This is a genomic window from Herbiconiux sp. (assembly GCF_023264855.1).
Lineage (GTDB): Bacteria > Actinomycetota > Actinomycetes > Actinomycetales > Microbacteriaceae > Herbiconiux.
In genome coordinates, this window is sequence record NZ_JAHFUW010000008.1 from 56,723 (window position 1) to 99,621 (window position 42,899).

38 protein-coding genes are annotated in these 42,899 nt (G+C 70.8%); 17 read left to right on the forward strand and 21 right to left on the reverse strand.

What is annotated here, in order from left to right:
* Positions 1-41: 41 nt before the first annotated feature.
* The 3 genes from hemB to Q0D75_RS05130 all read left to right on the forward strand — a co-directional run bounded on the left by hemB (position 42) and on the right by Q0D75_RS05130 (position 2,903).
* On the forward strand, positions 42-1,040 hold the full coding sequence (gene hemB / locus Q0D75_RS05120) for a porphobilinogen synthase (protein WP_291050113.1): 999 nt from the start codon (positions 42-44) through the stop codon (positions 1,038-1,040).
* Positions 1,037-2,455, forward strand: a complete 1,419-nt coding sequence (locus Q0D75_RS05125; RefSeq protein WP_291050115.1) for a glutamate-1-semialdehyde 2,1-aminomutase — start codon at positions 1,037-1,039, stop codon at positions 2,453-2,455. Before hemB ends, Q0D75_RS05125 begins: the two co-directional genes overlap by 4 nt.
* Positions 2,456-2,528: 73 nt before the next feature.
* The gene (locus tag Q0D75_RS05130; protein ID WP_291050117.1) at positions 2,529-2,903 is read left to right on the forward strand and encodes a hypothetical protein; all 375 of its coding nucleotides are present in this window, start codon (positions 2,529-2,531) and stop codon (positions 2,901-2,903) included.
* A gap of 54 nt (positions 2,904-2,957) precedes the next feature.
* On the opposite strand, the gene Q0D75_RS05135 is transcribed toward Q0D75_RS05130, so the two are convergent.
* The 3 genes from Q0D75_RS05135 to Q0D75_RS05145 all read right to left on the reverse strand — a co-directional run bounded on the left by Q0D75_RS05135 (position 2,958) and on the right by Q0D75_RS05145 (position 5,740).
* Entirely contained in the window at positions 2,958-3,953 is a 996-nt protein-coding gene (locus Q0D75_RS05135) for an MDR family oxidoreductase (RefSeq protein WP_291050119.1), read from the reverse strand.
* Positions 3,954-4,037: 84 nt separating this feature from the next.
* Positions 4,038-4,841, reverse strand: a complete 804-nt coding sequence (locus Q0D75_RS05140; protein ID WP_291050121.1) for an ABC transporter permease — start codon at positions 4,839-4,841, stop codon at positions 4,038-4,040.
* Positions 4,838-5,740: an ABC transporter ATP-binding protein gene (locus tag Q0D75_RS05145; protein WP_291050123.1), complete on the reverse strand. Its 903-nt coding sequence runs from the start codon at positions 5,738-5,740 to the stop codon at positions 4,838-4,840. Before Q0D75_RS05145 ends, Q0D75_RS05140 begins: the two co-directional genes overlap by 4 nt.
* A gap of 133 nt (positions 5,741-5,873) precedes the next feature.
* On the opposite strand from Q0D75_RS05145, the gene Q0D75_RS05150 reads away from it, so the two are divergent.
* Positions 5,874-7,334: an LssY C-terminal domain-containing protein gene (locus tag Q0D75_RS05150; protein WP_291050125.1), complete on the forward strand. Its 1,461-nt coding sequence runs from the start codon at positions 5,874-5,876 to the stop codon at positions 7,332-7,334.
* Here the strand turns inward: Q0D75_RS05150 and Q0D75_RS05155 are convergent.
* Both Q0D75_RS05155 and Q0D75_RS05160 read right to left on the reverse strand, forming a co-directional pair.
* Positions 7,327-8,112, reverse strand: a complete 786-nt coding sequence (locus Q0D75_RS05155) for an isocitrate lyase/phosphoenolpyruvate mutase family protein (protein WP_291050127.1) — start codon at positions 8,110-8,112, stop codon at positions 7,327-7,329. The two genes, Q0D75_RS05150 and Q0D75_RS05155, sit on opposite strands and share 8 nt — an antisense overlap.
* Positions 8,113-8,174: 62 nt before the next feature.
* Positions 8,175-9,113 carry a rhodanese-related sulfurtransferase gene (locus tag Q0D75_RS05160; protein ID WP_291050129.1) on the reverse strand — a complete coding sequence of 313 codons (939 nt, stop codon included), beginning with the start codon at positions 9,111-9,113 and terminating at the stop codon, positions 8,175-8,177.
* Between the two features lie 112 nt (positions 9,114-9,225).
* Here Q0D75_RS05160 and Q0D75_RS05165 point away from each other — a divergent pair, with 112 nt between their 5' ends.
* Positions 9,226-9,774 carry a thioesterase family protein gene (locus Q0D75_RS05165; RefSeq protein WP_291050131.1) on the forward strand — a complete coding sequence of 183 codons (549 nt, stop codon included), beginning with the start codon at positions 9,226-9,228 and terminating at the stop codon, positions 9,772-9,774.
* Between the two features lie 33 nt (positions 9,775-9,807).
* On the opposite strand, the gene Q0D75_RS05170 is transcribed toward Q0D75_RS05165, so the two are convergent.
* Entirely contained in the window at positions 9,808-11,394 is a 1,587-nt protein-coding gene (locus Q0D75_RS05170) for an NAD(P)/FAD-dependent oxidoreductase (protein WP_291050133.1), read from the reverse strand.
* A 42-nt stretch (positions 11,395-11,436) separates the two neighbouring features.
* On the opposite strand from Q0D75_RS05170, the gene Q0D75_RS05175 reads away from it, so the two are divergent.
* Positions 11,437-14,952, forward strand: a complete 3,516-nt coding sequence (locus Q0D75_RS05175; protein ID WP_291050135.1) for a proline dehydrogenase family protein — start codon at positions 11,437-11,439, stop codon at positions 14,950-14,952.
* Here Q0D75_RS05175 and Q0D75_RS05180 read toward each other — a convergent pair.
* Positions 14,924-15,340, reverse strand: coding sequence for a GntR family transcriptional regulator (locus tag Q0D75_RS05180; RefSeq protein WP_291050137.1), 417 nt, complete (start codon positions 15,338-15,340; stop codon positions 14,924-14,926). The two genes, Q0D75_RS05175 and Q0D75_RS05180, sit on opposite strands and share 29 nt — an antisense overlap.
* A gap of 5 nt (positions 15,341-15,345) precedes the next feature.
* Positions 15,346-15,774: an Lrp/AsnC family transcriptional regulator gene (locus Q0D75_RS05185; protein WP_290804959.1), complete on the reverse strand. Its 429-nt coding sequence runs from the start codon at positions 15,772-15,774 to the stop codon at positions 15,346-15,348.
* 223 nt (positions 15,775-15,997) lie between these two features.
* Here Q0D75_RS05185 and Q0D75_RS05190 point away from each other — a divergent pair, with 223 nt between their 5' ends.
* Positions 15,998-16,678 (forward strand): GntR family transcriptional regulator, encoded by a 681-nt coding sequence (locus Q0D75_RS05190; RefSeq protein ID WP_291050139.1) that lies wholly within the window; start codon positions 15,998-16,000, stop codon positions 16,676-16,678.
* A 24-nt stretch (positions 16,679-16,702) separates the two neighbouring features.
* Here Q0D75_RS05190 and Q0D75_RS05195 read toward each other — a convergent pair whose 3' ends face one another.
* Entirely contained in the window at positions 16,703-17,572 is an 870-nt protein-coding gene (locus Q0D75_RS05195; protein ID WP_291050141.1) for a DUF3097 domain-containing protein, read from the reverse strand.
* Between the two features lie 236 nt (positions 17,573-17,808).
* Between Q0D75_RS05195 and Q0D75_RS05200 the strand changes: the two genes are divergently transcribed.
* Entirely contained in the window at positions 17,809-18,738 is a 930-nt protein-coding gene (locus tag Q0D75_RS05200) for a carbohydrate kinase (protein ID WP_291050143.1), read from the forward strand.
* A gap of 12 nt (positions 18,739-18,750) precedes the next feature.
* Here the strand turns inward: Q0D75_RS05200 and Q0D75_RS05205 are convergent, their stop codons facing one another.
* Positions 18,751-19,623: a LysR substrate-binding domain-containing protein gene (locus tag Q0D75_RS05205; protein ID WP_291050144.1), complete on the reverse strand. Its 873-nt coding sequence runs from the start codon at positions 19,621-19,623 to the stop codon at positions 18,751-18,753.
* A gap of 120 nt (positions 19,624-19,743) precedes the next feature.
* Between Q0D75_RS05205 and Q0D75_RS05210 the strand changes: the two genes are divergently transcribed.
* Positions 19,744-21,021 carry an MFS transporter gene (locus tag Q0D75_RS05210; protein ID WP_291050145.1) on the forward strand — a complete coding sequence of 426 codons (1,278 nt, stop codon included), beginning with the start codon at positions 19,744-19,746 and terminating at the stop codon, positions 21,019-21,021.
* Between the two features lie 32 nt (positions 21,022-21,053).
* Here the strand turns inward: Q0D75_RS05210 and Q0D75_RS05215 are convergent, their stop codons facing one another.
* The 4 genes from Q0D75_RS05215 to Q0D75_RS05230 form a co-directional block, all read right to left on the reverse strand.
* On the reverse strand, positions 21,054-21,254 hold the full coding sequence (locus Q0D75_RS05215) for a hypothetical protein (protein WP_291050146.1): 201 nt from the start codon (positions 21,252-21,254) through the stop codon (positions 21,054-21,056).
* A gap of 77 nt (positions 21,255-21,331) precedes the next feature.
* Positions 21,332-21,970 carry a transaldolase family protein gene (locus Q0D75_RS05220; RefSeq protein ID WP_291050148.1) on the reverse strand — a complete coding sequence of 213 codons (639 nt, stop codon included), beginning with the start codon at positions 21,968-21,970 and terminating at the stop codon, positions 21,332-21,334.
* Complete coding sequence (locus tag Q0D75_RS05225; RefSeq protein WP_291050150.1) at positions 21,970-24,447, reverse strand: alpha-ketoacid dehydrogenase subunit alpha/beta; 2,478 nt, start codon at positions 24,445-24,447, stop codon at positions 21,970-21,972. The genes Q0D75_RS05220 and Q0D75_RS05225 overlap by 1 nt, the downstream gene beginning before the upstream one ends.
* A gap of 41 nt (positions 24,448-24,488) precedes the next feature.
* A complete protein-coding gene (locus Q0D75_RS05230; RefSeq protein WP_291050151.1) occupies positions 24,489-25,751 on the reverse strand; it encodes a dihydrolipoamide acetyltransferase family protein in 1,263 nt (420 codons plus the stop codon).
* 141 nt (positions 25,752-25,892) lie between these two features.
* Between Q0D75_RS05230 and Q0D75_RS05235 the strand changes: the two genes are divergently transcribed.
* Together Q0D75_RS05235 and rpe are read left to right on the forward strand one after the other, a co-directional pair.
* Positions 25,893-26,861, forward strand: coding sequence for a sugar-binding domain-containing protein (locus Q0D75_RS05235; protein WP_291050153.1), 969 nt, complete (start codon positions 25,893-25,895; stop codon positions 26,859-26,861).
* Between the two features lie 9 nt (positions 26,862-26,870).
* Positions 26,871-27,536 carry a ribulose-phosphate 3-epimerase gene (rpe, locus tag Q0D75_RS05240; protein WP_291050156.1) on the forward strand — a complete coding sequence of 222 codons (666 nt, stop codon included), beginning with the start codon at positions 26,871-26,873 and terminating at the stop codon, positions 27,534-27,536.
* 89 nt (positions 27,537-27,625) lie between these two features.
* Here the strand turns inward: rpe and Q0D75_RS05245 are convergent, their stop codons facing one another.
* Positions 27,626-28,567 carry a sugar-binding domain-containing protein gene (locus Q0D75_RS05245; protein WP_291050158.1) on the reverse strand — a complete coding sequence of 314 codons (942 nt, stop codon included), beginning with the start codon at positions 28,565-28,567 and terminating at the stop codon, positions 27,626-27,628.
* A 124-nt stretch (positions 28,568-28,691) separates the two neighbouring features.
* On the opposite strand from Q0D75_RS05245, the gene Q0D75_RS05250 reads away from it, so the two are divergent.
* The 5 genes from Q0D75_RS05250 (at position 28,692) to Q0D75_RS05270 (ending at position 34,702) form a co-directional block, all read left to right on the forward strand.
* Entirely contained in the window at positions 28,692-29,366 is a 675-nt protein-coding gene (locus tag Q0D75_RS05250) for an SIS domain-containing protein (protein WP_291050160.1), read from the forward strand.
* A gap of 2 nt (positions 29,367-29,368) precedes the next feature.
* The gene (xylB, locus tag Q0D75_RS05255; protein WP_291050162.1) at positions 29,369-30,859 is read left to right on the forward strand and encodes a xylulokinase; all 1,491 of its coding nucleotides are present in this window, start codon (positions 29,369-29,371) and stop codon (positions 30,857-30,859) included.
* 58 nt (positions 30,860-30,917) lie between these two features.
* Complete coding sequence (locus tag Q0D75_RS05260) at positions 30,918-31,934, forward strand: ABC transporter permease (protein ID WP_291050164.1); 1,017 nt, start codon at positions 30,918-30,920, stop codon at positions 31,932-31,934.
* A 53-nt stretch (positions 31,935-31,987) separates the two neighbouring features.
* Positions 31,988-32,992, forward strand: a complete 1,005-nt coding sequence (locus Q0D75_RS05265; protein WP_291050166.1) for a substrate-binding domain-containing protein — start codon at positions 31,988-31,990, stop codon at positions 32,990-32,992.
* Positions 32,993-33,112: 120 nt separating this feature from the next.
* Entirely contained in the window at positions 33,113-34,702 is a 1,590-nt protein-coding gene (locus Q0D75_RS05270) for a sugar ABC transporter ATP-binding protein (protein WP_291050168.1), read from the forward strand.
* A gap of 129 nt (positions 34,703-34,831) precedes the next feature.
* Here Q0D75_RS05270 and Q0D75_RS05275 read toward each other — a convergent pair whose 3' ends face one another.
* Positions 34,832-36,154, reverse strand: coding sequence for an alpha-hydroxy acid oxidase (locus Q0D75_RS05275; RefSeq protein ID WP_291050170.1), 1,323 nt, complete (start codon positions 36,152-36,154; stop codon positions 34,832-34,834).
* Between the two features lie 8 nt (positions 36,155-36,162).
* Positions 36,163-36,951 (reverse strand): FCD domain-containing protein, encoded by a 789-nt coding sequence (locus Q0D75_RS05280; protein WP_291050172.1) that lies wholly within the window; start codon positions 36,949-36,951, stop codon positions 36,163-36,165.
* Between the two features lie 159 nt (positions 36,952-37,110).
* Between Q0D75_RS05280 and Q0D75_RS05285 the strand changes: the two genes are divergently transcribed.
* Complete coding sequence (locus tag Q0D75_RS05285) at positions 37,111-37,602, forward strand: DUF1707 domain-containing protein (RefSeq protein WP_291050174.1); 492 nt, start codon at positions 37,111-37,113, stop codon at positions 37,600-37,602.
* Between the two features lie 19 nt (positions 37,603-37,621).
* On the opposite strand, the gene Q0D75_RS05290 is transcribed toward Q0D75_RS05285, so the two are convergent.
* The 4 genes from Q0D75_RS05290 to Q0D75_RS05305 form a co-directional block, all read right to left on the reverse strand.
* Positions 37,622-38,305, reverse strand: coding sequence for an endonuclease/exonuclease/phosphatase family protein (locus Q0D75_RS05290; protein ID WP_291050176.1), 684 nt, complete (start codon positions 38,303-38,305; stop codon positions 37,622-37,624).
* A gap of 131 nt (positions 38,306-38,436) precedes the next feature.
* Complete coding sequence (locus Q0D75_RS05295; protein ID WP_291050178.1) at positions 38,437-39,864, reverse strand: rhamnulokinase family protein; 1,428 nt, start codon at positions 39,862-39,864, stop codon at positions 38,437-38,439.
* Positions 39,865-39,873: 9 nt separating this feature from the next.
* The gene (locus tag Q0D75_RS05300; protein WP_291050180.1) at positions 39,874-41,910 is read right to left on the reverse strand and encodes a bifunctional aldolase/short-chain dehydrogenase; all 2,037 of its coding nucleotides are present in this window, start codon (positions 41,908-41,910) and stop codon (positions 39,874-39,876) included.
* A 185-nt stretch (positions 41,911-42,095) separates the two neighbouring features.
* Positions 42,096-42,899: DeoR/GlpR family DNA-binding transcription regulator (locus Q0D75_RS05305; protein WP_291050182.1), on the reverse strand; the 804-nt coding region annotated here is incomplete at its 5' end.

A 42,899-nucleotide genomic window follows, 5' to 3' on the forward strand; every position in this document is an offset into this window, starting at 1 on the left:
CAGGCGGCCGACGTCCAGCACGGTCGGCATAGGCTGGAGGCATGAGTTTTGGATCGTTCCCCGATGTCCGGCCGCGCCGGCTCCGCTCCACCCCGGCGATGCGCCGGCTGGTCGCCGAGACGCGGATCGATCCGGCGCAGCTCGTGCTGCCGCTGTTCGTGCGCGACGACGTCGTGGAGCCCGTTCCGCTCACCTCGATGCCCGGCGTGCTGCAGCACAGCTTCGACAGCCTGAAGGCGGCGGTCACCGAGGCGGCGGAGGCCGGCCTGGGCGGAGTGATGCTCTTCGGCGTGCCGGCCGACCAGGCCAAAGACGCACAGGGCACGGCAGCCACCGACCCCGACGGCGTGCTCAACGCAGCCACGCGCATCGTGGCGGCCGAGGTGGGAGACGCCCTCGTGGTGCAGACCGATCTCTGCCTGGACGAGTTCACCGACCACGGCCACTGCGGAGTGCTCGACGCCCGCGGCGCCGTCGACAACGACGCCACCCTGCTGCGCTACCGCGACATGGCCCTCGAGCAGGCGCGTGCGGGCTCCCAGCTGCTTGGCCTCTCCGGCATGATGGACGGCCAGGTCGGTGCCGTGCGCACCGCCCTCGACGCGGAGGGCTTCGACGAGGTGGCCATCCTCGCCTATGCCGCCAAGTACGCCTCGGCGTTCTACGGCCCGTTCCGGGAGGCCGTCGGATCGACGCTGCGCGGCGACCGCAAGACCTATCAGCTCGACCCCGCGAACCGCCGCGAGGGCCTGCGCGAAGCTGTTCTCGATGTGGCGGAAGGCGCCGACATCGTGATGGTGAAGCCGGCTCTCAGCTACCTCGATCTGGTCGCCGACGTGTCGGCCGCGGTTCCCGTGCCGGTCTGGGCGTACCAGGTGTCGGGCGAGTACGCGATGATCGAGGCGGCTGCGGCGAACGGCTGGATCGATCGGGAGCGCGCCATCCTCGAGTCGCTCGTGAGCATCCGCCGTGCCGGTGCCGAAGCCGTGCTCACCTACTGGGCGGTCGAGGTCGCCCGTGTCCTGAAGGGATCAGCATGACAGGGATCCGCACGACCGCGGTCACAGACACCACCGCCGCCGCGCTCGGCGTGAGCAACGCCGAGCAGTTCGAGCGCGCTCAGCGCTCCATCCCGGGCGGTGTCAACTCGCCCGTGCGCGCCTTCCGCTCGGTGGGCGGCACTCCCCGCTTCCTGGTGTCCGCGCGGGGGCCATACGTCACCGACTCGGAGGGCGTCGAATACGTCGACCTGGTGTGCTCGTGGGGCCCCGCCATCCTCGGCCACGCGCATCCCGAGGTGGTGGCCGCCGTGCAGGAGGCCGCCGCCCGCGGGCTGTCGTTCGGCGCCACGACGCCGGCCGAGACCGATCTCGCCGAACTCGTGCGCGGGCGGGTGGAGGCCGGCGGCGTCCACCCTATCGAGAAGCTCCGCCTCGTCTCCACCGGCACCGAAGCCACCATGACCGCCATCCGGCTGGCTCGAGGGTTCACCGGCCGAGACGTGCTGATCAAGTTCGCGGGCCACTACCACGGGCACTCCGACTCGTTGCTGGCGGAGGCCGGATCGGGGCTCGCGACGCTCGCGCTCCCCGCCTCGGCGGGCGTTCCCGCCGCCACGGCCGCCCTCACGATCGTGCTGCCCTACAACGACCTCGAGGCCGTGCGCGAGGTGTTCTCGGCGCGCGGCGACGAGATCGCCGCGATCATCGTCGAGGCGGCGCCGGCCAACATGGGTGTCGTGCCGCCGGCGCCCGGCTTCAACGCGGCCCTGGCCGACATCGCGCACGCGCACGGCTCGCTGCTGATCGTCGACGAGGTGCTTACCGGGTTCCGGGTGGGCCCCGCGGGCTGGTGGGGCCTGGAGAACCCGGGCCGTCCGGTGGCCGAGCTGCACCGGGACGCCCCGGATGCCGGCCACGTTCCGGCGTACGTGCCCGACCTCGTGACCTTCGGCAAGGTCGTCGGAGGCGGGATGCCGCTCGCTGCCCTGGGCGGCCGGGCCGACGTGATGGACCACCTCGCCCCCCTCGGGCCGGTGTACCAGGCCGGTACGCTCTCGGGCAATCCGGTGGCGGTCGCCGCCGGTCTCGCCACGCTCCGCCTGGCCGACGCCTCGGTCTACGAGGCGCTCGATGCCACGGCCCGCACCATCTCGACCGCCGTCTCCGAGGCATTCGCGACGGCCGGGGTAGCGCACAGCGTGCAGCGGGCGGGAAACCTGTTCAGCTTCACGTTCGGCTCGGCCACGCCACCGCGCGACTACGCCCAGGTGCAGCAGCAGGAAGCGTTCCGCTACGCGCCGTTCTTCCACTCCCTGCTCGACGCCGGCGTCGCGCTCCCGCCCTCGGTCTACGAGGCGTGGTTCGTCTCCGCGGCCCACGACGAGACGGCGATCGGGCGGATCCTGGAGGCTCTGCCCGCAGCGGCGGCCGCCGCTGCCGCCGCCCGCCGATAGATTCCCGAATCGTTATATAGCCGACAGGGCCAAACCCTGCCCTTCTTCAGCCAAGCCACGGCAGACTAGGACCATGGCCGTTCTCTTCGTCCACACCGATCGCCTCGAGATCCGCCTCACGCGCGCCGAGAAGATGCTGTCGCTGCGCCGCACCGACATCGTGGTGCCGTTGGACGGCATCCGCTCGGCCGCACTCACTGACGACCCGTGGGTCTGGGTGCGCGGTATCCGGGCCCCCGGGGCGGCGATTCCGCTCACCCTGGCGGTGGGCACGTGGAAGTTCCACGACGGCAAAGACTTCCTGCTCGTGAAGGGAACCCGCACCTCGGTGGTGATTGACCTCGAGGGTCAGGAGTTCTCACGGCTGATCATCACCACCTCGCACTCGATCGAGCTGTTGCGTGCTCTGCGGCTGCCTCCGCTGGAGGGCACCGAGATCATCGACTGATCGGCTCCGGCGCCGCATCCGGTGAGTGCGACCGTCGGTCGCAGTCCAGCGGCCTCAGAGCGCCGGGTCGACCACGGTGCGTCCGCGCACCTTGCCGTCGAGGATGCGCTCGGCCACCTCGAGGGCGCCGGTCAGCGGCACGGTCTCGGTCATCGAGTCGAGCGCGTCGAGATCGAGTTCCGCGGCCAGCGCGGCCCACGCCCGCTCGCGTAGGGCGAGCGGCGCCTCGACGGAGTTCGCTCCCGTCAGGGTCACCGAGCGCAGGATGAACGGCATCACGGTCGTCGGCAGGTCACCGCCCTGGGCCAGCCCGCAGGCCACGACCGTTCCCCCGTAGGTCGTCTGCGCCAGCACGTTCGCGAGGGTATGGCTGCCCACGCTGTCGATGGCGCCCGCCCAGCGCTGCCCCTGCAGCGGCTTGCCGGGCTCGCCGAGCGGCGCGCGCTCGATCACGTCCGACGCACCGAGCCCGCGGAGATACGCGCCCTGCTCCTGCACCCGGCCGGACGACGCCACGACCATGTAGCCGCGCGACGACAGGAGCGACACCGCGAGGGAGCCGACCCCGCCGGCGGCGCCGGTGACCAGCACCTCGCCGGCATCCGGGGTCACGCCCGCGTCTTCGAGGGCCAGTACGGCGAGCATGGCGGTGAAGCCCGCCGTGCCGATCGCCGCCGCCCGCTGCGGAGAGATGCCGTCCGGAAGCGCGATCAGCGCATCCGGCCGCACCCGGGCGCGGGTCGCGAGGCCGCCATGGCGCGACTCGCCGATGCCGTCGCCGGTCAGCACGACCAGATCGCCGACGCCGAACCGGGGGGAACCGGAGGCCGAGACCCGGCCCACCACGTCGATCCCTGCCACCAGGGGCCACTCGCGCACGACGCCCGGGCGGCCGAGCAGTGCCAGGCCGTCTTTGTAGTTTATGCCGGAGAAGAGCACGTCGAGATCGACGGCCTCGTCACCGCCGGATCCGTGGAAGAACTCCTGCTCGTCGATCTCGAGCAGCTGCGCCTTCGACCCCTTCTCGGTCACCACGAGTGCGTCGGCCACGGCTTCTCCTTCGTCGGACATGCTTCATCGAACAGCGGGCGGATGCGGGACGGATCCGCTCTCCACGCTAGCCCCGTGAGCGGCTCACGACACGTCGCGGCGCCAGCTGGTGAAGTAGCCGATCACCGTGGCGACGACGGCGATGCCGGCGAGGACCAGCCCGCCCTGCCACCATTCCAGACCGGTGCCCGCGGGCGTCGCGATCAAGAAGATGCTCGACCCCACCAGGGCATCGCTCGCCGCGCCCGGCAGGAACTGGCCCAGCTGCGCCGACCAGTCGGTGATGCTCGAGCCGAACCGCAGCAGCGGCTCCAGGAACTGCGTGAACGCCAACACGATCACGATCGCGGCCACCTGGCTGGGCACCAGGGTGCCGAGGCCGACGCCGATCACGGCCCACAGCGCCATCGCCAGCACCGAGCGGCCGACGAAGGCCCACACCTCGGGGTCGCCGAGCAGCGGATCCACGCCGAATCCCGCGAGCACGCCCGCGCCGGCACCCATCGAGGCCAGCAGGGCGATCACCCCGAACACGGCGCCCACCAGCAGCATCGTGATGAACTTGCCGCTCAGGGCGATCACCCGGCGCGGTTGCGCCAGGAAGGTGGGGGTGAGCGCCTGGAACCGGAACTCGCTGGTCACCGCGAGGGCGCCGAACAGTACCGGGAAGACGTAGCCCACGGCCGTGGCGAAGCTGTAGATGAGCAGCGGCAGCTGGGCCTCGGGCACGACCGGCCCGCCGGCGCGCGTGCCGACCCCGCTCAGGATGGCCGCGAGGCCGCCGGCGCACAGGGCGACGTAGCCGACCATGATCACCGCGAGCACCCACCACAGCCGCGTGCTCAGGACCTTCGTGAATTCCGACCGGACGGCCGCGACGAGCTTCACAGCGCGCCCTCCTCTCCGACCAGCGCGAGGAAGGATTCCTCCAGGCCCGTGCGTTTCTGCGACAGCGCGGTCACCGGTATCCCCGCATCGAAGGCGAGCCGGCCGATCTCGGCGGCTTCGGCGTTCTCGACCAGCACCCCCGAGCGCAGTGACGCGACCGTGTAGCCGGCCGAGCGGATGACCTCGGCCAGCCGTTCGCGGTCGTCGGCGTTCACCTGCACCTGTTTCGAGTCGGAGACGTCGAGGCTGGAGAGCTCGCCGCGGTGCACCAGTTTGCCGTGCGCGATGATGATCACGTCGTCGACGGTCTGCTGCACCTCGCTCAGCAGGTGCGAGCTGATCAGCACCGTGCGGCCCTCGGCGGCCATCCCGCGAAGCAGCAGGCGGATCCATTTGATGCCCTCGGGGTCGAGGCCGTTGATCGGTTCGTCGAGCACGAGCACCGCCGGGTCGCCCAGCAGCGCGAAGGCGAGGCCGAGTCGCTGACGCATCCCCAGCGAGTAGCCGCCCACGCGGCGGTCGGCGTAGCCGGAGAGCCCCACCTTCTCCAGTGCCGCCTCCGGAGCGGTCTTCGGCAGACCGGCGGCCTGCGCGTAGACGGCGAGATGGTTGCGGGCGGATCGGCCCGGGTGGAAGCTGGCGGCCTCGAGAGAGGCGCCCACGGTGGCCAGGGGCGATTCCAGCGCCGCGTAGGGCGTGCCGCCGAACGTCGCCGTACCGGAGGTGGGGCGTACCAGGCCCAGCAGCATCCGGAGCGAGGTGGTCTTGCCGGCACCGTTGGGGCCGAGGAAGCCGGTGACCTGGCCCGGTTCCACCGTGAGGCTGAGGTCGGAGACGGCGTCGACGGTGCCGAATGTCTTCGTCAGATGAGCGAATTCGATGGGTACGCCGGTGGGCATGGATCGTGTCCTGTCGGTGTCCGGAGGGGGTACGGGCGGTGATGGCCGTCTTTCCAGCCTAGGGTGACCGCAGCTGCTTGTCACAGCATTCAGGCGAAGCTGCGAGAATCCCAGAGACGAAAGGATGCCTTCGATGGCCGAGAGCGTGGAGCCCTCGCTCGACGACCTCGAGGAGGCCAGCCTCGTCGAGCACATCCGGCGGCGCACCTTCCGCGGCTCCGTCGGCCTCGTGGTCGACAGCGCGTTCTTCTTGTTCGGCACCATCTCGACCGCCTGGCTGGCCTACCTCGTGGTGACCGAGTCGTTCGCCCGCGGCTGGCAGCAGCTCTGGTTCCTGCTGGTGTTCTGGGTGGTGGTGGCGTACCTCCTGCTTCCCCGGGTGCACAGCATCCTGACTCTGTTCTACGTTCCCGACTACTTCATCGGCCGGGCCAAGACCCGTGAGGGCCTGCTCGGCGATCCGGTGAACGTCGCCTTCCGCGGCACCGAGCAGCAGATCCACACCGCGATGATCCGCGCCGGATGGCACACCGCCGACGACATGGGGCTCACCTCGGCCCTGCGCACCGTTCGCGGAACCCTGCTGAAGCGCAGCTACCCCGGCGCACCCGTCTCACGGCTCTATCTGTTCGGCAACGTGCAGGACTTCACCTATCAGCAGGAGGTGTCGGGCAACCCGTCCAAGCGCCACCACGTGCGCTTCTGGCGCTGCCCGCAGGGCTGGCTGCTGCCGGGCGGGCACACGGCCGACTGGCTGGCCGCCGGCACCTACGACCGCAGCATCGGCATCTCGTTCTTCACCCTGCAGGTGACGCACCGCATCGACAAGGAGACCGACAAGGAGCGCGACCACATCGTGGCGACGCTGATCGAGTCGAACGAGCAGGCCTCGGTGGAGCTGATCCGCAACTTCTCCACCGGCTACCACCACGTGAACGGCGGCGGCGACGCCATCACCACCGACGGCGACCTGCCGGTGGTCGACCTGCGCGAGATCGAGGTCGAGACCGATGTCGACGGTGCCGCGGCGACTCTCGAGCCCACGGTGGCGCCCACCCCCTCCGCCGTCTTCTCCGAGACCCCGATCGCGGGCCGCCGCCGCCCGGCCTCGATCTACCTCGGCGTGCTGCTGATGGTGCTGCGCGTGCTGTCGGCCCTCGGCGCCGCCGCCGTGGTGGCCTTCTCGATCGGCGACGGCGAGCTCGACCTGCGCACCCTGACCGGGGCGCTCACTCCCGCCGACGCCCATTTCCTCGCCTCGCTCGTGGCCGCCCTGTTCGTCTCGGTCGCCCTGATCATCAGCGCCCTGTACTCGGTGCTGGCCTACCTCATCTACCACGGCCACAACTGGGCCCGCTTCGCCGGCATGGGCATCAGCGCCGCAGCCGTGCTCGTCACCGCTCTGGACTTCATCAACGGCGGTCCCGAGATCACCCTGCAGACCAACCTGGTGGGGCTCTCCTTCGACGTGCTCGTGCTGCTCGCGCTCTCCGGCACCGAGGCCCGCAAGTTCTCGCACCGCCGCGCGGTGGAGCGCCGCGAGGCCCGCCGTGAACGCCGCGAGGCCAAGCGCCTGCTCGGCCGGTTCAGCTGACGCTGCGCGTGCCCTCGGGCAGCCCGCCTCCCGCGTAGAGCCCGAGCGCGGCGTCTTGCAGCGCGGTGAGCGCCACTCGCTGCGGCCAGGGACCGTAGGAGATGCGCGCGACGCCGAGCTGCTCGTACTCGGCCGGGGTGAGCGATCCGGGCCCGCCGATCACGCTCACCCGGCGCTCGCCGAGGCCCTCCACCAGCCGCTCCGCGAGGCCACGATCGACCGGTCCCGGCACGAAGACGCAGGCCGCGCCCGCGTCGAGGTAGGCGCGGCCCCGCTCGATGGCGTCCTCGATCGCATCGTCGAGCGGCCGGTCTCCGCGTCGCAACAGCGCATCCGTTCGCGCATTCAGCACGAAGCGCACGCCCTCGGCCTCGGCGGCCTTCATCACCTCGGCCACGTTCTCGACCGACTCGATGTGCGGCCGCAGGGCGTCTTCGAGGTTCGCGCCGACCACGCCCACGCCGATCGCCCGCCGCACCGTCTCGCCCGGGTCGCCGTAACCGGCCTCGAGGTCGGCCGTGACGGGCAGGGTCGTGGACAGCGCGATGCGGCCGACGGCCTCGATCATCAGGTCGACCGGGATGCGCTCGCCGTCGTCGAATCCGTACGACGCGGCGATCGCGTGGCTCGCGGTGGCCAGCGCCTTCGTCTCGGGGAGGGCGGCGATCGCGGCGGCGCTCGCGACATCCCACACGTTCACGAGCGTGAGGATCTGCGGGGCGTGGTGCAGCGCGAGCAGCTCGTCGGCGCGGTCGTGGATGAGCTCGTGGCTGGTCATGCGCCGAGCCTACGATGCCGAGGGCGGGGTGGGATCTCCTCGGGGTGGGTCGGGCCGCGGAGTCAGGCCGGGAGATGCTCCGGGCATCCGATCGGGGAGGTGTCGCCGGCGCACGCCTCGCAGACCACGAGCTGCGACCGGCAGGAGGGCTCGAAGCAGTTCTGCATGCGCGAGGTGGCCCTCTCGCAGCGCACGCAGTGGCCGATGACGGCGGCGCCGGGGGAGAAGGCGACCGACCCGCGGGCGTCGAAGACGTACAGCGACCCCTCCCAGAGGCCCTTGTCGCCGAAGGTCTCGCCGTAGCGCACGATGCCGCCGTCGAGCTGGTACACCTCGGTGAAGCCGCGTGCGCTCATCAGCGAGGAGAGCACCTCGCAGCGGATGCCGCCCGTGCAGTAGGTGACCACCGGCCGTTCCTTGAGATGGTCGTACCGCCCGCTGTCGAGCTCGGCGACGAAGTCGCGGGTGGTGGCGACATCCGGCACCACCGCACCGCGGAACCGGCCGATCTCGGCCTCGAAGGCGTTGCGGCCGTCGAAGAACACCACCTCGTCGCCGCGGGCCGCCACCTCGTCGACCAGCTCGTGCAGCTGCTCGGGCTGCAGCTTCACGCCACCGCCCACCACCCCGTGCTCGTCGACCTGCAGTTCGTGCGGCGCCCCGAAGCTCACGATCTCCTCGCGCACCTTCACGCTCAGCCGCGGGAAGTCGGTGCTGGGGCGGTAGACGGTGTGCCGGGAGGCCAGCTCGCTCTCGAGCCCCGTGCCCTCGCTCCACTTGGCCTCCAGGCCGGCGAAGGGGGCGAACTCGCGGGTCTTGCGCAGGTAGCGCTTGACCGCGTCCAGTTCGCCGCCGAGCGTGCCGTTGATGCCCTGGGAGGAGAGCAGGATGCGGCCGCGCAGCCCGAGCGACTCGCACAGATCGCGCTGCCACAGGCGCACGGCCTCGGGATCGGCGACCGGCGCGAACACGTAGTAGAGGATGATCTTCGGCACGGCCACCCGGCGATCTTAGTCGGCGCGACTGCGGTGCCCGCCCACGATCAGCCCACCTTTTTGTAGATCTCCGCAGACGACTTTCCGGTCTCGGGTGCCGAACCCTACGATCGGCCTCGTGCATTTCTTCTTCCGAACCCTCTTCCAGTCCTGGCGTTCGCGCTTCCGCTCGCGGCTGGGCATGTGGGACGTCGCATCGACGCCGTTCCGCGTGCTGCCGACGGATCTGGACGTGCTGAGGCACATGAACAACGGGGTCTACCTCTCCATCCTCGACATCGCACGCCTGGACCTGATGGTGCGCAGCGGCATGTGGAAGCGGCTGCAGACAGCGGGCTGGTATCCGGTGGTGGTGTCGGAGACCATCAGCTTCCGCCGCTCGCTCGAGCTGTGGCAGCGGTTCGACGTGCAGACCCGGGTGCTCGGTTTCGACGCCAAGGCGATCTACGTCGAGCAGCGCTTCGTGGTGGAGGGGGAGATATTCGCGCAGGCGTATATCCGAGCCCGCTTCCTCAAGCGCAGCGGGGGGACCGTGACCGTCGACGAGCTCGTCGACCTGGCCGGCACGTCGCCCGACTCCGCCGCGCTTCCGGATTGGATCCGCCAGTGGGGAGCGGATGCGCAGCTGCCGCCGAGCAGGGCCGCCGCTCCCAGCGTCTGGGGCTGAGACGTTGCCGGGCGCGAGCGGTCTGGCGGGTGGCTAGTCGCGGTCCAGTCCGTCTTCGAGCAGGGCCATCGCCGCGCTGTGACCGCCGAGGCCGGAGACCGCTCCGCCGCGGCGTGAGCCCGATCCGCAGAGCAGGATGCGGGGATGGCGGGTCGCCACGCCCCAGCGCTCGGCGGCGGTCGTGCGCGGCTCGTCGTCGTCGAGGAAAGGCCAGTCGAGGGCGCCGTGGAAGATGTTGCCGCCCGGAAGACCGAGCGCGCTCTCGAGGTCGGCGGTGGTCTTGGTCTCGATACAGGGTTCGCCGTGTGCATCGCGCAGCAGCAGCGGCTCGATCGGCTCCGCCAGCACGCTGTTCAGCGAGGCGAGCACGGCAGCCTGCAGCTCGGCCGCGCCGGCCCCGAGACGGTGCGGCGTGTGCAGGCCGAAGACGGTCAGGGTGTGGGCTCCGGATGCCGCCAGCTCGGGCGAGAGGATGCTCGGGTCGGTGAGGGAGTGGCAATAGATCTCGGCGGGGAGCAGGTCGGGCACCGCGCCAGCGGCCGCTTGTTCGAAGGCGCGCTCCAACTGGGTGGCCGTCTCGTTGATGTGGAAGGTGCCGCCGAACGCCGCGGCGGGCTCCACGGCCGCGTCGCGCAGGCGCGGGAGCCGGGACAGCAGGAGGTTGACCTTGACCTGGGCGCCCTCGGGCATCCGTTCGCCCGGGGTGGGCTCTCCGGCGTCGCCCAGGAGCCGTTCCAGCACCGAGGGCGCCACGTTCGCGAGGATCGCGGAGCCCTCGACGCGCGACTCGCCCTCGGCCGTGCGGTAGAACACCGCGCCGTCGGGGTCGACGGCGGTGACCTCGGCGCCCGTGCGGATGTGGGCGCCGGCCCGCTCGGCCGCACGCCTCAGCTCCCCACTGACGGCCCCCATGCCGCCGACCGGAACGTCCCAGTCGCCCGTTCCGCCGCCGATCACGTGGTAGAGCAGGCAGATGTTCTGCAGCAGCGAGTCGTCGTCGAGAGAGGCGAAGGTGCCGATCAGGGCATCCGTGGCCACGACGCCGCGCACGAGATCGTTCGCGAACCGGCTGCGGATCGTCTCGCCGACGGGCCGCTCCAGGAACGCGCGCCAGAGCTCGTCGTCGCCGAGCATCCGCCGGGCCTCGCTCCGTGTGGGAAGTGGCTCGAGGAGCGTCGGCCAGAAGGCGGCGGCCAAGGAGGCCAGCTCGGCTCCGAAGGCGTCGAAGGCCTCGGCGTCCGGTCCGGCGCCGATGGAGGCGAAGGATGCCCGGGTCGCGTCGAGGTCGTCACGATCGATCAGCAGGCCCCGGTCGGTGCCGGGGAGAGGGGTGTAGGAGGAGTAACGGCGGCGGCGGAGCTCGATCCGCAGGCCCAGCTCGTGGATGATGCGTGCCGGGAGGAGGCTCACCAGGTAGGAGTAGCGGGACAGCTTGGCATCCATGCCGGCGAAGGCATACGAGGAGACCGCCGCGCCGCCGACCTCCTCCAGCCGTTCGAGAACGCAGACGCTGCGGCCGGCCTTCGCGAGGTAGGCGGCCGCGACGAGTCCGTTGTGCCCTCCGCCGACGACCACGACGTCGAAACTCTCCCCAGGTCGCAAGTTGTCCACAGCTCGCATGGCATGAGCCTAGTCGGCACCCCCACGACCTATTCTCGAAGAATGGCCGAGCAGAACGACACCACCTCCGAACCCGCGGCGACCGATCTGGCCCGCGAGTCGGTGGAGCTGGCGCGCCGCTGGCTCGACGAGAGCCGGGATGCGGCGGTCGATCCCTCGGCCGAGCGGCTGGCCGGGGTGCTGAAAGACCCCGACGGCCTCGCGTTCACCGTGGGGTTCGTCGACGGCGTCGCGCGCCCCGAAGACGTGTTCGCGGCGGGCAAGAACCTGGGGCTGCTGGCGAAGAAGACCCCGCAGTTCCTGTCGTGGTACCTTCGCGCCGCGGCGAGCGCGGGCGGCACGCTGGGCGAAGTGGTGCCGGGGGTGGTGGTGCCGGCCGCCCGGAAGGTGCTGCGGTCGATGGTGGGTCACCTCATCGTCGATGCCCGGCCGTCGAAGTTCGGGCCGGCGGTGAAGGCGCTGCGGGAGAAGTCGGGCGGGGATGCCGTGCGGCTCAACATCAACCTGCTCGGCGAGGCGGTGCTCGGCGATCGCGAGGCGGCCAAGCGCCTTGAGGGCACGAAAGAGCTGCTGCAGCGGCCCGAGGTCGACTACGTCTCCGTCAAGGTCTCGTCGGTGGTGGGTGAGCTCTCGATGTGGGGCTTCGACCGCACGGTCGACGAGGTCGCGCAGACCCTCATGCCGTTGTACCGGATCGCGGCCCAGCGCGGCATCCTCGGGCTGGAGACCGGGGGCGAAGGCTCGCGCCGCAAGTTCATCAACCTCGACATGGAGGAGTACCGCGACCTCGATCTGACGATCGCGGTCTTCCAGCGCATCCTCGACGAACCCGATCTGCTCGACTACGAGGCGGGGATCGTGCTGCAGGCCTACCTTCCCGACGCGCTCGGCGCCCTGCAACGGCTGCACGCCTGGGCGGCCGAGCGCCGGGCTCGCGGCGGGGCCCCGATCAAGGTGCGGGTGGTGAAGGGCGCGAATCTCGCGCTGGAGCACGTCGACGCCGTACTGCACGGCTGGCCGCAGGCGCCGTTCGGCTCGAAGCAGGAGACCGACACCAACTACAAGCGGGTTCTCGACTGGGCGCTGCGCCCCGAGCACACCGATGCGGTGCACATCGGCGTCGCCGGCCACAACCTCTTCGACGTGGCCTGGGCCTGGCTGCTCGCGGGCCGGCGCGGCGTCACGCAGGCGGTCGACTTCGAGATGCTCCTCGGCATGGCGACCGCGCAGGCCGACGCCGTGCGGAAGACCGTCGGGCACCTGCTGCTGTACACGCCCGTCGTCTCGCCGGCCGAGTTCGACGTGGCGATCGGCTATCTCGTGCGTCGTCTCGAAGAGAACTCCGGCAGTGAGAACTTCCTCTCCTCCGTGTTCGACCTCGCCGGCTCGCCCGCTGCCTTCGAGAAGGAGCGCGACCGCTTCCTGGCCTCGCTCGCCGCGCTCGAGGCCGATCCGGATGCCGTGCCCGAGCCCAACCGACGGCAAGACCGCCAGGCCGGTGAGATCGAGCCCGCGGGCGCCCTCTTCGAGAACACGGCCGACACCGATCCCTCGCTCGCGGCGAACCGGGCCTGGGGTTCGCGCATCCTCGCGCGGGTGCACGACTCCGTTCTCGGCACCGAGACCATCGAGGCCGCCTGGGTCTCGGATCCGGATGCTCTGGAGGCCGTGATCGCCGGTGCGGTCGAAGCCGGCGCCGCGTGGGGCGCGCGGCCGGCATCCGAACGCGCGGGCTTCATCCGCCGGGCCGGGTATGCGCTCGAGGCCGACCGCGACCGGCTGATCGAGGTGATGGCCGCCGAGACCGGCAAGACGATCGACCAGGCCGATCCGGAGGTCAGCGAGGCGATCGACTTCGCGCGGTACTACGCCCACACCGCCGTGGAGCTGGATGCGGTCGACGGCGCGGCGTTCGTGCCCTCGAAGCTCACCGTGGTGGCGCCGCCCTGGAACTTCCCGGTGGCCATCCCGGCCGGCTCGGCGCTCGCCGCGCTCGCGGCCGGCAGCGCGGTCATCCTCAAGCCGGCGCCGCAATCCAAGCGGTCGGCGGCCGTGCTGGCCGAAGCGCTCTGGGAGTCGGGCATCCCCCGTGAGCTCCTGGTGCTCGTCGACCTCGACGAGGGGGAGCTGGGCCAGAAGCTGATGGCCGACGACCGGGTCGACCGGGTCATCCTCACCGGCGCCTACGAGACGGCGCACCTGTTCCGTTCCTGGCGGGCCGACCTGCCCCTGCTGGCCGAGACCAGCGGCAAGAACGCGATCGTGGTCACGCCGAGTGCCGACCTCGATCTCGCGGTCGCCGACATCGTCTCGAGCGCGTTCGGCCATGCCGGGCAGAAGTGCTCGGCGGCGAGCCTGGTCATCCTGGTCGGCTCGGTCGCGCAGTCCAAGCGATTCACCCGTCAGCTTCAGGATGCGGTGAGTTCGCTGCGGGTCGGCTATCCCGACGACCCCTCCGTGCAGATGGGCCCGCTGATCGAGCCGGCCTCGGGCAAGCTGGCGGAGGCGCTCACGACGCTCGGTGTCGGAGAGCGCTGGCTGGTCGAACCGGAGTCGCTCGACGACTCCGGGCGGCTCTGGTCGCCGGGGGTGCGCGAGGGGGTGCTGCCGGGAACACCGTTCCACCTCACCGAGTACTTCGGCCCGGTGCTCGGCATCATGCACGCTCCCACGCTCGAGAAGGCGATCGAGCTGCAGAACGCCGTGCCGTACGGGCTCACGGCCGGCATCCAGTCGCTCGACGCGGCCGAGATCGAGCAGTGGCTCGCGACCGTGCAGGCCGGCAACCTCTACGTCAACCGCGGCATCACCGGGGCCATCGTGCGCCGGCAGCCGTTCGGTGGCTGGAAGCGCTCGTCGGTGGGCGCCGGAGCGAAAGCGGGCGGCCCGAACTACCTCGTGCACCTCGGATCGTGGCGCGACGAGCCGGGGGCGCCGAGCGAAGGGCTGAGCCTCGCCGGCCTCGACCCGCGCGTCGTGGCGTTGCTCGAGGCGTCGACCGGCGGGCTCGAATGGAGCGACTTCGACGTCGCGCGCCGCGGGGCCAAGAGCGATCAGGCCGCCTGGGAGAGCACGTTCGCCGCGCGCGACGAGTCTGCGCTCGGGATCGAGTCGAACGTGCTGCGCTACGTCTCGGTGCCCGTGCAGGTGCGGCTCTCCGAGGGGCGGCCGCTGCACGAACTGGTGCGCGTGCTCGCGGCGGGTACGCTGGCGCGCTCGGCCGTGACCGTGAGTTCGGCGCTCAAGCTGCCGCGGCCGTTGCGGGCGCTGCTGAAGGAGCGCGGTGTGCGCGTCGTGATCGAGAAAGACGCGGCCTTCATCGGGCGTGCCGAAGGCCTGGTCGGTCAGGTGTCGCGCATCCGCTTGATCGGTGGCGATGCCCGGGCGCTCGCCGAGGCCCTCGGCGGCTCGGCGGATGTCGCCGTCTACGCCGGCGAGGTGACCCAGGCCGGGCGCATCGAGCTGCTGCCGTTCGTGGTGGAGCAGTCGATCAGCATCACGAACCACCGCTTCGGCAACCCGAGCGCACTCACCCGAGGGCTGCTGCCACCAGCCTGAGGGCTTCGTCGGCGGGAACCCCGAGGCTCGCGGCGCGGTCGGCATACGCGCGCGCCGCGGACTGCAGCTCACGGTGGGCCGGCGAGCCGGAGGCGGCCACGAACGAGCCGAGGCGTCCCCGGGTCTGGATCAGAGCATCCGTCTCCAGCTCGCGGTACGAGCGGGCCACGGTGTTGACCGCCACGCCCAGCTCGGCCGCCAGGGCGCGCACGGTGGGCAGCTTCGCTCCCGCCGCGAGCTCGCCCGAGGCGATCGCGTCGCGGATCCGCACGCGGATCTGCTCGAACGGAGGCATGGCGGCGTCCGGGCGCAGATCGATCGCAAGGCCGAGGCCCGTGCTGCCGGGTTCGCGTGCGGAGGCCGGAACGGTCGATCCGTTCTCTCCCATACCCGCTACCGCCGGATCAGGTTCGAGAGCACGATGGCGCTGCGGGTGTGGTCGACGTTCGGGGCGATCCGCACCCGTTCGAGCGCATCCTCGAGACTCGGGATGTCGCGCGAGCGGATGTGCACGATCGCGTCGGCGCTGCCGGTGACGGTGCCGGCGTCGACGACCTCCGGAACGCCGGAGAGGATGCGCTTCAGTTCCGCCGGGGCGACCGTGCCGCGGCAGAACAGCTCGACGTAGGCCTCGGTGACGGTGCCGTCGAGGGCGGGATTCAGCTGGATGGTGAATCCGGTGATCACGTTGTCGGCGACCAGGCGGTCGATCCGGCGTTTGACGGCCGAGGCGGAGAGGCCGATGACCTGCCCGATGTCGCCGTATCCGCTCCGGGAGTTGATCTTGAGCAGGTCGATGATGCGGTGGTCCAATGCGTCCATCCCGCGATCGTACGCCCGATTCTTGCGTGCGGCGCTCAGCATCGCGCGATTCGCCGACGTCTCAGCGGGAAACGGCGAAAACCGCGAGCGGCCGCGCCGGCCGGAGCCGCGTGCGTCGGGCCGGGCGGCTGGGTGCGGGCCCGGTGCATGCGCGGTCGTATACATGCCTATACAATCGAAAAATGGGAGCGCTGAGGAACACATCCGGCGCTGAGGGTAGGTGATGATGGCCGTGTCCACCGAGGCGGGTTCGCGCGTCGACGACGCATACGAGTGGCTGCTGGCCGAGATCACGGGGTTCCGGCTTCGATCGGGATCGCCGCTGAGCGAGAACCGGCTCGCCGGTCAGCTCGGGATCAGCCGCACACCGGTGCGCGAGGCGCTGCAGCGACTCGAGAAGGAGGGGCTGGTCAAGCGCACCGACAACGCGCGCTTCACCGTCTCCCAGCTCACCGCCACCGAGGTGAACGACGCCTGCGACCTGCTCGAGGTGCTCGACACCTACATCTGCCGCAAGGCGGCCTCCACCCTCACCGACGACGAGGCGAAGAAGCTCAAGGGCTACGTCGACGACATGTACAAGGCGGCGGCGAACGACGACCGGGCCGCCTGGGCGCTCGCCGACCAGCTCTTCCACCGCTACGCGAACGCCCTCTCGGGCAACGTGCTGGTGGCCGAGACGGTGCGCGAGACCCGCCGCCGCATCCAGCGCTTCTGGCTGCGCGCCGCGAGCATGCAGAGCCGGCTCCGCTCCTGCGCCGAGGAGTACGACGAGCTCTACAACGCCATGGTGGCGGGTGACTTCGCCGCCATCGAACCGGCCGTCAAGAAGCACATCGGCCACATGCGCGAGCGGATGCTCGAGATGATCGCGGCCGCCGCCATCCTGCTCGGCGACGACTGACCTCCTCGCGAGGAGGCGAAGGGGTCAGACCGGCTCGGTGACGAAGTCGATCAGCTGTTCGACCCGGCCGAGCAGCACCGGCTCGAGGTCGGTGTAGGTCGACACGCGCGAGAGGATGCTCTTCCAGGCCCGGGCGATGTCGGCCTGTTCCTCGTGCGGCCAGCCGAAGGCCTCGCAGATGCCGTGCTTCCACTCGGTTCCGCGCGGGATCACCGGCCAGGCGCGGATGCCCAGCGCCTTGGGCGTGACGGCCTGCCAGATGTCGATGAACGGATGCCCGACCACGAGCACGTTGCCGCCGTACGGTCCGCGCGCCACGGCCTCCGCGATCCGGCTCTCCTTCGACCCCGCGACGAGGTGGTCGACCAGCACGCCGATGCGGCGTTCGCGGGTGGGCGCGAACTCGCGCACCACCGCATCCAGGTCGTCGACGCCCTCGAGGTACTCCACCACGACGCCCTCGCCGCGCAGGTCGTCTCCCCACACCTTCTCGACCAGCTCGGCGTCGTGGCGGCCCTCGACGTAGATGCGGCTCGGCCGGGCGACGCGAGCCCGTTCCAGCGGGGCGGCGACCGACCCGGAGGCCGTGCGCTTCGGGCCGGCCGGCGCGGCCGCCTTCGGGTGCACCAGGCGTACCGGCCGCCCCTCGAGGAGGAACCCGGCCCCGAGCGGGAAGATGCGCCGCTTGCCGTGCCGGTCCTCCAGCTCGACCGCGCGGCCCTCCACGCGGGTGACGCTGCCGCAGAAGTCACTCGCCACCTCTTCGACCACGAGGTCGAACACGGCCTCGACGGCCGGCAGCTCGACCGGTTTGGCGCGGCGGTTGTAGTCGGCCAGCACATCGCTGCCGTAGCGGTCGGCGCCGAAACGGTCGGCGAGAGGATCGTGGGGCATCGCATCAGGCTACGACGCCCCGTCGTCCGCGCCCCGCAGCACCCCCGGCGTGCGCCCGATCCGCCCGCCCGCCGAGTCCGTCGGCCCGCCGAGTCCCGCCCCACCACCCGAAGATCCACCGAGCCGTCACTCAGTGCCCTTATCCGGGCGTTGAACGGGCATCACCGGACGGGTCGGCGAGAGAGAATTCCCCTAGGCTGGGGCGAACCCGCGGCACCGACCCGAGAGGATCGACGATGATCACCCGCCTCCTCGCCATCGGCGAGTCCCTCATCGACGTGGTCGACGCCCCCGACGCCGACGGCTCGCCCATCCTGGTCGAGCACCCCGGCGGATCGCCGATGAACATCGCCGTCGGCGCCGCCCGGCTCGGCCTGCCGGTCACGCTGCTCACCGAGGTGGGCCCGGATGCCCGCGGCCAGGCGATCGTGCAGCACGTGGAGGCGTCCGGCGTCACCGTCGATCCGGTGTCGTTCCGCACCGAGCCCACCTCCTCGGCCACCGCCCACATCCAGACCGACGGATCGGCCGACTACTCCTTCGACCTGCGCTGGTCGCTGCCCGCCGGCCTGCCCGCTCCCATGGCCGGGATCGCGCACACGGGGTCGCTCGGCGCCTTCGTGGAGCCGGGAGGCTCCGCGGTGGTCGAGCTGCTGCGCGCTGCCGGCCAGGACGTGCTGATCACCTTCGACCCGAACATCCGGCCTTCGCTCGTGGGCGAGCATCCGGATGCCTTCGCCCGGTTCGCCGAGATCGCCGCCCTCGCCGCCGTGCTGAAGCTCAGCGACGAAGACGCCGCCTGGCTCTACCCCGGCCTCGGGCTCGACGAGGTGATCGACCGCATCCTCGACCTCGGGCCGGCGCTGGTCGCCGTCACCCGCGGCGGCGAGGGCGCGCTGCTCGCCACCCGCCGCGATCGCGTGGCCGTCGCCGGCGTGCGGGTCGACGTCATCGACACCATCGGCGCCGGCGACTCGTTCATGAGCGCGCTGATCGCGCAGCTCGCCGGTCTGCTCGAGGCGGGGGCGAGCCCGCACGAGGTGCGCGACGCATCCGTCATCGACGCCGCTGCCCTCGAGCGCATCGGCGCGTTCGCGGTGCGCTGCGCGGCCATCACGGTCTCCCGCGCCGGCGCGAACCCGCCGCACCTGACCGACCTCGACTGAGCGAGAGCCCCCTCACGAGGTGCGGCTGAGCGCCCGCCCGAGGATGGCCGACTTGAGCGCCTCGATGGGCTCGGCGGGGGCGGCCGGGTTCGACAGCAGCGTGAAGTCGACCTCGCCGAGATCCGGCAGCGAGAAGCGGTTGCTCACCTTCACCAGGTCGTCGGGGATGAGGGTGTGCGGATGCGGCGCGATGCCGATTCCGGCCCGCACCGCCGCGAGCAGCCCGTTCACCTCGCGGGTGTTGCAGGTGATCCGCCAGGTGCGGCCGGCGGATTCCAGTGCGTCGATGGCGAGCTGCCGGCTGATCGACGGCGCCTGGTAGGCGATCAGCGGCACCGGGTCACCGGGCTCGATCAGCGTGCGCTCCTCCGCCATCCACACCAGGGTGTCGCGGCGCACGATGGTGCCGGTCTCCGGGATGGCGCTGTCGGCGGCATCCGGGATCTGCTTGATGAAGATCAGGTCGAGGTGCCCGGCCTTCAGACGCCGGTACAGCGGCACGCTCTGGTTGACGGTGAGCTCGAGGTTGATCTGCGGGTGCAGTTGGCGGAAATGCCTCAGGATGCGCGGCAGCTGGGTGGCAGCGAGGTCGTCGGCGGCCCCGAAACGCAGGCGGCCGCGCATGGCCGATCCGGTGAAGTAGCTCGAGGCGGCGGCGTTCGCGGCCAGGATGGTGCGTGCGAAGCCGGCCATCGCGTCGCCGTTGTCGGTGAGTGCCACCTCGCGGGTGTCGCGGCTGATCAGCACGCGACCGGCTGCGTTCTCGAGCTTGCGCACCTGCTGGCTGACGGTCGGCTGGCTCAGCCCGAGCTGCTCGGCGGCACGGGTGAAGCTGTGCGTCTCGGCCACGGCGAGGAAGGTGGCGAGCAGGGCGGGATCGAACATCCGGACTCCATCATTCGATAATCCAATACCACTTATAGCCACGATTATGGCAGTCAATGCCACTCGCGCCGGTACCGTCGAAGGAGAAGAAGACTCCATACGCAACCGGAAACTCCATACGTGACTACGCTCTCTGCTCCTCCGCCCGCCACCGAACCCATCACAGTCCTCAGCTCGGCTCCGCCGTGGAAGCACACCTTCCTCTCGCTCACGGTGCGCAACTACCGCATCTTCGCCGCCACCAGCCTGGTCGCCCTCACCGCTCTCTGGATGCAGCGGATCGCGCAGGACTGGCTGGTGCTGCAGCTCTCCGGCAGCGTCGTCACCGTGGGCATCACCACGGCACTGCAGTTCGCGCCGATGCTCGTGTTCGGGATGGTGGGCGGCGTGATCGTCGACCGCTACCCCAAGCGCACGCTGCTGATGATCACGCAGAGCGCCTCGGTGCTCACCAGCGCGACGCTCGCCGTGCTCTCGCTCACCGGCGCGATCCAGGTCTGGCACGTGTACGTGGTGGCCGTGGTGCTCGGCTTCATCACCGTGATCGACAACCCGGCGCGGCAGGTGTTCACGAACGAGCTGGTGGGGCCCGGGCTGCTGCGGAACGCCATCAGCCTGAACTCCTCGACGTTCCAGATCGGTGCACTGCTCGGGCCCGCACTGAGCGGCGCCCTGCTGGTGGCCGTCGGCGCCGGCTGGTCGTTCGGCATCAACGCGATCGCCTGCGCGCTGGTGGTGGTGGCGCTGACCCGGATGAACGCCTCCGAGCTGCATCCGGCCCCCCGCGCCGCTCGGGCCAAGGGGCAGCTGCGCGAGGGCATCCGCTACGCGATGGCCAAGCCCGCCATCCTGTACACGCTCGTGCTGCTCGGTGTGCTGGCCGTGTTCGCACAGAACCTGCCGGTGCTGCTCGCGGCCTACGCCGACGACGTGTTCGCCACCGGCGCGGGCGGGTACGGGTTGTTCAACTCGCTCGTAGCGATCGGGGCACTGACCGGCGCCATCCTGTCGACCCGGCGCCGCACGGTGCGGCTGCGCACGGTCGTGCTGTTCGCGGGGCTGTACGGGATCGCGCAGGCGCTCGCCGGGCTGATGCCGGGCGAGACGGCGTTCGGCGTCGGCCTCGTGGTGCTCGGTCTGGGTTGGCTGCTGTTCATCACCGCGGCCAACGCCCTCGTGCAGATGTCGACCAACATGGCGGTGCGCGGCCGCGTGATGGCGCTGTATCTGCTGGTGCTGCTCGGCGGGCAGGCGATCGGCGGCCCGATCATGGGCGCGTTCGTGGAGCAGGCGGGGCCGCACCTCGGCATGGTGGTCTCGGGAGCGGTGCCGGCCGTGGTGGCCGGCGTGCTGGCCCTGGTGCTGCACCGCAAGGGCCTGCTGGCCGCCGACGCCTGAGCGGGAGGGGCGGGCAGGCCCGGAACGGAGCGTCAGACCGGCTGCACGTCGATCACGATGCCACCGCGGCTCGCTCCGCCGGGCGTGGAGATGGTGGCCGTGACGATGCCGGGCGCCGCCCTGTACGAGCCGCCGTTCTCGTAGTTGCCGTCGGCGTCTTCGATCTGAGGGCCCCAGCGGCCGGGTGATGCTCGGGTATGTGAGGAACGACGCTGTATCGCAACGTGAACCACCGGGCTCGCCTCGGCGGTGCGCGAGGAGCCTCACGTCCGCAGCATCGCCCTGGACTCCGGGGGCGGATTCCCGTCGACTACCCGGCGGCGACCCGCTCGAACTCGGCCGCGGACTGCTCGGTGACGGGGTCGATCATCATCGCCAGCAGCACCGGTACGTCGGCGGTGAGGTGGCTGACGCCGTTCAGCGCGAGGGTGGCGGCCGCGTTGGGCGAGCGCACGCTCGCCACCAGCACCCGGGTGCGGGTGGGGGCGAGCACGCGGGTCATGTTCGACACCTTCGCGAGGCCGTCCTCCCCGGAGTCCACCAGCCGGCCGAAGTAGGGCGCGATGTAGTCGACGCCGAGCGAGGCGGCGAAGGTGGCCTGGGCCAGGCTGTAGACGGCGGTCAGCAGCACCCGCACTTCGTGCTGCACGAGCTCGCGGGCCACCCGGAATCCGTCCGGCGTGGCGGGCACCTTCACCACCATCCGGTGGCCGAAGGCCGCGATCGCCTCCGCGTCGTCGCGCAGCTCGGCGCGACTGCCGCCGGTGGCCTGGAAGAAGATCTCCTGCGCTCCCGCCGCACTGAACTCGTCGTACAGGCGCGGAAGGTCGGCGCGGCTCAGCCCGTCGCGGGCGAGGATCGAGGGGTTCGTAGTGACGCCCCGGATCAGGCCGTCCTCCAGCAGGGGGATCACCTGCGCGGTGTCGGCACTGTCGGCGTAGAGCTTCATCAGATGCCCCGCTGCGATTCCTCGAGGGTGCCCTCGGCGCCCGGCCCCTCCTGCACGAGATGCCCGGGCAGCGGCACGATCCGGGTGTGCACGGCGTCGAGGATGTCGGCGGGGGTCACGAAGAACTCCCACTCCAGCTCGGCGGGCGGGGCGATCCAGTTGCGCGAGCCGAGCACCACCACCGGGGCATCCAGATCGTCGAAGGCCTCGGTCTGCACCCGGGTGGCGACCGTGTTGAGCCAGCTCCCGCGCAGGCTCGCATCCGAGGCGCAGACCAGGCGGCCGGTCTTCGCCACCGACTCCAGCAGCAGGTCGTACTCGAACGGCACGAGCGACCGCGCGTCGATCACCTCGGCCTCCACGCCGTACTGCTCGCTCAACTGCTTCGCCGCGTCCAGCGCCCGGTACAGGGTGGCGCCCACGGTCAGGATGGTGAGATCCGAGCCCGCGCGGGCGATCCGCGGCTGCCCGATCGGGGTGCGGTAGTACTCGGCCGGAACGCCCTCGGGGAACACCGTCTCGACGGTGTCGTAAAGGCGCTGGCTCTCGAAGAACACCACCGGGTCGTTGCCGGAGAGAGCGGATGCGAGCAGTCCCTTGGCATCGTGCGCCGTGGCCGGGAACACCACCTTGAGGCCCGGGACGCCCGCCACCATCGAGCTCCAGTCCTGCGAGTGCTGGGCGCCGTACTTGGCCCCCACCGACACCCGGAGAACCATCGGCACGGTCGCCAGTCCGCCCGACATCGGCTGCCACTTGGCCATCTGGTTGAAGATCTCGTCGCCGGCACGGCCGATGAAGTCGGCGTACATCAGCTCCACCATCGGGCGGCCGCCGGAGAGCGCGAAGCCCACGCCGGCGCCCACGATGGCGGCCTCGGAGATGGGGGAGTTGAAGAGCCGGTGGCGCGGCAGCAGCTCGGTGAGGCCGCGGTAGACGCCGAAGGCCCCGCCCCAGTCGCGGTTCTCCTCACCCCACATCGTGAGGCGGTCGTCGGCGGCGGCGTGCGCGACGACGGTTTCGAACATCGCGTCGCGGAAGGTGATGGCCTTGGCTCCGGAGAGCACCGCACCGCTGCCGTCGCCGGCGAGACCCGAGCGCGCCTTGCGGGCGAGCGAGGCCAGGTGCGGCAGCTCGGCGACCGGCACCAGGGTCTCGCCCGCGGGGGCGTCGGCCAGGTCGATCGCGGTGTCGTTGAAGGTGATCCCCGCCATCACGGCGGAGTCGTGGCGAAGCGACAGGCGCGGGGAGACGGTTGCGTCGATGGCCACCTCGAGCGAGGCGGAGACGCGCTCCTCGGCCCACCGTGTGAGCTCGGCCTGGCGGGCGGCGGCCACCACGCCACCGTCCACCAGGCGAGCGAAGTAGGTGTCGATCGGATCGATCGACGCCCACAGGTCGACCTCGTCCTTGGTGCGGTAGGAGGAGGCGTCGGAGGGGGAGTGCCCGGTCTGCCGATAGGTCTGGCAGTCGATCAGCACGGGACCGTCGCCGGATTCGAGGTGCTGACGGGCCACGGTCATCGCCTCGATCACGGCCAGCGGATTGTTGCCGTCGATCGTCTGCGCGTGCATGTTCGAGGCGTTGATGCCGGCACCGATCCGGGCCAGGCGGTCGTAGGCCATCGTCTCGCCGATGGTCTGGCCGCCCATGCCGTAGAAGTTGTTCACGATGAAGAACACGATCGGCAGGCCGCCGCGGTGCTTCTCGTCCATCAGCGAGCTGAGCTGCGCCATCCCGGCCAGGTTGAACGACTCCCACACCGGGCCGGTACCGGTGGAGGCGTCGCCGATCGAGGCGACGACGATCCCCGGCTGCACCTGCAGGCGGTTGTAGAGCGCCGCGCCGGTGGCCAGCGGCGCCGAGCCGCCCACGATCGCATTGTTCGGGTAGATGCCGAGCGGCGGGAAGAAGGCGTGCATGCTGCCGCCGAGGCCCCGGTTGAAGCCGGTGCGGCGGCCGAAGGTCTCGGCGGTCATGCCGTAGAGCAGGTAGTTCACGGCCTGCTGCTCGAAGTCGTCGTCGGCCAGGCGGTCGCGCACGACGTTCCAGATGGCGCCGTCCGACCAGGTCGTGAACGCCTCGGTCAGCGCCTCCGGAGTCGAGGAGTGGATGGCCGACAGGCCCTTCGCGATCACCTCCCCGTGGCTTCGGTGGCTGCCGAAGACCTTGTCGACGGCGCCGAGTGTGAATGCCTGGCCGACCGCCGCGGCCTCCTGCCCGATCGAGAGGTGGGCGGGCCCGGCGTGCACGTACGAGGTGCCGCGATAGGCGCCCTCGCGCTTGATCGACTGCAGCATCAGCTCGAACTCGCGCACCAGGATCATGTCGCGGCCGATCCGCTCGAGGGCGGCGTCGCCGTGCAGCGCGCGCTCGGCCGCGAGATCCGGCTCGTAGGTGTTGACCGCGATGGAGTCGAAGGTGAGCTCGGAGCGGCTACGCGCGGTGGCCGGGTCGATGAGCAGCTCTTTTGCCATGGTTCGTCGTGTCCTTCAGGGTTGCGGGAGAAGAAGAGGGGTCAGAACGCCGACAGCACGTCGACGGTCTCGATGGCCTTCGCGATGTCGGCCAGCAGCTGCGCGGCGGCGGCGCCGTCGAGGGCCCGGTGATCGAAGGTGAGCGAGAGCGGCAGCAGACTCGGAGCATCCGGATGCGACTGATGGGCCGCCCCCACGCCGAGGATGCAGCTCTGAGGCGTGTTGAGCACGGGGGTGAACCAGTGCACGCCGAGCGAGCCGAGGTTGGAGACCGTGAAGGTGCCGCCCTCCATCTCGGCGGTGGCCAGCTTGCCGCTGCGCGCCTTCTCGATCGAGGCCTGGGCGGCTTCGGCCACGGCGGCGAGGCTCAGCCGGTCGGCGCCCGGGATGACGGGCACGAGCAGCGCCTGGCCGGTGTCGACGGCGAAGCCGAGGTTCACCGAGCGGTACTGACGGATGCCGTCCCAGTCGAAGACCGAGTTGGCCGCCGGATGCTTCACCACGGCCCGCGCGGTGGCGAACAGCAGCACGTCGTTCACGCCGATCTTCGGCAGACCCTGCGCCTCGGTGACCGCGCGCAGGCGCTTCACGTAGGCGAGCATCGCCGTGGCATCGGAGTAGCGGGTGAGCGTGACCTGGGCGGTGCCGGCGAGCGAGGCGTGCATCCGCTGGGCGGTCACCTTGCGGGCGCCGCGCACCGGCACGAGGTCGTACCCGGCATCGGGGCTGGCTGCGGCCTGTGGGGCCGGGGTGGGGGTGAATGCCGCCGCCGCTGTCGGCTGCTTCTTCGCGGCGAGCACGTCGGCGATGATGATGCGCCCACCGGGGCCCGAGCCCGTGAGGGCGGAGAGATCGATGCCGTTCCGCTCCGCCAGGATCCGCGCACGGGGTGAGGCCTTTGCGCGGGTGTCGCCCGACGAGGGAACCGCGGATGCCGCGGGGGAGGTGCTCGCCGCACGAGAGGTCGTGGCATCCGAGGTGCTCACGGCCGGTGCCGGCTCGGCGGGGGCTGTCGCCCCGGGGTCGTCGGCGTCGGAGGCCGGACCGCTCTCGGCCGGTGCCTCGCCCTCGACCCCGAGGATGGCGAGCACCTCGTGCTCGGGCACCTCGGCGCCGGACTCGAACAGGATCTTCAGCACCTGCCCGCCCTCGGGCGCCTCGACCTCGATGGTCGCCTTGGCCGTCTCGAGGGTCACCAGCACGTCGCCGGCGCTCACCTGAGCGCCCACCGCCACGTTCCAGTCGACGATCACGGCGTCTTCTCCGGCGTTGCCGGTCGTGGGAACACGAACGTCGATCGACATTGCTCTCCGTTCAGAAGATCTGCGGCGGCGCCCTTCGCGAGACATCCGCTCATATGTGAACTGCATGCTCATAAGAGCACGGCGTCACAGTACACTCTCTCTGCGGGACCCGTCAAAGGCCGGGCCGAGGAGGTGGGCGGGATGACGGATGCCGACGGTGGCCGGGCGAGGCCCGCGGTGTCGCTCGAAGCGGCCATAGTGGCCCGGCGCTACTACATCGACGACAAGCAGAAGAACGAGATCGCCGACGAGCTCGGCATCTCGCGCTTCAAGGTGGCCCGACTGCTCGACGAGGCCAAGGCCAGCGGCATCGTGCGCATCTCGGTCGACATGCCCGCGGACATCGATCTGCCGCTCGGCGAAGAGGTCGCCCGCTCCTACGGCATCGGGCGCGCCATCGTGGTGCGCGCGATCGAGGCGGCTCCGGATGCCACGGGCTCCCTGATCGGTGAGGCCGGTGCCCAGTACCTCCGCGGCATCCTCGGTGCCGATGACGTGCTCGGGATCTCGTGGGGCACGAGCCTCACGGCGCTCGTCGACGCGGTGACGGATCTCGCTCCCGCCGACGTGGTGCAGATGGTGGGCGGGATGCGGGCCGGCCGGCTCGAGGTGGGCGGCGCTGAACTCGTGCGTCGCCTCACCCGCACCACCGGTGGCCGGGGCTTCGCGCTGCACGCTCCGCTTCTGGTGCGCAGCGCGGCGATGGCCGAGGAGCTGCGCGCCGATCCGAGCCTCTCCGACTCGACGGACCGGTTCTCCCGGCTCACCATCGCCCTGGTGGGCATCGGCTCGTGGAATCCGCCGAAATCGTCGCTGTACGGCGAATTCACCGAGGCCGAACGCGCGGAGCTCGTGCAGCAGGGCGCGGTCGCCGATCTCTGCACCTTCGTGTTCGACGCCGAGGGGCGCGCCCTCGACTCCCCTGCCCTGCAGCGGGCCGTCGGCATCTCGGCGGCCGAGCTCGCCCGGGTGCCCGAGGTGATCGCGGTCGCCGGCGGCGACGAGAAGGTGGCGGCCATCGCGGCCGCCCTGCGCAGCGGCACCGTCTCCACCCTCGTCACCGACTCCACCACCGCCCGCTCCCTCCTCGCCCGCGCCGACTCCGTCTAAGGTCTAAGCGTGCCGATTCGAATCCACCCCAGCATCCTGGCCGCCGACTTCCTGCACCTGGGCGACGAGCTCGCGCGGGTGGCGGATGCCGACCTCGTTCACGTCGACGTGATGGACAACCACTTCGTGCCGAACCTCTCGTTCGGCATGCCCGTGGTGGAGCGGCTCGTCGCCGGCAGCCCGCTGCCGCTGGACGTGCACCTGATGATCGAGGACCCGGCGCGCTGGGCACCCGGCTACGCCGAGGCGGGCGCGTACTCGGTCACGTTCCACGCCGAAGCGGCGGGTCGGCCCGCGGACGTGGCCCGGAGCATCCGGGACCGCGGGGCGCGCGCCGGGCTCGCGATCAAGCCGGGCACCGACATCGAGCCCTACCTCGAGATCCTCCCCGAGGTCGACATGGTGCTGATCATGACGGTGGAGCCGGGCTTCGGCGGCCAGAGCTTCCTGCCCGAGACCATGCCGAAGCTCCGGCAGCTGCGCCAGGCGGTCGACGCCTCGGGCCTGGACGTGTGGGTGCAGGTCGACGGCGGCATCACCGCCGACACGGTCGGCATCGCCGCCGAGGCGGGCGCGAACACCTTCGTGGCCGGCTCGAGCGTCTTCACCGCCGACAACGCCGCAGCCCAGATCGCCCTCCTTCGCGCCCAGGCCGCCGCCCACTCCCACCCCTGAGGCACGAGAAGTCGCAAATGGCCCCTATCCAGGCGGAATAGGGGCCATTTGCGACTTCTCGAGGGCACGGGGAGGGGGGAGGGAGGAGGCTAGAGGGTGCGGAGGAGTTCTGCGAGCGCGTTGTCGGTGACGAGGGTGGTGCCGAGGCCCGCGCTGATGACCGCACGCACCGCCTCCGCCTTGTTCTCGCCGCCCGCGATCAGCATGAGCTCGGGGATCTTGCGCAGCACCTCGATGCCCGTGGCCATCGAGCGGTCCTGCAGGTCGGGCAGCACGGTGCCGTCGTGCTTGATCAGTGTGGCCAGCACCTCGGCGGCCACGCCCTTGCCCACCAGCGCCTCGCGCTCGTGCAGCGGCAGGCTCGCCATCATCTGCGAATCCGGCGGATCCCAGCTGCCCACCGCGACGGCCGCCACGGTGATCGAGTCGAACAGCTTGAGCGCGGCTGCGACGCCGGGCTGCGTGCTGAGGCTCCGCTTGGTGAGCGCATCCTGCACCACGAGCGGCACGAACAGCGGATACGCCTGACCGCCGCCCACCTCGCTGATCTTGCGCACCAGCTCGAGCGAGTTCTCGGCCACCGAACCCACCATGCCGCCCATCTGCACCACGAGGCTGCGCGGCAGCTCGGTGAGCTCCTGCGACATGGCACTGAGGGTGCGGCCCCAGCCGATGCCGAGCACGTCGGTCTCGGTGACGAGCTCGCTCAGCACTGCGGCGGCGCCCCGGCCCACGGCCTGGCGGATGCCGGCGGCGGTGCGCTCCTCCTCCGGCACGTCGATCACGATCACCCGGCGCAGGCCGAGCTTCTTCCGCAACACCTCGGAGAGCTCGGCGTTGAACGCGTTGGGCGTGGCGATCTCGAACTTCACGATGCCCTCGCGCACGCTCTGCTCGAGCAGCCGCGCCACCTTGAAGCGGGAGAGCCCGAGTTCGTCGGCGATCTCCGACTTCGTGCTGCCGTCGATGTAGAAGCGGCGCGCGACTGTGGCGGCGAGGATCGCCGCTCCGGGGCTCAACGTCGGTGGCACGCGCCCCATATTACGGGCACAGGGGCTCGATCCTAGGCGCTCATTTGAGCACCCACATTGACATTCGTGCAGCACGGTATCCATACTGAGTGCCGGTACACCGCCGTGCGAGAAGGATCCAGCAATGAACGAGACACCCGAGTCCGCCGTCATCGAGGCGGGCCGCCAGCAGGTCCGCCTGGAGACCGAGGCGCTCGCCGACGTCCTCGACCAGATCGACGAGCGCTTCGTGCGCGTCGCCTCCCTGCTGCAGTCGATGACCGGCAAGGTCGTGATGACCGGATCGGGCACCAGCGGCTTCATCGCCCGCCGCTCCGCCCACCTCTTCTCGGTCTCCGGAACCCCCGCCTTCTTCCTCAACCCGGGCGACGGACTGCACGGCTCGATGGGCGCCGTCGAGAGCGACGACGTGATGATCGCGCTCTCCAAGGGCGGATCCTCTAGCGAGCTGAACGACCTGGTGGCCCGGGTCCAGGATGTCGGCACCCGCGTGGTGGCGCTCACCGCCAACGCCGATTCGCCCCTCGGCCGCCTCGCCGACATCACCGTCGAGATCCGCAACTACCCCTCCGCCGACCCGGGCAACCTGCTCGCAATGGGCTCAACCCTGGCCCACAGCACCTGGCTCGACGCGCTCGCAGTCGTGCTCATGCGAGCGCGTGCCGTGAGCTGGGAGCGCGTGCACTTCACGCACCCGGGCGGTGCCGTCGGTCTGCTCGCGAGCCTGCCCGAGCAGCTCGACGGCCTCGAGATCCCGGCCTACGAGGCGCTTGCGGACGCCGATCGCGAAACGGCCTGAGAATGCCCGTCATCGCCGGGGTCGACTCCTCGACCCAATCCACCACCGTCGTGCTGCGCGACGCCGACACCGGAGCCGCCCTCGGCTCGGGGAAGGCCGCGCACACGCCGACCTACCCGCCGGTGAGCGAGCAGCATCCGCACGAGTGGTGGGATGCCACGGTCGTCGCGATGGGCCAGGCCCGAGAGGCTGCCGGCGTGCAGCCGCACGACGTCGTGGCCATCAGCGTGGCCGCGCAGTGCCACGGCCTGGTGCCGCTGGATGCCGCGGGCCGGGTCATCCGCCCCGCCAAGCTCTGGAACGACACCACGGCGGCCGCCGAGATCGCCGAACTCACCGGGCTGATCGGCGGCGACGCCTGGACCGACCGCATCGGCACCCTGCCCCCGCCTTCGTTCACCATCGGCAAGCTCGCCTGGCTGAAGGCGCACGAGCCCGAGAACTTCGCAGCCCTCGCCACGGTGCTGCTGCCCCACGACTACCTCACCTGGCGCCTCACCGGCGGAACGGATGGCGGCCGGGCCGTCACCGACCGCTCGGATGCCAGCGGCACCGGCTACTACAGCGCCCCCGAGGGCCGCTACCTCCCCGAGCTGCTCGACCTGATCGACTCCGGCAAGGACTGGGCGGCCATGCTGCCCGAGGTGCTCGGCCCGTCGGAGCAGGCCGGATCGGTGCCGGCGGCCGTCGCGGCCGAGCTGGGTGTGCATCCGGATGCCGTGGTCGGCGCGGGCGCGGGCGACCAGCACGCCAGCGCGGTGGGCCTGGGCATCGCGCCCGGCGACGTCGCCTACGTGCTCGGCACCTCCGGAGTCGTGTTCACCACGAGCGGGTTCCCCACCTTCGACCACACCGGCATCGTGAACGCGGTGGCGGATGCGACCGGAAACTACCTCCCGCTCATCTGCACGCTGAACGCGGCCAAGGTGACCGACACGGTCGCCCGCCTGCTCGGCGTCGACCACGCGGGGCTCGAGCGGCTCGCCCTCGCGGCCCCGCGTGAGCAGGACCGGCCGATCCTGGTCTCCTACCTCGACGGTGAGCGCACCCCGAACCGCCCGATGGCCCGGGGGCTGCTCGCCGGCCTCAGCAGCGAGACCAGCCGCGAAGACCTCGCCCTGGCCGCCTTCGAGGGCGTGGTGCTGGGCATGGAGCGCGGGCAGCGCCGGATGCGCGAGGTCGGCCTGCCGGTGGACGGTCGGCTGGTGGTCACCGGTGGGGGAGCGGCCTCGGCGGCCTACCGGCAGGTGATCGCCGACGTGACCGGCCAGACGGTGGAGATCACCGACGCCGTCGACGCGGTGGCCGGAGGGGCCGCGGTGCAGGCCGCGGCCGTGCTGCGCGGCGTCGACATCCGCACCGTGCGCGACGAGTGGGCGCCCACCTCACGAATTATCGCCGAACCCTCCGGAGCGCACGACTACGAGCGCATCCGCGACACCTACACCAGGGCGGCCGACTGGACGGGCCTCGACGGCTCGTTCCAGGACTGAGCGCCCCATCCCTTCATCTCAGACCCGGACAACTCAGACCACGAACGAGGAGGTTCACGTGAAAAAGCGTCGACTGCCCGAAGAAGCCGGCATCTTCATGGTGCTGGTGGCGGTGCTGCTGGTCTTCAGCATCCTGTCGCCCAATTTCCGCACCCTGGACAACGGCTTCACGCTGCTCGTGAACGGCATGGTGATCGGGTTCCTCGCGCTGGGGCAGACCTTCGTGCTGCTGACCGGCGGCATCGACCTCTCCACGGGCGCGAACATCGCCATGTCGGGTGTGCTGGTGGCCTTGATCATGCAGGCCGGCGTTCCGTGGCCGCTGGCGGTGCTGCTGGCGCTCGCCGCCGCCACCACCCTGGGCGTGGTCAACGGGATGCTGATCCACTTCGTGCGGATCCCCCCGTTCATCGCCACCTTCTCCACCCAGGGAGTGGCGCTCGCGATCCCGCTGATCATCACCGGCGCGAACTCGATCCAGGTCAAGGACATCGGCTTCTCCTGGATCGGCCAGGGCCGCATCGCCGGCATCCCGCTGCCCATCCTGCTGCTGCTGGTGGCCGCCGTCATCGCGGCGCTGTGGCTGCGGATGACCCGCCAGGGCGTGCACGTCTACGCCCTCGGCGGCAATAAGAACGCGGCCCGCCTGGCCGGTGTGAACATCGCCCGCACCACGATCCTCGTCTACGCCATCAGCGGGTTCTGCGGCGGCATGGGCGGCATGATCGTGACCTCGAGGCTGATGGTCGGCTTCCCGGCCACGGGTACCGGCAACGAGCTGTTCTACTCCATCGCGGCCGCGGTGGTCGGCGGCATCTCGCTGTTCGGCGGCGTGGGCACCGTGCTCGGCGCGATGATCGGCGCCGTGCTGATCGCCGCCGTGTCCAACGGCATGAACGTGCTCAGCGTGCAGAGCTACTGGCAGTCGCTGGTGATCGGCGTGATCATCCTCGTCGGCGTCTCGTTCGACACCCTGCGGCGCTCGCGATCAGGCCGGCCCGTCTTCGCCAAGAAGGCGCCGCCCGGGCCCCCGGCGTCCCCTCAACTCGTCACTTCCGCAACCGGCAAGTCCTGACCGGCCGCACGTCCCGAATACCCGCAATTCCCGAACACCACGAGAGGAACATCATGAAAACCAGAAAGGCACTCGGCGTCGTCGCCGTAGGCGTCTTCGCCCTGGCCCTCGCCGCGTGCAGCAATGCCGCCACCGGCGACGGCGCCAGCACCTCCACCGACGCCGCGGGCTCGCTCCCGGCCTCGTGCTCGGAGGACTCCCCCACCATCGGCGTCGCGCTGCCGAACACGATCAACCCGTACTACATCGCCATGCAGTCCGGCTTCGAGGACCACGCCGAGGAACTCGGCTACAAGGTCGACGTCGCGATCGCGAACGACAGCGAGAGCGACCAGCTCGCGCAGATCGACGCCTTCGTGCAGAAGGGCGTCTGCGCCATCGCGCTCAACGCCGTGAACTCCGACACGGGTGTCGCGAGCGTCAAGGCCGCCAACCAGGCCGGCATCCCGGTCTTCTCCGTCAACGTCACGATCGACCCCGACGGCCTGAAGAACCAGGGCGCCACGATCGTGCAGTACGTCGGAGCCGACCAGACCACGGGTGGCAAGCAGCTCGGCGAGCAGGCCATCAAGGATCTCGGCACCACCGACAAGCTGGTCGTCGGCATCCTCGGCGAGCCCTCGCAGATCCCCACCAACCAGCGCGACGCCGGCTTCACCGAGGCGATCAAGGCCAACCCGAACGCCACGGTGCTCGAGACCCTCGACACCAACGTCGACCCCGCGGTGTCGCTGCAGGTGACCGGCGAGCTGCTGCAGGGCAACCCCGACGTCAACGTGATCTTCGGTGACACCGGGCCCGCCGTGGTGGGTGCGCTGCAGGCCATCAAGGAGGCCGGCAAGCAGGACTCGATCAAGGTCTACGGCTTCTGCGCCGCCGACACCCCGCTCGAGGGCGAGTACGTGGCGTGCGCCGCGCAGGAGCCCTACGAGTACGCGAAGATCGTGCTCGACAACGTGCAGACCTACCTCGGTGGTGAGGATGTGCCGGCCGAGGTGCTCCAGCCGCTGAAGCTGTACACCACCGGCCAGACGGTCGGCGCCAAGGAATTCGGATAAGTCCCCCGCCTTTCCGAACCGGTGGCCGGGCTTCGCGGCCCGGCCACCACCCCCTCTTCCCGCATCCGGACCCGACCCCGACCCCGAAGCCCCGACCCCGAAGCACCGAAGGAGATCGCCATGACCGGCGAAGGACTGCTCGTCGACAGCATCTCGAAGAGCTACGGCCCCACGAAGGCCCTCACGAACGTGAGTCTGCGGATCCGTCCCGGTCAGGTGACCGCGCTGATCGGGCACAACGGGGCGGGCAAGTCGACGCTGCTGCGCTCGCTCTCCGGTGCCGAGGTTCCGGATGAGGGCAGCATCCGCATCGACGGCGAGGCCCAGGAGTTCCACGGGCCCCGCGATGCGAGCGACGCCGGCATCGCCTGCGTCTACCAGGAGCTGTCGCTGGTGGACCAGCTGACGGTCGCCCAGAACATCTTCCTCGGTCAGGAGACCGTGAGCGGTGGGCTGCTCAGCCGCCGCGAGATGAACAAGACCGCCGACCGGCTCTGCGCCGAGTACGGCATCACCGCCCGCGCCGGTGACCTCATCTCCTCGCTGCCGGTCGCGCAGCGCCAGATGGTGGAGGTCGTGCGCGCGATCAACCAGAACGCGAAGTACATCCTGCTCGACGAGCCGACCACGGCGCTCGAGCAGGAGCAGGTCGACCACCTGCTCGGCATCATCCGCCGCCTCACCACCGAGCAGGGCATCGGCGTGCTGCTGGTCGACCACAAGCTCGACGAGGTGTTCGCGGTGGCCGACCACCTGATCGGCCTCTCCGGGGGTCAGGTCGTGCTCGACGGATCGGCCGCCGAGGTCGACCGCGCCGCCGTGATCCAGGCGATCGTGGGCGACCACGGCGAGGGCGGTCCGGTCGACACGGCCGCGGTGGCCGCGATCGTCGGCGACGGCGTGGGCGAGACCTCGCTCGACGACGTCGAGACGATCACCGAGGCCGCGCGGGCGCGCGAGTTCGGGCGCCCGGTGCTGGAGGCCTCCGGGATCTCGGGCAACAACCTCGCGGGAATCGACCTCACGGTGCACGCGGGCGAGATCCTCGGCATCTACGGACTGGTCGGATCGGGCCGCACGCGCTTCCTCCGCACCGTCTACGGCGCCTTCCCTCTGGCCTCCGGATCGCTTCGCCTGCTCGGCGAGGACTACCGGCCCTCGAGCCCCGCGAAGGCGATCAAGGCCGGAGTGGCCTTCCTCTCGGAGGAACGCAAGTTCGACGGCTTCGTGCCGCAGATGTCGTCGATCGAGAACGTGGTGCTGCCGGTGCTCGGCAAGTACATCCGCGCGGGAGTGCTGCGCTGGCGGGCCTTGAAGGGTTCGGCCGACGACGTGCTGCGGCAGGTCACCATCCGCGGCGAGGTCTCGGCGCCCATCACCTCGCTCTCCGGCGGAAACCAGCAGAAGGCGCTGTTCGCGCGTGCCACCCTGCAGGCCCCGCTGCTGCTGTTGCTGGACGAGCCCACGAAGGGCGTCGACATCGGAGCCAAGCGCGAGATCTACGGCGTCATCCGCTCGCTCGCCCAGGAGAAGAACGTGGCCGTGATCGTGGTCTCCAGCGAGGAGGAGGAGCTCACCGAGCTCGCCGACTCTATCGCGGTGTTCCGCTCCGGCGCCTGCGACGGCGTCGTCTACCCCCGCGCCTCGGTCAGTGCCGCGCAGCTGCGCGAACTCGCCTGGGCGGATGCGGCGCCCACCCCCGCCGCCTGACCCGCCCCCACACCTGCTGCCCCCCGACCAAAACGACGGAGAATTTCGCCGACACGCCTGGCGGAACCCGCCTGGGCCGGCATGTCGGCGAAATTCTCCGTCGTTTTGGATGGGGGAGGGACTGCCGGGCTAGGCCTTCACGGCTGCCGATGCGGCGGGCTTGCGCACCGGCGCTTTGCGCGCGGGCGCGGTTGCCGCGGCCTGCACGGCGGCCGGGGCCACGGCGCGCGGGATGAGGCGCTCGAGCTGCGTCACGTGCGAGGGGTTCAGCTCCTCGAGCGCGTTGACGCCGAGCAGGCGCATGGTGCGGGTGATCTGCTCGCCCAGGATGCCGATCATCCGGTCGACGCCCTCGCGGCCACCGGCCATCAGCCCGTAGAGGTAGGCGCGGCCCACCAGGGTGAACCGGGCGCCCAGGGCGACGGATGCCACGATGTCGGCGCCCGACATGATGCCGGTGTCGAGGTGGATCTCCATGTCCTTGCCGTACTCGCGCGCCACATCCGGAAGCAGGTGGAAGGGGATCGGAGCGCGGTCCAGCTGGCGTCCGCCGTGGTTGGAGAGGGTGATGCCGTCGACACCCATCTCGGCCAGGCGGCGGGCATCGTCGAGGCTCTGCACGCCCTTCACCACGAGTTTGCCGGGCCACTGCGCCTTGATCCACTCGAGGTCTTCGAAGGTGACGGTGGGGTCGAACATCGAGTCGAGCAGTTCGCCGACGGTGCCCGACCAGCGGTCGAGCGAGGCGAAGGCGAGCGGTTCGGTGGTGAGGAAGTTGATCCACCACTCCGGCCGGGGCAGCGCGTTGATGACGGTGCCCGGGGTGAGCTGCGGCGGAATGGAGAAGCCGTTGCGCTTGTCGCGCAGACGCGCGCCCGCCACGGGCACGTCGACCGTCACGAGCAGGGTGTCGAAGCCGGCGGCCGCGGCGCGCTCCACCAGCGCCATCGAGCGCGGGCGGTCCTTCCACATGTAGAGCTGGAACCAGTTGCGGCCCGTGGGGTTCACGGCCTTCACGTCTTCGATGGCGGTCGTGCCCATGGTCGACAGCGAGAACGGGATGCCCGCCGCCCCCGCCGCGCCCGCCCCGGCGATCTCGCCCTCGGTCTGCATCATGCGCGTGAAGCCCGTGGGCGCGATGCCGAAGGGCAGCGAGACGGGGGCGCCGAGCACGTCCCATCCGGTGTTCACCGTCGACACGTCGCGCAGGATGGCCGGGTTGAACTGGATGTCCTGGAACGCCTGGCGGGCTCGAGCCAGCGACAGCTCCGCCTCAGCGGCGCCCTCGGTGTAGTCGAAGGCGGCCTTCGGGGTGCGGCGCTTGGCGATGGTGCGCAGGTCGTCGATGGTGAGGGCGGCGGCGAGGCGGCGCTTCTTTGCGTTCAGCTCGGGCGACTTGAACTGCATCAAGGGGGCGAGGTCTTTGATCTTCGGGATGCGGCGCTGGACCATGTCGGTTCCTATCGGTCGGCCGGCACACGGCCGGCGGCTTCGGTGGGGGAGGAGGGGGAGGCCGCCGCGAGGTCGGTCTCGGCGTGGTAGCTCTGGATGTGATCCCGGATGCGCGAGCGGGCGAGGTCGGCGTCGCCCGCCTCGATCGCGCCGACGATGCCGCGGTGCTCGGCCTTGAGGCGCTGCACCGTGGCCTCCCACGACGGCAGGTGGGCCGCCCCCACGCGCACGTACTGCTCGATCGAGTCGCGCAGGCCCCCCATCATCGAGGCCATCACCTCGTTGCCGGAGGCCACCGCGAGGGCCAGGTGGAAGGCCTGGTCGAGCGAGAGGAACTCGTCGCGGGAGAGCGCCCCGTCGACCGGATGCTCCATCGCGTCGAGCAGTTCGCGTGCGGGCGCGAGGTCGGCCCCTCGATCGGCGGCGAGTTCGGCCACGACCGCGCTCTCGAGCACGAGCCGGGTCTTCACCACGTCGCGCACGGCGAACCCCTGTGCCGCGACCTGCAGGCGCACGAGCGCCGACATCGCACCCGACGGCCGGGCGATGATGATGGCGCCCGACTGCGGCCCCGAGCCCGATTGCGTGCGGATGAGCCCGAGCACCTCGAGCACCCGGATGGCCTCGCGCACCGACGAGCGCCCGACGCCGAGTTCGGCGGCGAGGGTGCGCTCGGCCGGCAGGTGGTCACCGGGCTTGAGGTTGCCGCACATCAGCTCGGACTCGACGTGGCGCAGCACGGTCTCCCAGGCGCGGGCCGTGTCGAGAGGGGCGGATGCCGTGGCCGGGGCGCTCATCGGGATCCTCCTCGTCGAGTGGGCCGGGCCGCACCGGGCGGGCGGCTGTGGTCAGACCATGTGGTCAGACCACAGTATCAGAGCGGGGACGCCGGCGACCAGACCCGGCCACGGCATCCGTTCTTCCCCGTGCGCCCGCGATACGGCAGAGTTGGGGGCATGACGGACTACACCGACCCCAGCCAGTCCAGCCTGCGCCTCAGCAACGCCGACCGGGACGCCGCGGTCGCGTCGCTCTCGAGGGCTCACGCCGACGGCCGCATCACCACCGACGAGCTGTCCGAGCGCACGGCATCGGCGCGCACCGCCGTCACCCGCGGCGACCTCGCCCCGCTCTTCCACGACCTGCCCGACACCGTGCACCATGACCCGTCCGCCGCGCCGGCCGGCTTCGCGGCCCCTCCCGCATCCGGCGTGCCCTACGCAGCGGCAGCCCCGCGCGAGACCTACACCCGCGCGCGCCCGCTCGGCGGTGCCGCCGGTGTCACCGTGGTGGCGATCACGCCGATCCTCGCCCTCGTGATCTTCCTCGGCATCGGATTCCTGGTGCCCGGCGGATTCTCGTGGTCGTGGGTGATCTGGCTCGCCGTGCCCGTGGTGGCGATCATCGTCTACGGCCCCGGCGGCCGCACCGGCTACAACCGCGACTGACGCGAGACGTCGAACGAGATCAGTCCTCGACGCCGACCTTCACCAGGATCGGGAGATGGTCGCTCTCGCCCTGCGGCAGGGTGTCGATCGAGTCGATGCGCGTGTGGGCGCTCGTGACGAAGTCGAAGTGGCCCTTGAAGTACTTGAAGCGCGCATAGGTGGGCTTGTCGCTGAACGACAGCAGGTAGCCCGACTGCTCCATTCGCTCCGAGAGGTTCGCGCGGAACCAGGGGTAGTTGTAGTCGCCGAGCATGACGGTCGGCAGGCCCGGCCCCATGATGCGCAGCGCGCTGTGGGCCGCGGCGATCTGCTTGCGGCGCAGCGAGTTCGTGGCCGTGAGGGGCGCGGCGTGGAAGTCGCCCACCAGGATCTCCCGGCCGATCTCGTGGTCGAACAGCTTCGCGGCCAGCAGCCGCTCGTGCGCCGGTGCCATCACGCGGTCGTGCATCGACTTGCGCAGCGCGAACACCCGGGTGGCCTCGAGCCGGAAGCGGGACTCGCGGTAGTAGATCGCCAGGCCCAGCCGGTTGGTCTTGGTGGAGTCGGCCAGCACGAGGTGCTCGATCCGCTCGGGCATGTCGTTCGTGTCGCACTCCTGCAGGCACATCACGTCGATGTCGTACAGCCGGGCGAGGTCGCGCAGTTCGCCACTGGCGTGGTGCTCGCGCAGGTTGTAACTGACGATGTTCAGTTCGCGTCCCATGACCGTGTGACTCGTACCTTCCGTGGCATCCGCTGTGTAGGGGCCCAGCGTGGCCATTCTGGCACGATTGCGCCATCCGAAACCTGGGTGCACCCTCAACGAGCGCCGGGTACGGATGTTCGCGCGAGAGGTCAGCGCGCGGCCGGCTCGTAGCGCACGGGCAGGAACGTCTTCGCCACGATCGACCGCAGCGCCTCCAGTGACGAGTCGCGCGCCACCAGCCCCTGGGCGCGCGCCTGCACGAGCACGTTGCCGATCGCGGTGGCCTCCATCGGTCCCGCCAGCACGGGCAGCCCGGTGCGGTCGGCGGTCAGCTGGCACAGCAGCGCGTTCTGCGACCCGCCGCCCACCACGTGGATGACCCGGATGCGTGTGCCCGAGAGAGCGGCGGCCGCCTCCAGCGAGCGGGCGTAGGCCTCGGCCAGGCTCTCCAGGATGCTGCGGGCGAACTCGGCGCGGCTGGCCGGCGGGGTGAGCCCGCGCTCGGTGCACCACGCGGCGATGCGGGCCGGCATGTCACCCGGGGCCACGAATCGCGCGTCGCCGGCGTCGAACACCGGTACCGGCGTGGTCACCGCCGCGGCCTGCGCGATCAGGGTCGGCAGGTCGATGCTCTCGCCGCCGCGCTCCCAGGTGCGCACCGATTCGCTCAGCAGCCACAGCCCGGAGACGTTCTGCAGGAACCGGATGCGCCCGTCGACACCGCCTTCGTTCGTGAAGCCTGCCTCGCGACCGGCCTGCGAGACCACCGGATGCTCGAGCTCCACGCCGACGAGCGACCAGGTTCCGCTGGAGATGTAGGCGAAGTCCTGGTCGGCGGCCGGCACGGCCACGACCGCGCTCGCGGTGTCGTGCGAGCCGACGGCGCTCACCGCGAGCGAGGACGGAGCCCCCAGTTCGGCGGCCACCCGCGGCAGCAGCGTGCCCACGGTCGAGCCCGGCGTGACGATCTCGGGCAGGATGCCGCGCGGCAGCCCGAGGCGCTCGATCAGGCTCTCGTCCCAGCAGCCGCCGTGCACGTTCAGCAGTCCCGTCGTGGAGGCGTTCGTCTGCTCGGCGCGCGAGGCGCCGGTGAGCCAGAAGTTCACCAGATCGGGGATCAGCAGCATCGAGTCCGCCCCGTCGAGCGAGCCGGCCAGCCGTTCGGCGGCGAGCTGGTAGACGGTGTTGAACGGCAGGAACTGCAGGCCGTTCGCTTTGTACAGCTCGGCGGGCTCGACCAGTGCATGGGTGGCCTCGACACCGGCCGCGTTGCGGTCGTCGCGGTAGTGGAACGGGTTGCCGAGCATCCGGTCGCCCCGGAGCAGGGCGTAGTCGACGGCCCAGGAGTCCACGGCGATGCTGCGGATGTCAGGCTCCTCGCGCACCGCCGAGGCGAGCCCGGTGGTGACGTTACGGTACAGCTCGAGGATGTTCCAGTGCAGCCCGTCGACGATGCGCACCGGATTGTTCGGGAACCGCGCCACCGGCACGAGCCGCAGCTCGTCGTGCCCCACGTACCCGAGCATCACCCGCCCGCTGGTGGCCCCGAGGTCGACGGCGACGACCGCAGCACTCATGCGCCGAGCCTAACGGAGGAAGGCGGCGGCGACGCCGGCGTCGACCGGGATGTGCAGGCCCGTGGTGTGCGTGAGGTCGGCGCCCGTGAGCACGGCCACCGCGTTCGCCACGTTCTCGGGCAGCACCTCGCGCTTCAGCAGGGTGCGCTGGGCGTAGTAGGCGCCGAGCTCCTCCTCGGGCACGCCGTAGACGGCCGCGCGCTTGGCGCCCCAGCCGCTGGAGAAGATGCCCGATCCGCGCACCACGCCGTCCGGGTTGATGCCGTTCACCTTGATGCCGTACTCGCCGAGCTCGGCGGCCAGCAGGCGCACCTGGTGGGCCTGGTCGGCCTTCGTCGCCGAGTAGGCGATGTTGTTCGGGCCGGCGAACACCGAGTTCTTCGACGAGATGTACACGATGTCGCCGCCGAGGTCCTGCTCGATCAGCACCCGGGCTGCGGCCTTCGACACCAGGAACGAGCCCTTGGCCATCACGTCGTGCTGCAGGTCCCAGTCGGCCTCTGTGGTCTCCAGCAGCGGCTTCGAGATCGACAGCCCGGCGTTGTTCACCACGAGGTCGAGCCCGCCGAACTGCAGCAGGGCCGCGTCGATGCCGGCCTGGATCTCGGCCTCGCTGGTCACGTTGGCCTGCACCCCGATCGAGACATCCGTGCCGCCCAGCTCGGCGGCCGCAGCCTGCGCCTTCGCCAGGTCGAGGTCGGCGATCACCACGCACGCGCCCTCGGCGGCGAGCCGGGTGGCGATGGCCTTGCCGATCCCGGATGCGGCACCGGTCACCAGCGCGATGCGGGTGGCGTGCGACTTCGGCTTGGGGAGACGGGCGAGCTTGGCCTCTTCGAGCGCCCAGTACTCGATGCGGAACTTCTCCGCCTCGTCGATCGGCGCGTACGTGCTCAGCGCCTCGGCGCCGCGCATCACGTTGATGGCGTTGATGTAGAACTCGCCGGCCACGCGCGCGGTCTGCTTGTTGGCGCCGTAGGAGAACATGCCGACGCCCGGGATCAGCACGATCGCCGGGTCGGCGCCGCGCAGCGCGGGGGAGTCGGCCGAGGCGTGGCGGTCGTAGTAGGCCTGGTAGTCCTCGCGGTAGGCCGCGTGCAGCTCCTTGAGGCGCGCGATCGACTCCTCGATGCTCGCGTCGGCGGGCAGGTCGAGCACGAGCGGCTTCACCTTCGTGCGCAGGAAGTGGTCGGGGCAGCTGGTGCCGAGCGCGGCGAGTCGCGGATGCTCGGTGCTGGCCAGGAAGTCGAGCACCACGTCGGCGTCGGTGAACGAGCCGACCTGCGCCTTGTCGGTGGAGGCGATCCCGCGGATGGTCGGTGCGAGGGCGGCCGCCTTGGCGCTGCGCTCGGCCTCGGGGAGGGCGCCGTAGCCGTCCAGGGCCGGCCCGAACGGCTCGGCCTTGCCGTTCTCGGCGATGTACGCGGCGGCGGTGTCGATGATCCAGAGCGAGTTCGCCTCGCTCTGCTCGCTGGTGTCGCCCCACGCGGTGATGCCGTGGCCGCCCAGGATGCAGCCCACGGCATCCGGGTTCTCGCGCTTGATGGCGGCGATGTCGAGGCCGAGCTGGAACCCGGGGCGGCGCCACGGCACCCACACCACCTTGTCGCCGAAGATCTTCTGTGTGAGCTCCTCGCCGTCGGCGGCGGTCGCGATGGCGATGCCGGAGTCGGGGTGCAGGTGGTCGACGTGGTTCGCGTCGACCAGGCCGTGCATCGCGGTGTCGATCGAGGGGGCCGCGCCGCCCTTGCCGTGCAGCGTGTAGTCGAACGCCGCCACCATCTCGTCTTCGCGGTCGAGGCCGGGGTAGACGTTCGTCAGCGCGCGCAGCCGGTCGACGCGCAGCACGGCGAGGCTGGCCTCGGTGAGCGTGCCGAGGTCGCCGCCGGAGCCCTTCACCCACATCAGCTCGACGTCGTCGCCGGTCACCGGGTCGGTCTCCAGGCCCTTGGCCGAGGTGTTGCCGCCGGCGTAGTTGGTGTTCTTCGGGTCGGAACCGAGGCGGTTCGAGCGCGCGATCAGTGCGGCGGCGGCGGGGTTGGTCATGGATGCTCCATCGAATCGTCATGTGATGTCATGTGAACTTCACAAAACGTTACACAGTGCGCGGGAGGGCGTCAACAACCGGGCCGTGAACGAGGGATGAAGGAGGCAGGTTCACTCCAGCGAGTTTCACGCCGAGCTCGTGCACCATGGCAGAGGTCGGGCTGAAAATCGCTGGAGTGAACGGATCAGCGGAGCTCGACCAGCGCGCGCAGCTCGTCGAGTCGTGGGTCGGCGGGGTCGAGTTCGGTGACGACGATCGAGATGCGGTCCCAGGGAACGGCCACGGCGGCGGCGTGCTTGCCGAGCTTGGCCGAGTTGATCAGCAGCACGGTCTCGCGGGAGGCGCGCAGGAACTCACGTTTGACCTGTGCTTCTTCGATGATCGTCTCGCTCGTGCCGTGCTCGAGGTCGGCCGCGGCGGCCGAGGTGAAGAAGCGGTCGTAGTTCAGCAGTCCGGCGGCGGCGCAGGCGATCGGGCCCACGAAGCTCTCGGTGCGCGGCTCGAGCTCGCCGCCGATGAGGATGCTGCGCACCCCGCGCTGCGCCCGGGCGAGGCCGTGGTTGTGGGCCGAGTTCGTGGCGAGCACGAGGTCGGTGATCGCGCTCGAGCGCAGCTGCGCCAGCAGGTGTCCCGCGGTGGATGAGGCATCGACGGCGATCGTGCCGCTGCCCGGCACCAGGTCGAGCGCCTTGCGCGCGATCTCGGTCTTCGCCTGGTCGTCGGCGCCCTGCCGCTCGGCGAACGAGCGCGCCTTCACGGTGGCCACGGCCCCGCCGCGCACCCGCACGAGCACGCCCTCGAGTTCGAGCGCTTCGAGCTCGCGCCGCACGGTCATCGTGGACACCCCGAGTTCGGTCGCGGCTTCTTCGAGCCGGATGACCCCGCTCGTCTCCAGCCGCGCCAGCAGCCGCTCACGCCGCTCCGCGCCGATCACCGCTGCCATCCGCTCTCCTCCGCTGCCTGCATCCGTCGTCTGCCCGAGGCTACC

Excerpts from the sequence above, each read along its gene's own strand:
- Q0D75_RS05195 (WP_291050141.1), bottom strand. The coding sequence starts at position 17,572 with ATGCCCCACGATCCTCTCGCCGACCGTTTCGGCGCCGACCGCTACGGC.
- Q0D75_RS05270 (WP_291050168.1), top strand. The coding sequence starts at position 33,113 with ATGACCGGCGAAGGACTGCTCGTCGACAGCATCTCGAAGAGCTACGGC.
- hemB (WP_291050113.1), top strand. The coding sequence starts at position 42 with ATGAGTTTTGGATCGTTCCCCGATGTCCGGCCGCGCCGGCTCCGCTCC.
- Q0D75_RS05155 (WP_291050127.1), bottom strand. The coding sequence starts at position 8,112 with ATGACCAGCCACGAGCTCATCCACGACCGCGCCGACGAGCTGCTCGCG.
- Q0D75_RS05220 (WP_291050148.1), bottom strand. The coding sequence starts at position 21,970 with ATGAAGCTCTACGCCGACAGTGCCGACACCGCGCAGGTGATCCCCCTG.
- Q0D75_RS05235 (WP_291050153.1), top strand. The coding sequence starts at position 25,893 with ATGACGGATGCCGACGGTGGCCGGGCGAGGCCCGCGGTGTCGCTCGAA.
- Q0D75_RS05285 (WP_291050174.1), top strand. The coding sequence starts at position 37,111 with ATGACGGACTACACCGACCCCAGCCAGTCCAGCCTGCGCCTCAGCAAC.
- Q0D75_RS05125 (WP_291050115.1), top strand. The coding sequence starts at position 1,037 with ATGACAGGGATCCGCACGACCGCGGTCACAGACACCACCGCCGCCGCG.
- Q0D75_RS05290 (WP_291050176.1), bottom strand. The coding sequence starts at position 38,305 with ATGGGACGCGAACTGAACATCGTCAGTTACAACCTGCGCGAGCACCAC.
- Q0D75_RS05250 (WP_291050160.1), top strand. The coding sequence starts at position 28,692 with ATGAACGAGACACCCGAGTCCGCCGTCATCGAGGCGGGCCGCCAGCAG.
- Q0D75_RS05265 (WP_291050166.1), top strand. The coding sequence starts at position 31,988 with ATGAAAACCAGAAAGGCACTCGGCGTCGTCGCCGTAGGCGTCTTCGCC.
- Q0D75_RS05150 (WP_291050125.1), top strand. The coding sequence starts at position 5,874 with ATGGCCGAGAGCGTGGAGCCCTCGCTCGACGACCTCGAGGAGGCCAGC.
- Q0D75_RS05175 (WP_291050135.1), top strand. The coding sequence starts at position 11,437 with ATGGCCGAGCAGAACGACACCACCTCCGAACCCGCGGCGACCGATCTG.
- Q0D75_RS05225 (WP_291050150.1), bottom strand. The coding sequence starts at position 24,447 with ATGGCAAAAGAGCTGCTCATCGACCCGGCCACCGCGCGTAGCCGCTCC.
- Q0D75_RS05185 (WP_290804959.1), bottom strand. The coding sequence starts at position 15,774 with ATGGACGCATTGGACCACCGCATCATCGACCTGCTCAAGATCAACTCC.
- Q0D75_RS05280 (WP_291050172.1), bottom strand. The coding sequence starts at position 36,951 with ATGAGCGCCCCGGCCACGGCATCCGCCCCTCTCGACACGGCCCGCGCC.
- Q0D75_RS05180 (WP_291050137.1), bottom strand. The coding sequence starts at position 15,340 with ATGGGAGAGAACGGATCGACCGTTCCGGCCTCCGCACGCGAACCCGGC.
- Q0D75_RS05200 (WP_291050143.1), top strand. The coding sequence starts at position 17,809 with ATGATCACCCGCCTCCTCGCCATCGGCGAGTCCCTCATCGACGTGGTC.
- Q0D75_RS05145 (WP_291050123.1), bottom strand. The coding sequence starts at position 5,740 with ATGCCCACCGGCGTACCCATCGAATTCGCTCATCTGACGAAGACATTC.
- Q0D75_RS05170 (WP_291050133.1), bottom strand. The coding sequence starts at position 11,394 with ATGCGAGCTGTGGACAACTTGCGACCTGGGGAGAGTTTCGACGTCGTG.
- Q0D75_RS05295 (WP_291050178.1), bottom strand. The coding sequence starts at position 39,864 with ATGAGTGCTGCGGTCGTCGCCGTCGACCTCGGGGCCACCAGCGGGCGG.
- Q0D75_RS05205 (WP_291050144.1), bottom strand. The coding sequence starts at position 19,623 with ATGTTCGATCCCGCCCTGCTCGCCACCTTCCTCGCCGTGGCCGAGACG.
- xylB (WP_291050162.1), top strand. The coding sequence starts at position 29,369 with ATGCCCGTCATCGCCGGGGTCGACTCCTCGACCCAATCCACCACCGTC.
- Q0D75_RS05300 (WP_291050180.1), bottom strand. The coding sequence starts at position 41,910 with ATGACCAACCCCGCCGCCGCCGCACTGATCGCGCGCTCGAACCGCCTC.
- Q0D75_RS05230 (WP_291050151.1), bottom strand. The coding sequence starts at position 25,751 with ATGTCGATCGACGTTCGTGTTCCCACGACCGGCAACGCCGGAGAAGAC.
- Q0D75_RS05190 (WP_291050139.1), top strand. The coding sequence starts at position 15,998 with ATGATGGCCGTGTCCACCGAGGCGGGTTCGCGCGTCGACGACGCATAC.
- Q0D75_RS05275 (WP_291050170.1), bottom strand. The coding sequence starts at position 36,154 with ATGGTCCAGCGCCGCATCCCGAAGATCAAAGACCTCGCCCCCTTGATG.
- Q0D75_RS05130 (WP_291050117.1), top strand. The coding sequence starts at position 2,529 with ATGGCCGTTCTCTTCGTCCACACCGATCGCCTCGAGATCCGCCTCACG.